Genomic DNA, 55,359 nt, shown 5'->3' on the forward strand with positions numbered 1-55,359 from the left:
TCAATTGTTTGGTGGCGATAGCGAAGAGGTCACACCCGTTCCCATGCCGAACACGGAAGTTAAGCTCTTCAGCGCCGATGGTAGTCGGGGGTTTCCCCCTGTGAGAGTAGGACGCCGCCAAGCAAGGGTAAAACCCAGCTCATTGAGCTGGGTTTTTTGTTTGTCCAAATACAAGTGAAATCAAAACAATACAAACACCGACAGCTTATATAGCCCATATACTGATCTCAAGATTCCAAAAGATCTAAATAATGTATACAATAACAGGTTTCAGGAAAGGCTAATTGTACGGAGGTGGGGATGATGGACGAAACGGTTAAACACCATAAAACATGTATTATTTGCGAACAAGAGAAAAGCAGAGGGATTCATCTTTATACAAAATTCATATGCTTAGATTGTGAGAGAAAAGTAATTTCTACAGCAACTTCCGATCCTGACTATGCCTTTTATGTCAAAAAACTAAAGAGCATTCATACACCGCCATTATATTCTTAGACCTGAGAAGGTCTTTTTTTGTACCATTTTTCACTTTATATAAAGCAATGGATACGATAAAAGAACATGAAACTTGTTTAGGGACTAAACGTAGTAGATAATAATGTTAAATATGAAATACTCACAGGAGTCGATGAAGTGATGCATAGATTTCTTCAATTTTTGATATGGAGTTTCACAAGCAGTGCGACTTTTGTTTTCATAGGATTATTGAGTTTTTTTGGTTTTAACCAATCACTTTTTTTATCTTTTGTATATGGCGTTTCATCAGCAGCTCTCGTATACACAGCGGGTTTGTGGAATTCAAGACGATTATTTCTTAAAAAACATGAACTGACGGGAAGAGAATATGCGTACATCAAGAAAAATCTTGAGGAAGCAAGGCAAAAAATAATCCGTCTTAGAAAAGCTTTATTTCAGGCGAAAAGTATCCAGATGTTTAAGCAAAATGCAGAGATGCTGAGACTTGTCAGAAGGATCTATATATTAACCAAAAAAGAGCCAAAACGGTTTTATCGGGCTGAGCGTTTCTTTTATCAGACTCTAGATTCTGTTGTGGAACTGACTGAGAAATATGCTTTTCTTTCTTCTCATCCGAAAAAAAACAAAGAGCTTTCGATGTCGTTGAGTGAAGTGCGTATCACACTTGCTGAATTGACGAAGCGTTTAGAAGAAGATTTAACTCAATTAATGGGCGACGAAATTGGTGAACTGCAATTTGAATTAGATGCAGCGAAGCATTCTTTGAAAAAATAACGGAAGGGGCAAGGACGGTGAATAAAGATCGAAGCGAACTTCAAATAGACGGATTGTTGGCAGACCCTTTTGGGGATATCGAAATACCAAAGGGGGAGGCTGTCGAATCAGGGAAGCAGCCAGTGCGGCTTGTCGATGTTCTGCCCGAAGAAAACAAAGAAAAAGCATACCAGCTGGCTGAACAGATTGATCATAACAATATGAATAGTATTGTCTTATACGGTTCACAAGCTCAGTCTAAGCTGCTGAATTTTTCTCATACGATGATTGATCATGTTCAAAAGAAGGACGTCGGGGAAATCGGTGAAATCCTTGGTGAGCTGATGAAAAAGCTGGAACAAGTAAATCCAGATGAACTGCAGTCTAAGAAAAAAGGTTTTTTGGCACGCATGTTTGGGAAAATGTCTCATTCTCTTCAGGAGGTACTGTCAAAGTATCAAAAGACCAGCGTGCAGATAGACAGAATCAGTTTAAAACTTGAGCATTCAAAAAATGCATTACTCAGTGATAATAAGCTGTTAGAGCAGTTATATAATAAAAACAAAGAATATTTTTCTGCACTGAATGTTTATATTGCTGCTGGTGAATTAAAGCTCGATGAATTAAGAACGAAAACAATTCCTGAACTGAAACGACAGGCCGAATCAAGTGAACATAATCAAATGGCCGTTCAAGAAGTGAACGATTTGATCCAATTTGCTGACCGACTGGATAAAAGAGTGCACGATTTGCTCCTGAGCAGGCAAATTACGATACAAAGCGCTCCGCAAATCAGGTTAATTCAAAATACGAATCAGGCATTAGCTGAAAAAATCCAGTCATCCATTGTAACTGCAATCCCGCTTTGGAAAAACCAAGTAGCGATTGCATTGACACTTTTAAGGCAGCGAAACGCTGTGGATGCACAGCAAAAAGTATCCGATACAACAAATGAACTTTTGTTAAAAAACGCGGAGCTTTTAAAAACGAATACAATTGAAACAGTGAAAGCCAACGAACGAGGGCTTGTTGATATTGATACCTTAAAGAAGGTACAGGAAAGCTTAATCAATACGCTTGAAGAAACGCTGACGATTCAAGAAGAAGGGCGGATCAAACGCCGACAGGCTGAAGAAGAGCTCATGATGATGGAAGGCGATTTGAAGCAAAAGCTGCTTGCGATAAAGGAAAGGTAGTTTACCAGTAAGACTTAGCTTTAAGTTCTGTCATAGGAACGATATAATAAAGAGTAAGAATACACATTCAAAAGGATTGTTTTAATGAACACACCTTTATATCATGCACTGATTCAACATGCGAGAAGGAATTCTCATTCATTTCACGTTCCGGGACATCACAATGGAGATGTCTTTTTTGATGAGGCTAAGACCATATACAACCCGCTTCTTACAATTGACCTGACTGAACTATCGGGGCTTGATGATTTGCATCATCCTTCAGGTGTGATTAAGGAAGCCCAAGATCTTGTCAGCCAATTGTATGGATCGGCAGAAAGTTTTTTTCTTGTGAACGGCACGACTGTCGGAAACTTAGCGATGATTTTATCAGTTTGTGATCCTGGAGATACGATCCTGATCCAAAGAAACTGCCATAAATCTGTCTTTCATGCTGTTGATTTGGCTGGAGCTGAGCCGGTTTATCTCGCACCTGACATTGATGAAATAATGCATGTGCCTACGCATGTTCCGCTTGATACGATGAAAGAAGCTCTAAAGGCATATCCAAATGCGAAGGGGTTGGTGCTGACCAATCCCACATACTATGGACATAGCGCGGATTTGACTGAAATCATTTCAGAGGCCCATCAATACGGGATTCCTGTGCTGGTGGATGAAGCGCATGGCGCGCACTTTGTTTTAGGCAAGCCTTTCCCGGCTTCAGCGTTGCAAATGGGAGCAGATATTGTTGTTCAGTCGGCGCACAAAACGCTGCCTGCCATGACGATGGGGTCTTATTTGCACCTCAATAGCAACAAGATTGAACGGAACCGGGTAGCGGATTACTTGAATCGTTTACAAAGCAGCAGCCCATCTTATCCGATAATGGCTTCATTGGATCTTGCCCGCGCTTATGTGCAGCATATGATAGAGGAACAAAAGCTTTCTGACGTTCTGCAGCATATTCAATCGATTAAACAAACGTTTGATTCACTTGCATATGCTGAAGCGGTTGAACCGGCCAATCAACGGTTTACAACGGATCCGCTGAAGCTCACCATTCGTTCCAAATGCGGCCATTCAGGTTTTACACTGCAAAAAATATTAGAGCGTGTCAACATATTCACAGAGCTTGCCGATGAAAATCAGGTGTTGCTTGTTCTCCCTTTGGGAGGAAAACAGAGAATCGATTCTGAAACAATTAAGAACATTGATCATGAGATCGAAAAGACTCCATCGGACCAGATGAATGTTTCTGCAGAATGGGAAGCACAGCCTATTACTGTAATGCCTTATCCGAAAAAGGTTTTAAACACGTTACAGAAAGAATATGTGGGTTTTGATAAAGCGGCAGGCCGGCTGAATGCAGAGGATGTTATACCTTATCCGCCGGGAATTCCGATGATTATGGCAGGCGAAAGAATCACAAGGGAAAGCGTACAAAAGCTCAGCCGCTTGATCAGCATGAAAACGCATGTTCAAGGGAATATGAAAATCAATGAGAAGCAATTACTTGTTTATATAGAAGAGGAGAAATCATGAGCGGTTTATTTATTACATTTGAAGGTCCTGAAGGCGCGGGAAAAACGACTGTACTGCAGGAAATAAAAAAGATACTGGCAGCAGAAGGCCTTCAGGTTACAGCAACACGGGAACCAGGCGGCATAGATATCGCAGAACAAATTCGAGAAGTTATTCTAAACGAGAACAACACGTTAATGGACCCGAAAACAGAAGCTCTCTTATATGCAGCTGCAAGACGTCAGCATTTAGTTGAAAAAGTAACACCTGCTTTAGAGCAGGGGCATATTGTACTTTGTGACAGATTCATAGACAGTTCACTCGCATACCAAGGATATGCAAGAGGCCTTGGGATTGATGAGGTTCTTTCGATTAACCAATTCGCCATTGGAGATATGATGCCTCATGTCACAATTTATTTTTCAATTGATCCGGAAGAGGGTCTGAAGCGTATTGATGCGAACGGCTCTCGGGAGAAAAACCGGCTCGATCTGGAAAAGTTGAGCTTCCATACAAAGGTTCAGGAAGGTTATCGGGAGCTGATGAAGCGTTTTCCAGAAAGATTTCATTCAGTTGATGCAGCACAATCGAAAGACCTCGTTGTTCAGGACGTTCTAAAGGTTATCAATGAAGCGTTGAAAAAAATTCAATTGTGACCTGTTTCTCATTAATTGATATAATAATGTAAACGAGATCATTGTTGTTTCCAATCTAAAGGAGGCCTTTACAGATGAAATTAATAGTGGCAGTTGTACAAGATCAGGACAGCAACAGACTTTTGAAAACTTTAACAGATCACAACTTTAGAGTCACAAAGCTTGCGACGACGGGAGGATTTCTTAAATCAGGCAATACAACGTTTATGATTGGTGTCGAGGATATACGCGTCGATAAAGCATTGAGCCTCATTAAAGAAAACGGACAGAAACGTGATCAGATGATTGCTCCTGTATCTCCAATGGGCGGAAATGCTGATTCATATGTCCCTTATCCAGTCGAAGTTGAAGTTGGCGGAGCGACAGTGTTTGTCCTTCCAGTCGATGAATTTCATCAATTTTAAGGATTTGAAACTGTGAAAATTAATAAAGATATACGCACATTTATAGATAATAAGCAGCTTCCTTCTATGAAAACAGCTGAGATTTCAGCATCCTTTAAAACATCAATGGAGAACCAAAGCAGCAAATTGAAGTTTGATCAGCTGACCAGGATGTTAACGGACATAGAAGCATTTGGGAAAAGACTGACGAAATCACGGAATTTTAAAGACTTGGCAAGATTTAAAGGGCTTGTGAAACGTTTTGTCAAAGAAGCTGTTGACAGCGGCCTTTCACATGAAACGTCGAAAAGCTTTGATCTTTACGGAAACAGCAGAACGCTGGGACTCGTGAAAGAAATAGACGAGAAATTGATAAAGCTTACTGAAGAGATGATGGATCAGGAAAAACTGGCAATTGATTTGCTGGAGCGTATTGGCGAAATAAAAGGTTTATTGATTAACCTTTACACATAGAGAGTGATACAATGGCAATATCCTGGAAGGAAATGACCGAGCTTCAGCCCAGAGTAATGAAGCTTTTATATAATAGTATTGAGAAGGACAGACTATCACACGCTTATTTATTTGAGGGCAAAAAAGGAACAGGCAAGCTGGAGGCCGCAATGCTTCTTGCGAAAAGCTTTTTTTGTCTGGAAGACGGAGCAGAGCCTTGTGAGAACTGCAGAAATTGTAAGCGGATTGAGTCGGGGAACCACCCTGATCTCCATCTGGTCCAGCCTGATGGGTTATCGATTAAAAAGGCGCAAATTCAAGCGCTGCAAGAAGAGTTTTCTAAAACAGGGCTTGAATCGCATAAAAAGCTGTACATCATATCCCATGCAGATCAAATGACGGCTAATGCAGCAAACAGCCTGCTGAAGTTTTTAGAGGAACCGAACAGAGACACAATGGCCATCCTTATTACTGAGCAGCCTCAAAGGTTATTGGATACCATCATTTCTAGATGCCAAACCCTTCCTTTTCAGCCTTTGCAGCCCAAAGCAATTGAAGACCGACTGATAGAACAGGACGTCTCGCCACATATGGCGAGGCTCCTGGCGAACATGACCAACAATGTAGCAGAAGCAGTCGAATTAAGTCGAAATGATGAGTTTGCAGAGTCTAGAGCGAAAGTGATAAAATTGTATGAAGTCTTACACCAGCGGAAAGGACATGCCTTTTTCTTTATTCAAGATCAATGGATGCCCTTTTTCAAAGAAAAAACCCATCAAGAAATGGGTCTTGATATGCTCTTATTGATATATCGCGATGTGTTGTCCATCCAAATAGGAAATGAAGATAAATTGATTTATCAAGACTTATTCCAATCAATAAAACAGCATGCGCTACAATCAACACAACAAAGCGTTACGAACCAGATACTTGCTGTTTTAGAAGCAAAGAAACGGCTTCATTCCAATGTGAATGTGCAGGGATTAATGGAGCACTTGGTGTTAATGTTGCAGGAGGGATAAGCTTGTACAATGTAATTGGCGTCCGCTTTAAAAAAGCGGGTAAAATATATTATTTCGATCCGAATGGATTTCATATAGAACAAGACAGCTGCGTAATTGTAGAAACTGTCAGAGGCGTTGAGTACGGCCATGTTGTTGTCGCGAATAAACAGGTGGATGAGCATGATGTTGTGCTTCCGCTCCGTAAAGTGATACGTGTGGCTGACGAGCGCGATCTTCTCATTGTAGAAGAAAATAAACAAGAAGCTTTATCAGCATTTGAAATATGCCAAAAGAAAGTGATAGATCACGGCTTGGATATGAAGCTGGTCGATGTGGAGTTTACGTTCGACCGTAATAAAGTGATTTTTTACTTCACTGCTGACGGCCGAGTAGACTTCAGAGAACTTGTAAAGGATTTAGCCTCCATCTTTAAAACAAGGATTGAGCTTCGCCAGATTGGGGTGAGAGATGAGGCAAAAATGCTCGGAGGAATAGGTCCTTGCGGCAGAATGCTTTGCTGTTCAACATTCCTCGGAGATTTTGAACCTGTGTCCATTAAGATGGCGAAGGATCAGAACCTATCCTTAAATCCAACAAAGATTTCTGGTCTTTGCGGACGTCTGATGTGCTGTCTGAAATACGAAAACGATGAGTATGAGACTGCAAAGGAACAGCTTCCGGATATAGGGGAAATGATTACGACAGCAAACGGGCCTGCAAAAGTCGTCGGGCTGAATATTCTGGAACGGGTGCTTCAGGTGGAACTGATGAACCGTGAAAAAGTGATAGAATATACTTGGGAAGAGCTCTTGGAAGAGGGCGTCGTATCCGCACAAACCACAGATTAACGAGGTGTGGAACCTTGGATAAAAAAGAGTTATTTGATACCGTCATTAACTTAGAAGAACAAATCGGCTCGCTTTACCGGCAGCTGGGGGATTTAAAGCAGCATATCGGTGAGATGATTGAAGAAAATCATCATTTACAGCTTGAAAATAAGCATTTGCGTAAACGGCTGGACGATACGACGCAGCAGATTGAAAAGTTTAAAGCTGATAAAAAAGAATCAAAAACACAGAAGACAGAGCAAGCTGATATAGGGGAAGGATATGATAATCTGGCACGTCTGTATCAGGAAGGATTCCATATCTGTAACGTCCACTATGGAAGCGTCAGAAAAGAAGATTGTCTTTTCTGCCTGTCATTCTTAAATAAAAAATAAGGAAAAAGGCTTCCGCATCAGACGGAAGCCTTTTTCAAAGGTGCTGGAAAGGATAAGAAAATGGTTTCATTACATGACGATGAAAGATTAGATTATTTGCTGGCAGAGGATATGAAGATCATACAAAGTCCAACGGTGTTTGCTTTTTCATTGGACGCTGTGCTTCTCTCCAAATTTGCGTATGTTCCGATTCAAAAAGGAAAAATTGTTGATTTGTGCACCGGCAACGGCATTGTGCCGCTGCTGCTGAGTACAAGGTCAAAAGCAGATATCCTTGGTGTTGAAATTCAAGAAAGATTGCATGATATGGCTGTCCGCAGTGTGGAATATAACAAACTGGAGGATCAAATTCAAATCATACATGATGATCTGAAAAACATGCCTGAAAAGCTGGGGCATAATAGATATGATGTTGTTACCTGCAACCCGCCTTATTTTAAAACACCGAAACAGGCCGAACAAAATTTGAATGAACATCTCCGTATCGCAAGACATGAAATTCACTGTACATTGGAAGATGTCATTTCAGTCAGCAGTAAATTGCTAAAGCAAGGAGGAAAGGCAGCGCTCGTTCACCGGCCGGGCCGGCTTCTCGAAATTTTTGAATTAATGAAGGCTTATCAAATTGAGCCGAAGCGTGTTCAGTTTGTCTATCCGAAACAAGGGAAGGAAGCCAATACCATTTTGGTTGAAGGCATAAAAGGCGGGCGTCCAGATTTGAAAATACTTCCTCCGCTGTTCGTGTATAACGAACAAAATGAATATACAAAAGAAATCAGGACCATTTTATATGGAGACAAATAACCATTTCTTTTATGTTGTACAATGCAAAGATAACAGCTGGTATGCAGGGTATACCAACGATCTGCAGAAACGGCTGAAAACTCACAACGATGGAAAGGGCGCAAAGTATACAAAAGCAAGACGCCCGGTTGATTTAATTTTTGCTGAGGCATTTGCAACGAAGCGGGAAGCCATGCAGGCGGAATATTACTTTAAAAAACTGACCCGCAGAAAAAAAGAGCTTTATATAGAAGAAAAACGGAACAGCAAGGAGGCTGTATATGTTAAGGCGCCAGATGAGCTTTAATGGAAAGTCGGATATGGGGATTCTTTATTTGGTTCCGACACCTATCGGAAATCTAGAGGATATGACATTTCGTGCGATCGAAACGCTGAAATCAGTGGATGCGATCGCTGCAGAAGATACGAGGCAAACAAAAAAGCTTTGCCATGTATATGAAATTGAAACACCGCTTGTCAGTTATCACGAACACAATAAAGAAAGCAGCGGCCACAAAATCATTGAATGGCTGAAGTCCGGGAAAAACATAGCGCTGGTCAGTGACGCCGGACTGCCGACAATTTCTGATCCTGGAGCGGAAATCGTCAAGGACTTTACGGAAATGGGCGGTTATGTTGTTCCTCTGCCGGGGGCCAATGCCGCATTAACAGCGCTTATCGCTTCAGGAATTGTACCGCAGCCTTTCTTTTTCTACGGATTTCTCAACAGGCAGAAAAAAGAAAAGAAGAAAGAACTCGATGTCCTCAAAAAACGGCAAGAAACGATTATTTTTTATGAAGCACCTCACCGATTGAAGGAAACCCTGTCTGTGATGTTAGACATATTAGGGGATCGGGACATTGCGGTGACACGTGAACTTACTAAGAAATATGAAGAGTTTATAAGAGGAACAATATCCGAAGTGATAGACTGGGCAAATGAGGATCAGATCCGCGGTGAGTTTTGTCTTGTGGTCGAAGGCAATAAAGCTGAGGAAGCAGATGAAGAAACACATTGGTGGGAGAACCTCTCTGGAAAAGAACATGTCGAGCATTACATCTCAAAGGGAGCGACATCAAAAGAAGCCATTAAAAAAGCGGCTGTAGATCGTAACGTCCCAAAACGTGAAATGTATGATGCATACCATATTCAGCAATAAAAAAAACGTTCTTGTGTCATAACAAGAACGTTTTTTGTGTAAAAAATGATTATTTAAGGTTTTGAAGCTGGTTTTGGATTTCGCTGATGATTTGCTCAGCGCCTTCTTTGCTTAGTACCAATTTGCCGCCAGCAAGTTTAAGGTTATCGTCAGAAACTTCACCAGTCACTTGGCAAGTCATGTTTGGTTTATATTTTTTAAGGATGATTTTTTCATCATCAACATAAATTTCAAGAGCATCTTTTTCTGCGATTCCAAGAGTACGACGCAGTTCGATAGGAATCACTACACGTCCTAATTCATCAACTTTACGCACAATACCAGTAGATTTCATAAACATTCTCCTCCCAAGAGATAATTATTGTTTAAATTATATTTTTCTTCGTCATTATTCGACAAAATCCTTACCTTCATAGCATAACAAGGTTTCCAATAATCGTCAATCCTTTTGTTTACTATTGATTGTAAGATTTAGTTCTTATAGTCAGTAATGGCTTTGAAAATACCGGAATAACAGCATTTTATAATTTTCTAATAAAGCTATTATCCTATGAAAAATCCTTTTAAATCAAGACTTTCGAACCAAGGTTTTTTATACCGTAAGATTATATACGACAAAATTCGACATGAACAGACTTTTTTTATTTTCATTAAACATTTTTAATTTTAATTATTCTTTTTAGGGGCATACGTATATATCCTTGATCTTAAAGGCTAAGATGGTATCATAGATAAAGGATAAATATAAAAGTAGGTAATCATATATGATTTGCACTTATCGCCGCTCTCGTCCTTTGGGCGGGAGCTTTTTGACATTCTGATTGGGAGGTTTCAAGATGCCGCAAGAAAACAATACATTTTATATTACAACACCGATTTATTATCCGAGCGGAAAATTACATATCGGCCATGCGTATACAACAGTCGCGGGTGACGCAATGGCTCGCTACAAACGATTAAAAGGCTTTGATGTTCGCTATTTAACGGGAACGGACGAGCATGGGCAGAAGATCCAGCAAAAAGCTGAACAGGAAAACATTACGCCTCAGGAGTATGTGGATCGCGCAGCGGCAGATATTCAGAAACTGTGGAAACAGCTTGAAATCTCAAACGATGACTTTATCCGCACAACTGAAAAACGGCATAAAGTCGTCATAGAAAAGGTGTTTCAAAAGCTTCTTGATAACGGGGACATCTATCTTGATGAATACGAGGGCTGGTACAGTATCCCTGATGAAACATTCTATACGGAAACTCAGCTTGTGGATATTGAACGAAATGAAAAGGGTGAGGTTATTGGCGGGAAAAGCCCTGACAGCGGGCACCCTGTCGAATTGATCAAAGAGGAATCCTATTTCTTCCGTATGGGAAAATATGCTGACCGTCTTTTAAAATTCTATGAAGAAAACCCAACCTTCATTCAGCCGGAGTCACGTAAAAACGAGATGATTAACAACTTCATCAAACCCGGCCTTGAGGATTTAGCTGTTTCACGCACCACATTTGACTGGGGTGTGAAGGTGCCGGAAAATCCAAAACATGTTGTGTATGTTTGGATCGACGCACTATTCAACTATTTAACAGCACTCGGTTATGATACAGAAAATGATGAGCTATATCAAAAATATTGGCCTGCCGATGTTCATTTAGTTGGTAAGGAAATTGTGCGATTCCATACCATTTATTGGCCGATTATGCTGATGGCTCTGGATCTTCCGCTGCCGAAGCAAGTATTTGCGCATGGCTGGCTTTTGATGAAAGACGGAAAAATGTCGAAATCCAAAGGCAATGTTGTTGATCCAGTCACACTCATCGAACGCTACGGTTTAGACGAGCTTCGTTATTACCTGCTTCGCGAAGTGCCATTTGGATCTGACGGTGTCTTCACGCCGGAAGGTTTTGTTGAACGGATTAACTATGACTTAGCGAATGATTTAGGTAACCTTTTGAATCGTACTGTTGCTATGATCAATAAATATTTTGACGGGCAAATCGGTTCTTATAAAGGTGCCGTAACGGAATTTGACCAGACGCTTTCTTCCGTGGCTGAGGAAACAGTGAAATCATATGAAAAAGCAATGGAAAATATGGAGTTCTCGGTCGCTCTTTCAACGTTATGGCAGTTGATCAGCCGTACTAATAAATACATTGACGAAACGGCTCCATGGGTTCTTGCCAAAGATCCTGAAAAAGAAAAAGAACTGCAGTCGGTTATGTATCACCTTGCTGAATCATTGCGTATTTCAGCCGTACTGCTTCAGCCGTTCCTGACAAAAACACCGGTAAAAATGTTTGAGCAGCTGGGCATCACGGATGATGCTTTAAAAGCCTGGGACAGCATTACTGCTTTCGGTCAGCTTAAAGATACAAAAGTGGAAAAAGGCGAACCGTTATTCCCGCGTTTAGAGGCAGAAGAAGAAATTGCGTACATCAAAGGGAAAATGCAAGGCTCAGCTCCAGCTAAAGAAGAGAAAAAAGAAGAAGAGCCGCAAGAGGTAGACCGTTTACCTGAAATTACGATCGATCAGTTCATGAATGTCGAACTTCGTGTGGCAGAGGTCATCGAAGCAGAGCCAGTGAAAAAAGCAGACCGCTTACTGAAGCTCCAGCTTGATCTAGGCTTTGAGAAACGCCAAGTCGTATCCGGCATTGCAAAACATTATAAGCCTGAGCAGCTTATTGGAACAAAACTCGTATGTGTAACAAATCTAAAACCGGTTAAGCTGAGAGGAGAGCTTTCTCAAGGAATGATCCTTGCAGGAGAAGCAGACGGCGTATTAAAAGTCGTATCCATCGATCAGTCCTTACCGAAAGGCACAAGAATTAAATAATGATAAACAAAAGGTGTTTCACGTGTAACAATTCGTCGAACACCTTTTGTGTTTCGACAAGAAAGGAGTTTTTCATTTATGTTATTTGACACACATGCGCATTTAAATGCAGAACAATACAATACAGATCTAGAAGAGGTTATTGAGCGGGCGAAAACTGAAAAAGTGGACCGTATTGTAGTCGTCGGTTTTGACCGGCCGACCATTACCCGGGCGATGGAAATGATTGAGGAATATGATTTTATTTATGCTGCCATCGGCTGGCACCCAGTTGATGCTATTGACATGACAGAGGAAGATTTGGCTTGGATTAAAGAGCTTTCTTCTCATGAAAAAGTGGTAGCGATAGGAGAAATGGGCCTGGATTATCATTGGGATAAATCTCCTAAAGATGTTCAAAAAGAAGTATTCAGAAAACAAATTGCCTTGGCGAAAGAGGTCAATCTTCCTATTATTATTCACAACCGTGATGCGACAGAGGATGTTGTTACCATTTTGAAAGAGGAAGGCGCAGACGAAGTCGGCGGCATCATGCATTGCTTTACGGGCAGTATCGAAGTTGCAAGAGAATGTATGAAGATGAATTTTTATTTGTCATTTGGCGGTCCTGTCACCTTCAAAAATGCGAAGAAACCGAAGGAAGTTGTAAAGGAAATTCCGAATGATAGGCTGCTGATTGAAACGGACTGTCCGTTTCTTACACCAACTCCTTTTCGAGGGAAAAGAAATGAGCCAAGCTATGTAAAATATGTGGCGGAGCAGATTGCTGAATTAAGAGGAACAACCTTTGAAGAAATTGCATCAATCACGACTGAAAATGCAAAAAGACTTTTCCGTATAAACTGACAAAAAACGCTAGCGGGTTTTGTAAGAGCTTGTCCGTTCCGGCGTTTTTCCATAAAAGTTCTACATGCTTTCTTCTCCTCATAGGATAGGTTTGTCGACAAGTCTTTCTTCCGTTTCTCGGTGTGTTTCAGGATAATGAAGAAGACACTGAGCTTTTAGGAGAAGGAGAAGGGAGGGTTGACAGCCTTTTAGATACTCTATATAATCTCTCCGAGGAGAAGGAGGCGTTTTTCATCACACAAAAAATGAAAAAGCTGTTTTCCGTAAAGCTTAGCAAAAGCAAAGTCATTCTGGTTGCTGCTTGTTTGCTGCTGGCGGGAAGCGGGACTGCGTACGCAGCTCATGAGCTGACGAAACAATCAGTCTCAGTTTCTATCAACGGCAAAAAGAAAAATATACGCACACATGCAAAAACAGTCGGTGATCTTTTAGAAACACTCGATATAAAGACAAGAGACGAAGATAAGATCACACCTGCTACAAAGACACAGATAACAGCAGATATGAATGTTGTGTATGAGGCTGCAAAACCTGTGAAGCTTACTTTAAACGGGGAAGAAAAGACATTATGGTCAACAGCAAAAACGGTCGGTGCATTACTGGACGAACAAGATGTTGATGTGAAAGAACACGATCAAATTGATCCTGCAATAGATACAGAAGTTTCGAAAGACATGAAAATTAACATAGAACCTGCGTTCCAAGTCACTGTGAACGATGCAGGGAAAGAAAAGAAGATCTGGACGACTTCGACTACGGTCGCTGACTTTTTAAAACAGCAAAAGATGAACATAAAAGACGAAGATAAAATCAAGCCTGCGTTAGACGAAAAGCTAACGAAAGGAAAGGCTGATATTACAATAACTCGTATCGAAAAGGTCACCGATGTAGTTGAAGAGAAAATAGCGTTTGATGTGAAAAAACAAGAAGACGCTTCTCTTGAAAAAGGGCAAGAAAAGGTCGTCCAAAAAGGAAAAGAAGGCAAGCTCAAAAAACATTATGAAGTCGTAAAGGAAAACGGCGAAGAAGTTTCCAGAGAGCTTGTAAAAGAAGAAACAGCCGAGCAAAGCAAAGATAAAGTGGTTGCGATCGGCACGAAGCAAAGCAGTCCGAAGATTGAAAAGGTCAGTGCTTCTGGCGATTCAAAACCAGTTGTGTCTCGGAGCAATGAATCAACCGGTAAAGTCATGACAGTATCATCTACGGCTTATACGGCAAGCTGCAGCGGATGTTCAGGACATACGGCTACAGGCGTTAATCTGAAAAATAATCCTAATGCAAAAGTCATCGCAGTAGATCCAAATGTCATTCCGCTAGGCTCAAAAGTCCACGTTGAAGGATATGGATACGCCGTTGCTGCTGATACGGGCTCAGCGATTAAAGGCAATAAAATAGATGTCTTTTTCCCTGAGAAATCATCGGCTTACCGATGGGGAAATAAAACAGTTAAAATTAAAATCTTGAATTAATATATACTTATCTATACAGAGGGTTTTGCGCCCTCTGTTTTTTTCGTTATAATAGACGAAGTGTATTTTCTGCTTATTAGACGCTCGAAATATGAAAAAGTTTCATCAATATACAAAAGTTTTTATTTTGTCTTGGAGGAAATAATGAAAATTAAAGAGATCATTGTGGTCGAGGGGCGTGACGATACGGCCCGCATCAAATTGGCTGTTGATGCAGATACAATTGAAACAAATGGTTCAGCCATCGGTGATCATGTGATTGAACAAATCCGTTTGGCTCAGGAAACCAGAGGAGTCATTATCTTAACGGATCCGGATTTTCCGGGAGAAAAAATACGAAAAACCATTTCCGAGGCTGTACCTGGCTGTAAGCATGCATTTTTGCCAAAGCATCTTGCGAAACCTAAGAACAAACGGGGAATTGGCGTAGAGCACGCATCGATTGAAAGCATCAGGGCATGTTTAGAAAACGTTCACGAAGAAATGGAAGCACAGCCGAGTGAAATTTCTGCGGAAGACCTGATTCACGCCGGGCTGATTGGCGGATCTGAAGCAAAGCGCCGCCGTGAACGTCTTGGTGATTTGCTGAAAATCGGATATACAAATGGCAAACAGCTTCAAAAACGGCTGCAAATGTTTCAAATTAAAAAAAGTGATTTTATGAGTGCGCTCGATACCGTCATGCGGGAGGAACAGAATGAATAAAGATATTGCGACACCGATTAGAACGAAAGAGATACTGAAGAAATACGGTTTTTCTTTTAAAAAGAGTTTGGGACAGAATTTCTTAATCGATACGAACATTTTAGACAGAATTGTCGACCACGCCGAAGTGACAGAGAAAACCGGTGTCATTGAAATCGGCCCGGGAATCGGGGCTTTGACTGAACAGCTTGCCAAGCGGGCGAAAAAGGTCGTGGCATTTGAAATTGATCAGCGTTTATTGCCGATCCTTAAAGACACGCTCTCCCCTTATGACAATGTCACTGTCATTCATCAAGATGTGCTTAAGGCTGACGTCAAATCGGTCATTGAAGAGCAATTTAAGGACTGTGATGAGGTGATGGTTGTAGCCAACCTTCCTTATTATGTGACAACGCCGATTATCATGAAGCTGCTTGAAGAAAACCTTCCGCTGAAGGGGATTGTCGTTATGCTGCAAAAGGAAGTGGCCGAACGTATGGCAGCTGATCCTTCATCTAAGGAATACGGTTCACTTTCTATTGCTGTGCAATTTTATACAGAGGCCAAAACGGTGATGATCGTTCCGAAAACGGTATTTGTTCCTCAGCCTAATGTAGATTCTGCAGTCATTCGGCTGATTCGCCGCGACGGCCCGGCAGTGGATGTAGAAAACGAAGCCTTTTTCTTTCAGTTAATTAAGGCGAGTTTTGCTCAGCGCCGTAAAACATTGCTTAATAACTTAGTGAACAATCTGCCTGATGGAAAAGCAAAAAAACCAACGATCGAGCAAGTGCTGGAAGAAACGAATATTGACGGCAAGCGCCGAGGTGAATCCTTGTCTATTGAGGAGTTCGCTGCGCTGTCTAACGGATTGTACAAAGCCCTTTTTTAAAAGGGCTTTTTGTTTTCGCACCACATGGACTGCCGCTACATAGGCTAGAGAAGGACCTTAAAATTCAATGATTAGAAAAACTTGCACTCAGCGAAAAAAGGCGCTTTTCTCAAGGCTCTTTCTTTCATGATGAGGCTTAGTCTATGTGTGGAGTGAGGAACGTGCAATTTCAAATAGGGGATATGGTAGCCAGAAAATCCTATCAAATGGATGTTTTGTTTCGCATTATAGGGATAGAGCAAACAAGTACAGGGAATTCAATCGCCATTTTGCATGGTGACGAAGTCAGGCTGATTGCTGATGCGTATTTTTCTGATTTGGTGGCCGTGCAAAAAGATGAGCAGCTGATGCGAAAAAAGAAAGATGAAAGCAGAATGAATGAATCACTTGAGTTGCTCCGTCAGGATTATAAACTGCTGAGAGAGAAACAGGAGTACTATGCAACAAGCCAGTATCAGCATCAGGAGCACTATTTTCATATGCCGGGCAAGGTGCTTCATATGGATGGTGATGAGGCGTATTTAAAAAAATGCCTGAGTGTCTATAAAAAAATCGGTGTGCCGGTTTACGGCATTCATTGCCACGAAAAGAAAATGTCTGCTTCTATAGAAGAATTGCTCGACAAATATCGACCTGACATCCTGGTGATTACCGGGCATGATGCATACTCCAAGCAAAAGGGCGGCATTGATGATTTGAGCGCATACAGACATTCAAAACACTTTGTCGAAACAGTTCATAAAGCCCGAAAAAAAATCCCTCACTTAGATCAGCTTGTTATTTTTGCGGGGGCTTGTCAATCCCATTTTGAATCACTAATAAGAGCGGGGGCGAATTTCGCGAGTTCTCCTTCAAGAGTAAACATTCACGCTCTTGATCCTGTATATATCGTAGCGAAAATCAGCTTTACACCTTTTATGGAACGAATCAATGTATGGGAAGTGCTTCGGAATACACTGACAAGAGAGAAAGGACTTGGAGGCATTGAAACAAGAGGAGTACTGAGGGTCGGAATGCCTTATAAGTCCAATTAACCCCGGATAGATGATTTATTCGGGGTTTTTATTTTGCATAATGATACATAATTTACCGAAACTTGCAGAAAATATTTGAGGAATCATAGAATTTTGTCAAAATAATTTTGTTGACAACGTCTTATTAACGTTGATATAATTTAAATTTTATTTGACAAAAATGGGCTCGTGTTGTACAATAAATGTAGTGAGGTGGATGCAATGGCGAAGACGTTGTCCGATATTAAAAGGTCGCTTGATGGAAATTTAGGTAAACGGCTGACGTTAAAAGCAAACGGTGGCCGCCGAAAAACGATTGAGCGCTCGGGCATTTTAGCTGAGACGTACCCTGCTGTTTTTGTGATACAACTAGATCAAGACGAGAACTCGTTTGAAAGAGTTTCATACAGTTATGCTGATATTTTGACTGAGACTGTTGAGCTGACATTTAATGATGACGCGGCAAGTTCAGTAGCATTTTAACGGGCAGTGAACTTTTTGTTTACTGCTTTTTGTTTTGCCTTTTTTGGTTTCCATTAATTCTCTCGATACTTTCACTGTCATTAAACAAAAGATAAAAACGGTCACATTTTATCGTGACGTGCACGAATCGTTATCATCTCTAAAAAAAGGGGTTGTTTCGTTTGGGCAGACGTCGTGGAGTTATGTCAGATGAGTTTAAATATGAGCTGGCTAAGGACCTTGGTTTTTACGACACTGTAAAAAATGAAGGTTGGGGCGGCATTCGTGCCCGCGATGCCGGAAACATGGTAAAACGGGCAATTGAAATCGCCGAACAGCAAATGGCTCAGAATCAGAATAACCGATAAGGAATGTGACCCGGGGGACGTATGGTTCCCCGGTTTTTGATTTTGGATGGAAATACATAATAGCTCCAATATGGATATGTTCATCCCGTACTTCAAATGTGATACAATGTTCATACTTATGTTTAGATGGAGAAGTAGGTGAAAGCTATGCGTATTTTAGAAAAAGCGCCAGCCAAGATCAATCTGTCACTCGACGTTACCCGAAAACGCCCGGATGGTTATCATGAAGTCGAAATGATTATGACGACAATTGATTTAGCGGATCGGATTGAATTGACGGAGCTGGCAGAAGATGTAGTGAGGGTTTCATCCCACAACCGCTTTGTGCCCGATGACCAAAGAAACTTAGCTTATCAGGCTGCCAAGCTCGTCAAAGACAGATACAACGTGAAAAAGGGAGTTTCCATTATGATCACTAAGGTGATCCCGGTGGCTGCCGGCCTTGCTGGCGGAAGCAGTGATGCGGCGGCAACGCTCAGAGGACTGAACAGACTGTGGAATTTAAATCTTTCTGCAGAAACGCTGGCGGAGCTGGGAGCGGAAATTGGCTCAGACGTCTCGTTTTGCGTCTATGGCGGAACTGCGCTTGCTACCGGACGCGGTGAAAAGATCAAACACATCAGCCCGCCTCCGCATTGCTGGGTCATTTTGGCGAAGCCGACAATCGGCGTTTCCACGGCCGAGGTCTACAGACAGCTGAAGCTTGATGAGGTGGAACACCCGGATGTAAACGGTATGATTGACGCGATTGAGGAAAAGAGCTTTCAAAAGATGTGCAGCCGTTTAGGCAATGTGCTTGAGTCTGTAACGCTTGATATGCATCCTGAAGTCGCGATGATCAAAAACCAGATGAAACGCTTTGGTGCAGATGCTGTGTTAATGAGCGGAAGCGGTCCGACTGTGTTTGGACTGGTTCAGTATGAGTCTAAGGTACAGAGGATTTATAACGGGTTAAGAGGCTTCTGCGATCAGGTATATGCAGTGAGAATGATCGGCGAACAGAACGCTCTTGATTAAATCCGTATGTTAAGTTATATTGATCTTAAAATATTCGGATTTTGGGGGTAAGTTCATGAAGTTTCGTCGCAGCGGCAGATTGGTGGACTTAACAAATTATTTGTTAACCCATCCGCACGAGTTAATACCGTTAACCTTTTTTTCTGAGCGGTATGAATCTGCAAAATCATCGATCAGTGAAGATTTAACAATTATAAAGCAAACCTTTGAGCAGCAGGGGATTGGTACCTTGCTTACTGTTCCCGGTGCTGCCGGAGGTGTCAAATATATTCCGAAAATGAAGCAGGCTGAAGCTGAAGAGTTCGTTCAGACCCTTGGACAGTCATTGGCAAATCCTGAGCGTATCCTTCCGGGCGGTTATGTGTATTTAACGGATATCTTAGGAAAGCCATCTGTTCTCTCCAAGGTTGGAAAGCTGTTTGCTTCTGTATTTGCGGACCGCGAAATTGACGTTGTTATGACCGTTGCCACGAAAGGCATCCCCCTTGCGTATGCAGCTGCAAGTTATCTGAATGTGCCTGTCGTCATTGTGCGCAAGGATAACAAGGTAACGGAGGGCTCCACGGTAAGCATTAATTACGTGTCAGGCTCCTCAAACCGCATTCAAACAATGTCACTTGCAAAAAGAAGCATGAAAACGGGTTCAAACGTACTCATTATCGATGACTTTATGAAAGCAGGCGGCACAATTAATGGTATGATTAACCTGTTGGATGAGTTTAATGCGAATGTCGCGGGGATCGGCGTCTTGGTCGAAGCCGAAGGAGTAGATGAACGTCTTGTTGATGAATATATGTCACTTCTCACTCTTTCAACGATCAACATGAAAGATAAGTCCATTGAAATTCAGAATGGCAATTTTCTGCGTTTTTTTAAAGACAATCTTTTGAAGAATGGAGAGACGGAATCATGACAAAAGCAGTCCACACAAAACATGCCCCAGCGGCAATCGGACCTTACTCACAAGGGATTATCGTCAATAATATGTTTTACAGCTCAGGCCAAATTCCTTTGACGCCTTCAGGCGAGATGGTAAACGGTGATATTAAGGAGCAGACGCATCAAGTATTCAGCAACTTAAAAGCGGTGTTGGAAGAAGCGGGTGCTTCTTTTGAAACCGTTGTAAAGGCAACTGTATTTATCGCGGACATGGAACAGTTTGCGGAAGTGAACGAAGTGTACGGACAATATTTTGACACGCACAAACCGGCGAGATCTTGCGTTGAAGTTGCGAGACTTCCAAAGGATGCATTAGTCGAAATCGAAGTGATTGCGTTAGTAAAATAATAAGAAAAGTGATTCTGGGTAAACTCGGAATCACTTTTTTATTTACCTTATGCCCAAAATAAAAGCGTTATGACCTAATTGTGTATTTATATCCTATTTTTTCAAAAAATATTTTAAAAAACAGCAGGAATTCAGAAAAAATCGTGGAATTGATACACTAATGCTTTTATATAGGGAAAAGGTGGTGAACTACTGTGGAAGTTACTGACGTAAGATTACGCCGCGTGAATACCGATGGTCGCATGAGAGCGATTGCATCCATCACGCTGGATCACGAATTTGTTGTTCATGATATTCGTGTGATTGATGGAAACAATGGTCTTTTCGTTGCGATGCCGAGTAAACGCACCCCTGATGGAGAGTTCCGCGATATTGCTCATCCTATTAATTCAAGCACGCGAGGAAAGATTCAAGATGCCGTGTTAAATGAGTATCATCGTCTGGGTGACACTGAAGCATTAGAATTCGAAGAAGCTGGAGCTTCTTAAAAAATAACCAAAAAGCAAGGACTGCTGACAGGGCTGAGACAAGCCTTTTTCCGGCAGTCCTTTTTTAATTCTGATTTTTCAAACTAAAATGCACCCATAGAAAATTCTTGCACTTCATGAAGTCTCCTTGAAATCAACTGATATTTAGGATATATTTTTCTATGGATAAAAGGGATATTGGAGGCCATTAAATGGATAAGCGGTTTGCAGTTGTTTTAGCGGCTGGACAAGGAACGAGAATGAAATCAAAGCTTTACAAAGTCCTTCATCCAGTTTGCGGTAAGCCTATGGTAGAGCACGTCGTAGACGAAGCCTTAAAGTTATCTTTAACGAAGCTTGTCACGATTGTCGGACATGGTGCGGAAGAAGTGAAAAAGCAGCTTGGTGATAAAAGCGAGTATGCGCTTCAAGCAGAACAGCTTGGCACTGCTCATGCTGTAAAACAGGCACAGCCATTTCTTGCTGACGAAAAAGGTGTAACGATTGTCATTTGCGGAGATACGCCGCTTTTAACAGCGGAGACAATGGAAGCGATGCTGAAAGAACATACACAAAAAGAAGCAAAAGCTACGATCTTGACTGCAGTTGCAGAAGATCCGACTGGATACGGCCGAATCATTCGCGGTGAGAGCGGAGCGGTTCAAAAAATCGTGGAGCACAAGGACGCTTCAGAGGAAGAACGTCTTGTGACTGAAATCAATACTGGAACGTATTGTTTTGATAATGAAGCTCTATTCCGGGCCATTGACCAAGTATCGAACAATAATGTTCAAGGCGAGTATTATTTGCCGGATGTGATAGAGATCCTCAAAAATGAAGGCGAAACTGTTGCCGCTTACCAGACTGGTAACTTCCAAGAAACGCTCGGAGTTAATGATAGAGTTGCTCTTTCTCAGGCTGAATTGTTTATGAAAGAGCGGATTAATAAACGGCATATGCAAAATGGCGTTACGCTGATTGACCCGATGAATACGTATATTTCTCCTGAAGCTGTCATCGGAAGCGATACTGTGATTTATCCTGGAACTGTGATTAAAGGTGAGGTGCAAATCGGAGAAGATACGATTATCGGCCCTCATACTGAGATTATGAATAGTTCAATTGGCAGCCGTACTGTGATTAAACAATCGGTAGTCAATAACAGTAAAGTGGGGAATGATGTAAACATAGGACCTTTTGCTCACATCAGGCCTGATTCTGTCATCGGGAATGAAGTGAAGATCGGGAATTTTGTTGAAATCAAAAAGACGCAATTCGGAGACCGAAGCAAGGCTTCTCATTTAAGCTATGTCGGGGATGCCGAAGTAGGCACAGACGTCAACTTGGGCTGCGGTTCAATTACTGTCAATTATGATGGAAAGAATAAATATTTGACGAAAATTGAAGACGGCGCATTTATCGGCTGCAACTCCAATTTGGTTGCCCCTGTTACAGTCGGAGAAGGCGCTTATGTAGCGGCAGGCTCAACTGTTACGGAAGATGTACCTGGAAAAGCACTTGCTATTGCCAGAGCGAGACAAGTAAATAAAGACGATTATGTGAAAAATATTCATAAAAAATAATCCTAAATTCGGAGGTTTATCCATGTCTAATCAATACGGAGATAAGAATTTAAAGATTTTTTCTTTGAATTCTAATCCAGAGCTTGCAAAAGAAATCGCAGATATAGTTGGAGTTCAATTAGGGAAGTGTTCTGTCACAAGATTTAGTGATGGGGAAGTCCAAATTAATATCGAAGAAAGTATTCGCGGATGTGACTGTTACATCATCCAGTCTACAAGTGACCCCGTTAACGAGCATATTATGGAACTGTTGATTATGGTAGATGCGTTGAAACGCGCTTCTGCAAAAACCATTAACATTGTTATTCCTTATTACGGTTATGCACGTCAAGACAGAAAAGCGAGATCCCGTGAGCCAATCACAGCAAAGCTTTTCGCAAACCTGCTTGAAACTGCCGGTGCGACTCGTGTCATTGCGCTTGATCTGCACGCACCGCAAATTCAAGGATTCTTTGATATACCGATTGACCACTTAATGGGTGTTCCGATTTTAGGAGAATATTTTGAAGGCAAAAACCTTGAAGATATCGTCATTGTTTCACCAGACCACGGCGGTGTGACACGTGCCCGCAAACTGGCTGACAGACTAAAAGCGCCGATTGCGATCATTGATAAGCGCCGTCCGAGACCGAATGTGGCAGAAGTCATGAATATTGTAGGTAATATCGAAGGGAAGACCGCTATCCTTATCGATGATATCATTGATACTGCCGGCACCATTACACTTGCAGCTAATGCGCTCGTTGAAAACGGTGCGAAAGAAGTTTATGCATGCTGTACACATCCAGTTCTATCAGGACCTGCTGTTGAACGGATTAATAACTCAACAATTAAAGAGCTTGTTGTGACAAACAGCATCAAGCTTCCTGAAGAAAAGAAAATTGAACGGTTTAAGCAGCTTTCAGTCGGCCCGCTTCTGGCTGAAGCGATTATTCGCGTTCATGAGCAGCAATCTGTCAGCTACCTGTTCAGCTAAACCGATTTTGAAAGGTTTAAACCTTTATCGTTTTGGGTATTGTTTCTAATAGGACAATAAAACGATAATAGGATGGTGCTGAATATGGCAACGTTAACGGCAAAAGAAAGAACAGGTTTCACCCGTTCGTCTCTTCGGGATATCCGTACTTCAGGACATGTTCCAGGTATCATTTATGGAAAAGACACGGCAAACAAACCGGTATCCTTAGACAGTGTGGAACTTATCAAAACACTGAGGGATGAAGGCAAGAATACAGTCATTACACTCGACGTCAACGGAGAGAAGCACGCTGTCATGGTAACAGAGCTGCAAACGGACCCGCTGAAAAATGAGGTCACTCATGCTGACTTCCAAGTAGTCAATATGAGTGAAGAAATTGAAGTGGAAGTGCCGATTCATCTGACCGGAGAAGCAATTGGAGTGAAAAATGGAGGCGTATTGCAACAGCCGCTTTACGCTCTAACCGTGAAGGCGAAGCCAAAAGCAATACCGCAATCGATCGAGGCAGACATTTCTGGTCTTGATGTAAATGATGTACTCACGATTGAGGACTTGCCTGCCGGCGGTGACTACTCCTATAATCACGAATCAGATGAAGTTGTGGCTTCTATTCTTCCTCCGCAGCAGCAGGATGCTGCAGAAACAGACGCTGAGGAAACTGCCGATGCTCAGCCTGAAGGTGAAAACGAAGATCAATAATAGCTTAAGGCGTAACCCTCCCGCGGTTACGTCTTTTGTGCTAGAATGAGAAGAATTATAGCCCGTGTTAGAGCGGGAGCTTATGTGACTAAGGGAGGATTTGCCATGCTTGTAATTGCTGGCCTCGGAAACCCGGGAAAGAACTATGAAAATACAAGGCATAATGTCGGATTTATGGCAATAGACCAGCTTTCGAAGGAATGGAATATTGAGCTGAACCAGAGCAAATTTAACGGATTATACGGAACCGGATTTGTTTCCGGCAAAAAGGTTCTACTTGTTAAACCGCTTACATATATGAATTTATCAGGAGAATGTTTGCGGCCTTTAATGGATTATTATGATGTAGACAACGAAGATTTAAAAGTCATTTACGATGACCTTGATCTTCCGACTGGCAAGATCCGTCTAAGAACGAAAGGCAGTGCCGGCGGGCATAATGGCATCAAATCACTGATCCAGCATCTCGGAACGCCTGAGTTTGATCGCATCCGCATCGGAATCGGGCGGCCAGTGAACGGGATGAAGGTGGTTGATTATGTTTTAGGTGCTTTTACAGATGATGAAACACCAGCAATTGATGAAGCGATTGGAAAGTCCGTTAAGGCTTGTGAGGCTTCTCTCAGCAAACCGTTTTTAGAGGTTATGAACGAATTCAACGCGAAGGTATAAAATACATCATCAAAGTCCATACTACACCAAAATGACTTTTTCATCAGGAGGGTCCCTTGTATGGCTTTGCATTATTATTGTCGTCATTGCGGAGTAAAAGTTGGAAGTCTGGAATCTTCCATGGTATCGACAAACTCACTTGGATTTGAGCACTTAACAAACGAGGAAAGAAACGATATGATTTCATATAAAGACAATGGAGATGTCCATGTTCTTACAATATGTGAAGATTGCCAAGAGGCGCTTGAACGAAATCCGCATTACCACGAACATCACACATTTATTCAATAAAAAGCTTTGGTGTAGACACTAGACCAAAGCGTTTTTCTGTTCTTGCAGAAAACAGAGAGGAGGGGCCATATGGACAACATTCAAACCTTTATTAAAGAAAGCGATGACTTCAAATCCATCGTCAACGGTTTAAACGAGGGGCTGAAGGAACAACTGCTCGCGGGTCTTTCAGGTTCCGCGCGTTCTGTTTTTACTTCTGCTCTGGCTAATGAAACGAATAAGCCTATCTTTCTAATCACCCATAATTTATACCAAGCTCAGAAAGTAACGGATGATCTGACTTCACTTCTTGGAGATCGGTCTGTCCTTCTGTACCCCGTCAATGAACTCATATCATCAGAAATCGCGGTGGCTAGCCCTGAACTGCGGGCGCAGCGCTTAGATGTCATTAATAGATTAACAAACGGAGAAACGCCTATAGTTGTTGCTCCAGTGGCGGCTGTCAGAAGAATGCTGCCGCCGGTAGAGGTGTGGAAAAACAGCCAAATGCTCATTCAAGTGGGTCATGATATCGAACCGGATCAGCTGGCATCCCGACTGGTAGAGGTGGGATACGAGCGGTCTGATATGGTTTCTGCACCCGGTGAATTCAGTATTCGCGGCGGAATTATCGACATTTATCCGCTGACCTCTGAGCATCCGGTCAGAATCGAATTATTCGACACCGAGGTTGATTCCATCCGCAGCTTTAACTCCGATGATCAGCGGTCAATTGAAACCTTGACCTCCATCAGTATCGGTCCGGCAAAGGAACTGATTATCAGAGCTGAAGAAAAAGCACGTGCAATAGAGAAGATGGATAAAGGCCTTGCCGACAGCTTGAAAAAATTAAAGCTCGACAAGCAAAAAGAAATCCTGCATATGAATATTTCTCATGATAAAGAGCGTTTATCTGAAGGCCAGACAGATCAAGAACTGGTGAAGTACCTTTCATATTTTTATGAAAAACCTGCTAGTTTGCTAGATTATACACCTGATAACACGCTTCTTATTTTGGACGAAGTCAGCCGGATTCATGAAATGGAAGAGCAGCTTCAAAAGGAAGAAGCGGAGTTTGTCACAAATCTGCTGGAGGAAGGGAAGATTTTGCATGACATCAGTCTGTCATTCAGCTTCCAAAAAATAGCTGCTGAACAAAGACGGCCTTTGCTGTACTATTCTTTGTTTTTACGCCATGTTCAGCATACGAGCCCGCAAAATATCGTAAATGTATCCAGCAGACAAATGCAGAGCTTCCACGGGCAAATGAATGTTCTTGCCGGTGAAATGGAGCGGTTTAAAAAATCAAACTTTACCGTCGTGTTTTTGGGAGCAAATAAGGAACGTACACAAAGACTGTCTTCTGTTTTGGCCGATTATGAAATCGAAGCGGCGATGACTGACAGCAAAAAGGCGCTTGTTCAGGGACAGGTTTATATCATGGAAGGCGAGCTTCAATCAGGATTTGAGCTGCCGTTAATGAAGCTTGCTGTCATTACTGAAGAAGAATTGTTCAAAAACCGCGTGAAAAAGAAGCCTCGAAAACAGAAGCTTACGAATGCAGAGCGCATCAAGAGCTATTCCGAGCTTCAAATTGGTGATTATGTCGTTCATATTAATCACGGGATCGGAAAGTATTTAGGGATCGAAACCCTTGAGATCAATGGAATTCACAAAGACTATTTGAACATTCACTATCAGGGAAGCGACAAGCTTTATGTGCCGGTTGAACAAATTGACCAGGTACAGAAGTATGTCGGATCAGAAGGAAAAGAACCGAAGCTGTATAAGTTAGGCGGCAGTGAATGGAAGCGGGTTAAGAAAAAAGTAGAAACATCCGTTCAAGACATCGCTGATGACTTAATTAAACTGTATGCCGAAAGGGAAGCGAGCAAGGGCTACGCGTTTTCCCCTGATCATGAAATGCAGCGTGAATTTGAATCGGCGTTCCCTTATCAAGAGACAGAAGATCAGCTCCGCTCTATTCACGAAATCAAAAAAGACATGGAAAGAGAGCGGCCGATGGATCGCCTGCTTTGCGGAGACGTAGGCTACGGGAAAACAGAGGTTGCCATCCGTGCGGCGTTTAAGGCAATCGCTGATGGAAAACAGGTCGCACTGCTTGTCCCGACAACCATTTTGGCTCAGCAGCACTATGAGACCATTACAGAGCGCTTTCAGGACTACCCGATGAATATCGGCCTGCTTAGCCGATTCAGAACAAGAAAAGAAGCGAATGAAACGATCAAAGGATTGAAAAACGGAACGGTTGATATCGTCATTGGGACACACCGACTGTTATCAAAAGATGTTGTTTATAAAGACTTAGGGCTGCTCATCATTGATGAGGAGCAGCGTTTTGGTGTCACCCATAAAGAAAAGATCAAACAGATTAAAGCCAATGTGGATGTATTAACATTAACAGCGACACCGATTCCGCGTACGCTGCATATGTCTATGCTTGGCGTAAGGGATCTATCGGTGATCGAGACGCCGCCGGAAAACCGCTTCCCTGTACAGACGTATGTTGTGGAATACAATGGTGCCCTTGTCAGAGAGGCGATTGAGCGTGAGCTTGCGCGCGGAGGCCAAGTCTATTTCTTATACAACAGGGTAGAGGATATCGAACGGAAAGCAGATGAGATTTCAATGCTTGTCCCTGACGCGAAGGTTGCGTATGCCCACGGGAAAATGACAGAAAATGAATTAGAAGCTGTCATGCTGAGTTTCCTGGAAGGGGAATCAGACGTTCTCGTCAGCACAACAATCATTGAAACGGGTGTAGATATTCCAAACGTGAATACGCTGATCGTGTTTGACGCCGACAAGATGGGTCTTTCCCAGCTTTATCAGCTGCGTGGACGTGTCGGCCGTTCTAACCGTGTAGCGTATGCGTATTTCACGTATCGCCGGGATAAAGTGCTTACTGAAGTAGCTGAAAAAAGACTGCAGGCGATTAAAGAATTTACGGAGCTGGGATCTGGTTTTAAAATCGCCATGCGCGACTTAACGATTCGCGGAGCCGGAAATCTCCTTGGCGCTCAGCAGCACGGCTTTATCGATTCGGTCGGATTTGACCTCTATTCGCAAATGCTAAAAGAGGCCATAGAAGAGCGGAAAGGCGATACAGCGAAAACGGAGCATTTTGAAACAGAAATTGATCTTGAGCTTGATGCGTACATTCCGGAAACTTATATTCAAGACGGCAAACAGAAAATTGATATGTATAAACGCTTCAGATCTGTGGCTTCAATTGAAGAGAAAAATGAACTTCAAGATGAGATGATTGACAGGTTTGGAAATTATCCAAAAGAAGTTGAATACTTGTTTACCGTAGCTGAAATGAAGGTTTATGCGAAGAATGAACGGGTCGAATTGATTAAGCAAGATAAAGATGCAGTCAGGCTGACCATTTCTGAAGAAGCCAGTGCTGATATTGACGGCCAGAAACTGTTTGAGCTTGGCAACAAATACGGCAGACAAATCGGACTGGGAATGGAAGGGAAAAAACTCAAAATTTCCGTTCAAACGAAAGGCAAGACTGCGGATGAATGGCTCGAAACCGTGCTGGGCATGCTGAAGGGCCTTAAAGATGTGAAAAAACAAACCATTTCATCAACGTAAATTTTGTTACTCTCTGGTGTATATTACATTTGATGTGACGGATACTAATTTCAAGCGAGGCGGAAGGTACATAAAGTAACTGCTTTAGGTCTTTCCCACATTGTATAACCATCAAATGAAAGAGAGGCACCAGAGATGAAAGCAACCGGTATCGTACGTCGTATTGATGACTTAGGACGGGTCGTGATTCCTAAAGAAATTCGCAGAACGCTGAGAATCAGGGAAGGCGATCCGCTTGAGATTTTTGTAGATCGTGACGGAGAAGTTATTTTGAAAAAATACTCTCCGATAAGTGAACTTGGAGACTTCGCAAAGGAGTATGCAGACGCGCTTTATGACAGTCTTGGCCATTCAGTGCTTATCTGTGACCGTGATGTCTACATTGCCGTCTCCGGAAGTTCCAAAAAAGACTACTTAAACAAGCCGATCAGCGAAATGCTGGAAAGAACAATGGATCAGAGAAGTTCCGTGCTTGAGAGCGATGCAAAATCCGTGCAGCTTGTGAATGGCATAGATGAAGATATGAGTTCGTATACTGTCGGCCCGATTGTGGCGAACGGCGACCCGATAGGTGCTGTCGTGATTTTTTCAAAGGATCAGACGATGGGCGAAGTAGAGCATAAAGCCGTTGAAACAGCAGCTGGGTTTTTGGCTCGTCAAATGGAACAGTAGGTCTTATTACAATTATCAAAATAGGTATAGAAAGAACAGCTCTCCTTGGGACGCTGTTCTTTTTTGTGCAGGCCGAAAAAGGATTCCAAGGGTTGGGATATGGTATAATAACCTCGTTTTTATTTGTACCAAGGTCATTGCACACTCTGCATGGCCCCTGACGTTGGGAAGGAGCTTTTGGATGGATGATTCAATACGCGTCAAACGGCATTGGATGTGGCAGGGGGCTTTTGTTTTAATTCTGGCAGGCGTTATTTCAAAAATATTAAGCGCCGTTTACAGAGTCCCATTTCAAAACATTGTCGGCGATGTTGGATTTTATATATATCAGCAGGTATACCCTTTTCTTGGTATTGCCGTCATGCTTTCAACATCAGGATTTCCGGTGATTATTTCTAAACTGATGAATGATTATAGTGAAAAAAACCATAACACTATAATGAAAATTTCAGCGCTGGTTTTATCGGTAATAGGTGTTTTTTTATTTCTGTGTTTATATATGGGAGCGGTTCCGATCGCTCTGTTTATGGGTGATTCGCATCTCGCTCAGTTAATTCAAGTAACTGCATATGCGTTTCTTCTGTTTCCATTTGTCGCGCTGCTCAGAGGCGTTTTTCAAGGGAGGCACAATATGCTGCCATCCGCTTTATCGCAAATCATGGAACAGTTTCTGCGGGTAGCGGTGCTTTTAGGGTTATCATTTTGGCTCATCAAAAAGGGTGCCTCGCTTTATACTGCGGGAGCGGCAGCTGCTTCTGGTTCTCTTGCCGGAAGTTTGATTGCGCTTATCATCCTTGTCTTTTTTTGGTTCAAAATGAAAAAGCCTGAAAAAGCGGAAATAGAAAAAGAAAATCACATTACAACAAATCAATTAATTAAGAAACTGCTTTTATATTCAGTAACGATCTGTGTCAGCAGCCTGCTGCTTCTGTTTATTCAGCTTGTCGATGCGCTGAATTTATATTCTTTGCTGTCTGGCGGTGAGGTGAGTGAAGAAGCAAAGCGGCTGAAAGGAATTTATGACCGGGGGCAGCCTCTTTTGCAGCTCGGTTCTGTTTTCGCAATGAGCATCGGGACCTCACTCGTACCGTTGATTTCAAAGGCGGTAAAGGACAATCAGATGCTGGTGATGAAACAAAGAGTGACGTCTTCCTTAAAGCTGTGTCTTACGATTGGCGTTGCGGCGTCTGCAGGTCTCATCTGCATCCTCGAGCCGGTCAACATTATGCTGTTTCAAAATGGTGAAGGAACAGCTGCGTTACAGATATTTAGCTGCTCCATTTTGTTTGCGTCCTTGGCGGTCACGGCTGCTGCTGTCTTACAGGGAACGGGAAACACGGTGTTTCCTGCAATAGCGGTAGGCGCAGGCGTGGCTGTGAAATGGGTGTTAAATACCTTTTTGGTTCCGCGTTATGGAATTGAAGGGGCTTCATTTGCGACAGCGGCTACCTTTGCGGCTGTCGCCGGCCTTAATTTATATTGCCTGCGGCAAAAAGAATGGCTGGACAAGCTGAGAGGCGTTATGCTTCCGATTATAGGGTCCGCTTTATTGATGTCGGCTGTCTTGCTTGCTTATTTACGCCTTTGGTCTTTTCTGTTTGATGCGGAAGGAAGAGGATATGCGGCGGTTGAAAGTGTTTCTGCTGTCGCCATTGGAGGCGCGGTGTTTATTTATTGTATGATGAAATTGGGAATATTTACGGATGAAGAGCTCAACAGTGTGCCTTTTGGCAGCAAGTTAAGCAAACTCACAAGAAGGAGAGAACAAAATGGCAGGTAACATTACAGTCGTCGGGCTTGGCGCCGGAGACATGGACCAGTTGACAATTGGCATACATAAGCTGCTGACAAAGGCGGACACTCTGTTTGTCAGAACAAAAGACCATCCTTTAATTCAGGAGCTAGAAAGCGAAACGAAGAACATTCGTTATTTTGATGATATATATGAGAAGCACGACCAGTTTGATGAGGTATACGAAGAAATTGCTGACATTCTCTTTGGAGAAGCGAAGCATCAGGACGTTGTTTATGCGGTTCCGGGGCATCCATTTGTAGCAGAAAAAACAGTACAGCTGCTGACGGAGCGGCAGGAAGAAAAAAACATTCAGGTGAAAGTCGCGGGAGGACAAAGTTTTCTTGATGCCACTTTTAATGCCTTGCAAATTGATCCCATTGAAGGCTTTCAATTTGTGGATGCCGGCACATTGAGCGCGGATGAGCTTGAGCTCAGACATCACCTGATCATTTGTCAGGTTTACGACCAAATGACTGCATCCGAAGTAAAGCTGACATTAATGGAGAAGCTGCCGGATGATTATGAAGTTGTGATTGTAACGGCCGCCGGAAGCCGCGATGAGGATATTCGGAGAGTGCCTTTATTTGAACTGGACCGTAATGTCGCCATGAATAACTTAACAAGTGTGTATATTCCGCCGATTAAAGAAGAGAAGCTGCTGTACCGGGAGTTCTCCGCGTTTCGGCGCATCATCAGAGAGCTTCGCGGGCCTAATGGCTGTCCGTGGGATAAAAAGCAGACTCATCAGTCATTAAAACAATACATGATTGAAGAGTGTTATGAACTTCTCGAAGCAATTGACGAAGAAGACACAGACCATATGATCGAAGAGCTTGGCGACGTTTTGCTTCAGGTCCTGCTTCACGCGCAAATCGGTGAAGATGATGGTTATTTCACAATAGATGATGTGATTAAAGGGATCAGTGAAAAAATGGTCCGAAGACATCCCCATGTGTTTAAAGATGTTAAGGTTCAGGATGAAAACGATGTTTTGGCAAATTGGGAAGATATTAAAAAAGCCGAAAAACATACATCTGAAGAATCCTTGTTAGACAACGTTCCGAAAACCCTTCCTGCTCTTTCTAAAGCTGCTAAACTTCAGAAAAAAGCGGCAAAAGTAGGTTTTGACTGGGAAGATGTGAGTGATATTTGGGAAAAGGTGAATGAGGAGATGGAGGAATTTTCTTCGGAGGTTTCTGAAGACCCTCATGAACACAATCTCAAGGCCGAATTTGGCGACGTTCTCTTCGCCTTGGTAAATGTAGCCCGCTTCTACAAAATAGAACCGGAGGAAGCATTGGCGATGACAAACGATAAATTCCGGAGACGTTTCTCTTATATTGAGCAAACAGCGAAGGAAAAGGGAATCGAGCTGGCTAATATGTCTCTTGAGGACATGGACAATCTGTGGAATGAAGCAAAAGAAACTGAGAGGAGATCATAATATGAGATTAGATAAATTTTTAAAAGTATCACGGCTGATTAAACGACGTACACTAGCGAAGGAAGTAGCTGATCAAGGCAGAATCTCCATTAACGGAAATCAGGCTAAAGCAAGCTCAGACGTAAAACCTGGAGATGAATTAACGGTCCGCTTCGGCCAAAAGCTTGTAACGGTACAAGTGAATGAGCTCAAAGACACGACGAAAAAAGAAGAAGCCGCAAACATGTATACGGTGCTAAAGGAAGAAAAACTCGGCGAATAGGCTTGTTCTAAAAGAATCCCCCGCCTCATACAATGCAGTAATAATGCTAAAAGTATCGAGGATATGGGGGCTGAATAGATGAATTCATATTATGAACAAAAAGGTTCTTCTTCTGTTCCGGAACAGCACGATGTGACAATGAAAGGCCGGAAACATTTAGATATTTCTGGGGTTAAGCAAGTTGAAAGCTTTGATAACGAAGAATTCCTGCTGGAAACAGTGATGGGAATGCTCTCAGTCAGAGGCGAAAACCTTCAAATGAAGAATCTTGATGTAGAAAAAGGGATTGTTTCGATCAAAGGCAGGGTATTTGATTTAGTGTATTTAGACGAGCAACAAGGGGATAAAGCTAAAGGGTTTTTTAGCAAGTTGTTTAAATGACGCTGACGACACAATTCTATACAATGCTGGCGATGTCCGGTATGGGCCTCTGGCTTGGCGCGTCGCTTGATACGTACAGGCTCTTTGTCATTCGTGCCAGAACAGCCAGATGGCTTTTATTTATTCATGATATTCTTTTCTGGATTTTGCAGGGGCTGCTCTTCTTTTATGTTTTGCTTCATGTAAATGAGGGAGAATTCAGGCTGTACATTTTTTTGGCGGTTCTGCTGGGCGTTGCGACGTATCAAAGCCTTTGCAAACGAATCTATATAAAAATACTGAAATTCGTCATTTATCTTGTTGTTTCTGTTTATCAATTCTTAAAAAAGCTCATTCAGCACGTGTTATTTCGTCCTATTGTGTGGACATGCGGAGTCATCATCTGGCTGGTCACGTTTCTTTTTCAGAGAACATACCGCCTGATCGGTTTTCTCATGTTATGTCTATATAAAATAGTCATGGTTCTGTGTTTTCCGATCCGCTTTATCGTTAAACAATGTATGAAACTTCTTCCTGAAAAACTGCGTCTAACTTTCAGACGATATTTTCAAAAAGGTGCAGGATTTCTAAAAAAGAAGCAGAAACTATTGGTAACCATAAGAACGACCATTACACGTTTTTTGAAGAGATGAAAGGAGGACCGTCTGATTTGAATTTTTCCAGGGAACGAACGATAACTGAAATACAAAACGACTATAAAGAAAAAGTAGAGCGGCAAAATCAGCTGAAGAAAAGAAGAAGAAAAGGGCTGTACAGACGGTTGACTGTATTCGGCGCCCTCGTACTTCTGACGGCAATTGTACTGGCAAGCTCTGTATGGAGCCAAACATCTTCCCTTAGCGCAAAAGAAGAAAAGAAAGAACAGCTTGAAAAAGAACTGAAGAATTTAAAGACAAAGCAAACGGATTTAAAAGAAGAAATATCCAAATTAAAAGATGAAGATTACGTCACAGAGCTTGCCAGAAGAGACTTATTCATGTCTGGAGACGGTGAAATAATCTTTAATGTGGAGAAGAAGAACAAGTAGCCTTGTTGACACTTAAATTTTTATTTAGGTATAATTAAGCAAACGATCTTTTTATAAGCCTAAGGAGGAGCACTTTTTTTATGTCGATTGAAGTGGGCAGCAAGTTGCAAGGGAAAATTACAGGTATTACAAATTTTGGAGCATTTGTTGAATTGCCTGGAGGCTCAACCGGTCTCGTTCATATCAGTGAGGTAGCCGATAATTATGTTAAAGACATTAATGATCACTTAAAAGTCGGCGACCAAGTTGAAGTGAAAGTCATCAACGTTGAAAAAGACGGGAAAATTGGTTTATCAATTAAAAAAGCTAAAGACCGTCCGCAAGCCAGACCTAGAAATGATTTCCGTCCGAAAGAATCTTTTGAACAGAAAATGAACAAGTTTTTAAAAGATAGCGAAGATCGCTTGTCATCTTTAAAACGCAATACGGAATCAAAACGTGGAGGGCGCGGAGCAAGAAGAGGATAACTTGCTGCTTTCTATAAATAAATGAAGCATCCGTTCGTCCCAACGGGTGCTTTTTTTATATGCTCTCTCAAGGCAAGAGTCAGAAAATTATAACATTAAAGTTTCTGTTGACGAAAAGGACAAACCTTTGTATTATATAACTTGTGCTTAGAAGCACCAAACAATATGGCGGTGTAGCTCAGCTGGCTAGAGCGTACGGTTCATACCCGTGAGGTCGGGGGTTCGATCCCCTCCGCCGCTACCATATTTGTTAGGCCCGTTGGTCAAGCGGTTAAGACACCGCCCTTTCACGGCGGTAACACGGGTTCGAATCCCGTACGGGTCATACTGAAAAATCGGTTTCTATTACAGAAGCCGATTTTTTTCATTTTTAGACATCTTTCTGGAAATTCTCCGCATAAACGAATTTCAGGGCAGAAACCGTCGAAGACTTCTTTGGTATACTTACCTTCTTTTGACAAAATCCTATCTGTGCTTTCGCTATAATGACAGGCAACGAATATAACAGGTGGGAGATGAGAGAAATGGAAAAAGCAGAAAGAAGAGTGAACGGGCCAATGGCGGGACAAGCTTTTGAAAAACTCCAATCGTTTTTTAACAGGGGAGCGAAGCTGGTGACTCATCATTTGCATTCACTGTTTTTCTATAAAGGCTTCATTTATGTCGTCATCGGGTTTTTGCTTGGACGAGCTTTCATATTATCCGAGGTCCTTCCTTTCGCCCTTCCTTTCTTTGGGGCAATGCTTTTGATCAGAAGAGACAAGGCGCTGTATGCAGTGCTGGCTGTGCTTGCAGGTGCAATGACAATTTCTCCGAAGCACTCATTACTCATATTAGCGGCGTTGCTTGCATTCTTCGTGTTTTCTAAAGTAGCATCCTTCATCACAGATGATCGTGTGAAAGCCCTCCCGATAGTCGTGTTCTTCTCCATGGCGGCGGCAAGAGCGGGTTTTGTTTACGCTCAGAATGGCGCGTTTACAACCTATGATTATGTGATGGCTGTTGTAGAAGCGGGGCTGTCCTTTATTTTAACGCTAATTTTCCTCCAAAGCCTTCCGATTTTTACAGTGAAGAAAGTAAAACAATCCTTAAAAATAGAAGAAATCATTTGCTTTATGATTCTGATTGCTTCGGTGCTGACTGGACTTGCAGGCTTGTCCTATCAAGGGATGCAGGCAGAACATATCCTGGCCCGTTATGTTGTATTAAGCTTTTCCTTCATTGGCGGTGCAAGCATTGGGTGTACAGTAGGTGTCGTGACAGGCCTGATTCTTGGCTTAGCCAATATTGGAAATCTCTATCAAATGAGTCTGCTCGCTTTTTCGGGCTTATTAGGCGGTTTGCTGAAAGAAGGAAAAAAAGCGGGTGCGGCAATCGGGCTGATTATCGGATCGCTTCTTATTTCTTTATATGGAGAAGGCTCTGCCGGTCTGATGACAACGCTCTATGAGTCATTGATAGCAGTCGGCCTGTTTCTGCTTACGCCTCAGTCCATCACAAGAAAAGTGGCGAGATATATTCCGGGCACTGTGGAACATCTTCAGGAGCAGCAGCAATACGCGAGAAAAATCAGAGATGTCACTGCTCAAAAGGTGGATCAGTTCTCCAATGTATTTCATGCATTGTCAGAAAGCTTTGCAACCTTTTATCAAGCGTCTGACGAACAAACAGATGACAGCGAGGTTGATCTGTTTTTAAGTAAAATTACGGAGCATTCCTGCCAAACGTGCTACAAGAAAAACAGGTGCTGGGTTCAGAACTTTGATAAAACATATGATTTAATGAAACAAGTTATGCTTGAAACAGAGGAAAAAGAGTATGCTTCAAACCGAAGGCTGAAAAAAGAGTTTCACCAGTATTGCTCTAAATCGCGTCAGGTTGAAGAGTTGATAGAGGATGAACTTGCCTATCATCATGCGCATTTAACCCTTAAGAAAAAAGTGCAGGACAGCAGGCGGCTTGTGGCTGAACAGCTCTTGGGTGTTTCAGAGGTCATGGCAGACTTTTCTCGGGAAATAAAAAGGGAGAGGGAGCAGCACTTTATCCAAGAAGAACAAATTATTGAGGCTCTTCAGCATTTTGGAATAGAGATTCAGCAGGTGGAGATTTACAGCCTTGAACAGGGAAACATTGATATTGAAATGACAATCCCATTCAGCGGGCATGGAGAAAGTGAAAAAATCATAGCGCCTATGCTTTCTGACATTTTAGAAGAGCAAGTTCTTGTGAAAGCCGAGCAGCATTCTCCGCATCCAAATGGATACAGCCATGTCGCGTTTGGATCAACAAAATCGTACAGAGTGTCTACGGGTGCGGCTCATGCAGCGAAGGGCGGCGGACTTGTCTCCGGCGACAGCTACAGCATGATGGAGCTGGGCGCAAGAAAATATGCAGCTGCTATCAGCGACGGCATGGGCAATGGCGCGAGGGCTCACTTTGAAAGCAATGAAACGATTAAGCTTCTTGAAAAGATCCTTGAATCAGGAATTGATGAAAAAATAGCGATTAAAACGATCAACAGCATACTGTCTCTGCGGACAACGGATGAAATTTATTCCACGCTCGATCTTTCTATTATCGATCTTCAGGATGCGAGCTGTAAGTTTTTAAAGGTTGGATCAACACCGAGCTTTATCAAACGGGGGGAGCAGGTGATGAAAGTCCAAGCGAGCAATCTGCCAATCGGCATTATTAACGAATTCGACGTTGAGGTTGTGAGTGAGCAGCTGAAGGCGGGAGACCTCCTGATCATGATGAGTGACGGTATTTTCGAAGGTCCTAAACACGTGGAAAATCATGATTTATGGATGAAGCGCAAAATGAAAGGGTTAAAAACAGATGATCCGCAGGAAATTGCTGACTTACTCATGGAGGAAGTGATTCGCACAAGATCAGGCCAAATTGATGATGATATGACGGTTGTTGTCGTCCGAATTGATCACAATACACCAAAGTGGGCGTCTATTCCCGTTCCGGCCATCTTTCAAAGCAAACAAGAAATTTCATAACGCTTCCGTATAAATCAATTTTCTTCTGGCGAAGATGGAACTATATGAATCTGAGAATCCTCGTATTCTCCAGGAGGAATGAATGTGAACAACGGACGTTTGAATCAAATTCTGCTGATAACGGATGGCTGCTCAAATCATGGTGAAGATCCGCTTGCTATGGCTGCTTTTGCTAAAGAGCAAGGGATTACAGTAAATGTCATAGGTATAATGGAAGAAAACAAAATTGACCACGAGGCTATGAAAGAAGTCGAAGGGATTGCGCTTGCTGGAGGCGGCGTGCATCAGGTCGTTTACGCATCACAGCTTTCGCAAACGGTTCAAATGGTAACGAAAAAAGCAATGACGCAAACCTTGCAAGGGGTGGTGAATCAAGAACTGAAGCAAATTCTTGGGAAGAATGTGGAAATGGAGGAGCTTTCTCCGGAAAAACGCGGCGAAGTCATGGAAGTGGTAGATGAACTGGGAGAAACGGTGCATCTTCAGGTTTTGGTTCTCGTTGATACAAGCGCAAGTATGGCGCCAAAGCTGCCTACAGTGAAAGAAGCACTGATTGACTTGTCCGTGAGTCTTAACTCCCGAATAGGGAATAACGAATTTGCGATGTGTATATTTCCCGGGAAAAAACAAGAGGTCGAGCTTGTGCTAAATTGGACACCGAAGCTGCAATCTCTTTCCACACTCTTTGCGAAGCTATCGACAGGCGGCATCACGCCGACAGGTCCGGCGATTCGTGAAGCGACACAGCAATTCGAAAAAATCCGCTCAAGAAGGAGCATGCTGGCAGATGATGAACGACACTTTGACGAGTTTGGCATGTAGCCTCAAGCCGGGAACGAGAGTAAAGGGCAAGTGGAATGGAAATACTTACACACTGCGTAAACAGCTTGGAAAAGGGGCCAATGGAATTGTGTATTTGGCAGAAGCATCAGATGGACATGTTGCCTTAAAGGTAAGTGATGACAGCCTGTCTATTACTTCTGAAGTGAATGTCTTAAAATCTTTTTCAAAGGCCCAGTCTGTAACGATGGGGCCTTCTTTTTTTGACACTGATGATGCATTTATTCCCAGTGCTAATACAAAGGTTTCATTTTATGCAATGGAATACATAAAAGGCCCGCTGCTTTTACAGTTCGTCAGTGACAAAGGAGCAGAATGGATTCCGGTCTTGATGATTCAGCTGTTAACCAGCTTATCCCTGCTTCATCAGCAAGGGTGGATATTCGGTGACCTTAAGCCGGATAATCTGATTGTCACCGGTCCGCCGGCCAGAATCCGCTGCATAGATGTAGGCGGAACAACCAAGGAGGGCCGAGCGATAAAAGAGTATACCGAGTTTTACGACAGAGGATATTGGGGGTATGGGACAAGAAAAGCAGAGCCCTCTTACGATTTGTTTGCGGTTGCTATGATTATGATCAACTGTGTACATAAAAAGGAATTTAAAAAAACAAGCCAGCCAAAGGAACAGCTGCGATCTTTAATCGAAGGCAGCCCGGTGCTGCAAAAGTATAAAAAAGTGCTTGTTTCTGCTTTAAATGGCCATTATGATTCCGCTGACGAGATGAAAAGAGAGATGCTCGCAGCAGGGCAAAAGGCAGCGCAAAGAAAACAGGCTGGAAAAACGCCAACTTCGGCGCAATCTATCTCAAGACAAAAACAGCAAAAAATGCGCCAGGGAAAAGTAACACAGACGAGATATGCACCTAAAAAGAAGGGCGCTAAGTCCGGAGGGTTATTCGAAACCGCTCTTATCGTAATCAGTGTTTTGGCGCTTTATTTCGCTTACATTATCTTTTTCCTTATTTGACAGCTGCAATCTGCAATACCCATGCTTCTTCTTTGCTTGGAAGGATTGAAAGTGATAGGATATGAATATCTTTAAAATACCTGCTCATTGTGAGGAGGACATTGTGAACAGTGTCAAAGATTTTTTTATCAAACACAATCTTACGTTAAAAGGGGCGACAATTATTGTAGGCGTTTCCGGCGGTCCGGATTCGATGGCTCTCCTTCACGCGCTTCATGCGTTATACGGCCGTTCAGCCAATGTGATTGCGGCTCACGTAGACCACCGGTTCAGAGGGGTGCAATCTGAGGAAGACATGCGTTTTGTCCAAGCGTATTGTGAGGCTGAACAGATCAAATGTGAAACGGTTCAAATCAATGTAACTGCGTATGCTGAGAAAAACGGTCTCAACAAGCAGGCAGCTGCCCGTGATTGCCGATATCAGTTTTTTAAGGAAGTGATGTCCAAGCATCAAGCGGATTATCTTGCACTTGCTCATCATGGAGATGATCAGGTTGAAACAATGCTTATGAGACTGGCCAAAGGCACACTCGGAGCTGGACTTGCCGGCATGCAGCCGGTAAGACGGTTTGAAACGGGACAGATGATCAGACCATTTCTAGCCATTACAAAAGAAGAGATTCTTCATTATTGCCATGAAAACGCTTTGAGCTACCGGACGGACGAAAGCAACGCCAAAGATGATTACACTAGAAACAGATTCAGAAAAGCAGTGCTTCCTTTTTTGAAACAGGAATCACCTGATGTGCATAAAAGGTTTCAGAAAGTAAGCGAAGCACTGACTGAAGATGAGCAATTCTTACAGTCATTAACGAAAGAAGAAATGAATAAAGTAATCACAAGCCAGTCTAAAATATCAGTTGAAATCAATTCCTCTCAATTGCTTGCCCTCCCGATGCCTTTACAAAGAAGAGGAGTTCAACTAATATTAAACTATCTTTATGAAAACGTTCCATCATCCTTTTCAGCTCATCATATTCAGCAGTTTTTGGATTGGGCGGATAAGGGCGGTCCTTCAGGAGTACTGGACTTTCCGAAAGGACTTAAGGTGGTCAAATCATATCAGACATGTTTGTTTACATTTGAACAATGGCAGTGCAAAAATGTTCCCTTTGAATTTCAAATAAGCGGAGCTGCCGATGAGACGGCAGTGCTCCCAAACGGATTTCTGATAGAGGCAAAGCGTAACGCGGAACCTCTTGAAGGACATGGGAATTCTGTTTTTATTACAAGTCAAGATAAGGTGAGATTTCCCTTGACGATCCGGACAAGAAAAGCCGGCGATCGGATAAAACTAAAAGGGATGATCGGCTCGAAAAAGGTAAAGGATATATTTATTGATAAGAAATTGCCTCTGCAAGAAAGAGACAACTGGCCGGTTGTGACGGATGCAAGCGGTGAAATTATCTGGATACCGGGCTTGAAAAAATCCATTTTTGAAGATCTTGTGATTCCAAACAGTGACCGCATTGTATTACAATATAGACAGCATGAAAAGTGTAGGGGGCAAGCATAATCATGATGAAACATGATATTGAAACAGTTCTGATCTCAGAGGAAGAGATACAAGAGAAAGTAAAAGAGTTAGGTGCAGACTTAACAAGCGAGTATCAAGATAAATTTCCGTTGGCAATCGGTGTGTTAAAAGGAGCTCTTCCTTTTATGGCGGATCTTATCAAGCATATTGATACATATTTGGAAATGGATTTCATGGATGTATCAAGCTACGGAAAATCTACGGTTTCATCTGGAGAAGTAAAAATCATTAAAGATTTGGATACATCTGTAGAGGGCCGGGACATCTTAATTATTGAAGATATCATCGACAGTGGGTTAACCTTAAGTTATCTAGTAGAGCTCTTCCGATACCGTAAAGCAAAATCAATTAAGATTGTTACCCTTTTGGATAAACCAAGCGGAAGAAAAGCGGACATTAAAGCAGACTTCGTCGGCTTTAAAGTTCCTGACGCGTTTGTAGTGGGTTACGGACTTGATTATGCTGAGCGCTATCGCAATCTGCCTTATATCGGAGTGTTAAAACCGGCAGTTTATGAAAGCTGATCGGCAGCCTGCTTCCGAGATGGTTATTGGTTGTATTGGAATGATTTTCTATGGTACTATTGAACATAGTTGTGCTTACTGTGGGAGGAGGTAAGGAATGAATCGGGTCTTCCGTAATACCATTTTTTATTTACTTATTTTATTAGTAGTAATCGGGGTTGTGAGCTACTTCCAGACCTCAAATCCGAAAACAGAAAATATGTCGTACAGCACGTTCATCAAAAACCTGGATGACGGGAAAGTTGATAGCGTGTCGGTTCAGCCTGTCAGAGGTGTTTATGAGGTAAAAGGACAGCTGAAAAATTACGACAAGGATCAATACTTTTTGACTCATGTTCCTGAAGGAAAGGGAGCAGACCAGATCTTTAATGCTATAAAAAAGACAGATGTAAAGGTTGATCCCGCTCAAGAAACAAGCGGATGGGTGACGTTCCTGACGACCATCATCCCATTTGTCATTATCTTTATTCTGTTCTTCTTCCTGCTCAATCAAGCTCAAGGCGGCGGCAGCCGTGTCATGAACTTTGGTAAGAGTAAGGCGAAGCTATATACAGAGGAAAAGAAACGCGTCAAATTTAAAGACGTTGCAGGGGCAGACGAGGAGAAACAAGAACTTGTGGAAGTTGTTGAATTTCTGAAAGATCCCCGCAAGTTTGCTGAGCTTGGCGCAAGAATCCCTAAAGGCGTGCTTTTAGTCGGACCTCCGGGTACCGGTAAAACACTTCTTGCAAGAGCATCAGCCGGTGAAGCCGGTGTGCCATTCTTCAGCATCAGCGGATCTGATTTCGTTGAAATGTTTGTAGGTGTCGGTGCTTCCCGTGTGCGTGACTTGTTCGAAAACGCGAAAAAGAATGCGCCTTGTTTGATCTTCATTGATGAAATTGACGCAGTCGGACGCCAGCGTGGAGCGGGTCTCGGCGGGGGACACGATGAACGTGAACAGACGCTCAACCAATTGCTTGTTGAAATGGACGGATTCAGTGCCAATGAAGGAATTATCATCATTGCCGCAACGAACCGTGCGGACATCTTGGACCCAGCCTTACTTCGTCCGGGACGTTTTGACCGTCAAATCACAGTGGACCGCCCAGATGTAATTGGACGTGAAGCTGTATTGAAAGTCCATGCGAGAAACAAACCGCTGGATGAAACGGTAAACCTGAAATCGATTGCCATGAGAACACCTGGTTTCTCAGGCGCTGACTTAGAAAACCTATTGAATGAAGCTGCTCTTGTGGCGGCTCGTCAAAACAAGAAAAAAATCGATGCTCGCGACATTGATGAAGCTACGGACCGTGTTATTGCCGGACCAGCTAAGAAAAGCCGCGTCATCTCCAAGAAAGAACGCAATATCGTGGCATATCACGAAGGCGGACACACCGTTATCGGACTCGTTTTAGATGAGGCTGATATGGTTCATAAAGTAACGATTGTTCCTCGGGGCCAGGCTGGCGGTTATGCAGTTATGCTTCCAAGAGAAGACCGTTACTTCCAGACAAAGCCGGAGCTGCTTGATAAAATTGTCGGTCTCTTGGGCGGACGTGTTGCTGAAGAAATTATCTTTGGCGAAGTCAGCACAGGAGCGCACAATGACTTCCAGCGTGCGACAAATATTGCAAGACGAATGGTTACAGAATTCGGTATGTCAGAAAAACTGGGACCGCTGCAATTTGGACAGTCTCAGGGTGGTCAGGTATTCTTAGGGCGTGATTTCAACAACGAACAAAACTACAGTGATCAAATTGCCTACGAAATTGATCAGGAAATTCAGCGCATTATCAAAGAGTGTTACGAGCGTGCGAAAACAATCCTGACAGAAAATCGTGACAAGCTTGAATTGATTGCTCAGACGCTTCTGGAAGTTGAAACACTGGATGCTGAACAAATCAAACATCTTGTCGATCACGGAACATTGCCTGAGCGTAAGTTCTCTGATGATGAGAAGAACGATGATGTCAAAGTAAACATTCTGTCAAAAACAGAAGAAGAAAAGAAAGACGATACGAAAGAGTAACGCTTTCTGATAAAAACTGCCGGCTGACGCTGGCAGTTTTTTTATGTGAATCCCGCCTCTGCTGCCCCTCTTTTCAATCATCCAATTATGGTATCGATTTGTTTACAAATGAGCCGCCGATCGTGTATGGTATTGTAGAATGTTTGTAAAAGTAATGATAGAGAAACTATTCAAAAGTGGTGATAGAGGTTGTTACTTGTTATTGATGTGGGGAACACCAATACTGTACTTGGTGTATATCATGATGGTGAATTAGAATATCACTGGCGTATAGAAACAAGCAGGCATAAAACAGAAGATGAGTTTGGGATGATTCTGCGCTCTTTATTTGATCATTCAGGTCTCATGTTTGAACAAATAGAAGGCATTATTATTTCTTCAGTTGTGCCGCCAATCATGTTTGCGTTAGAGAGAATGTGCACAAAATACTTTCATATCGAACCGCAAATTGTCGGTCCTGGTATGAAAACCGGTTTAAATATAAAGTACGACAATCCGAAAGAAGTAGGCGCTGACAGAATCGTAAATGCTGTTGCGGCCATTCACTTGTACGGCAATCCTTTGATTGTTGTTGATTTCGGTACAGCCACAACGTACTGTTATATCGATGAAAACAAACAATATATGGGCGGAGCGATTGCGCCTGGAATTACAATTTCGACTGAGGCGCTGTACTCGCGTGCGGCGAAGCTTCCGCGTATTGAAATCGCCCGGCCTGACAATATTATCGGAAAAAGCACTGTAAGCGCGATGCAATCAGGGATTTTATTTGGCTATGTCGGCCAAGTGGAAGGAATCGTAAAACGAATGAAATGGCAGGCAAAACAAGAACCGAAAGTCATTGCGACAGGCGGTCTTGCGCCATTAATCGCAAACGAATCAGATTGTATAGACATCGTTGATCCATTCTTAACCCTAAAAGGGCTGGAATTGATTTATGAACGAAACCGCGTAGGAAGTGTATAGGAGGTTTTGCAATGGATTATTTAGTAAAAGCGCTGGCGTATGACGGAAAAGTTCGCGCATATGCTGCAAAAACGACTGATATGGTGAATGAAGGACAGAGACGGCATGATACATGGCCGACAGCATCCGCTGCACTGGGCCGTACAATGACAGCTTCACTCATGCTTGGTTCTATGCTGAAAGGTGATGATAAGCTGACAGTGAAAGTGGAAGGCGGCGGGCCAATCGGCGCGATTGTTGCTGATGCGAATGCTAAAGGGGAAGTCAGGGCATATGTCTCAAACCCGCATGTTCATTTTGACTTGAATGAACACGGCAAGCTGGATGTCAGACGAGCTGTTGGAACAGATGGAACATTAAGTGTTGTAAAAGATTTAGGCCTGCGCGAGTTCTTCACAGGGCAAGTAGAAATCGTTTCCGGAGAACTGGGGGAAGATTTTACGTACTACCTTGTATCATCGGAGCAGGTTCCTTCTTCTGTAGGTGTCGGCGTGCTTGTTAACCCAGACAACACCATTTTGGCGGCAGGAGGTTTCATTCTTCAGCTCCTTCCGGGAACAGATGATGAAACCATCACAAAAATTGAACAGCGTCTATCTGTAGTAGAACCTATTTCTAAACTGATTCAAAAAGGGCTTGCACCGGAAGAAATTTTGGAAGAAGTCTTAGGAGAAAAGCCTGAGATTTTGGAAACCATGCCTGTTAAATTCCATTGCCCTTGTTCAAAAGAGCGTTTTGAAACAGCCGTTTTGGGACTAGGCAAAAAAGAAATTCAAGATATGATAGAAGAAGATGGACAAGCCGAAGCAGTATGCCATTTTTGTAATGAAAAGTACTTATTTACAAAAGAAGAGCTGGAAGAGCTTCGAGACCAAACGACCCGCTAAGCTCTTTAGCGGGTTTTTTGAATTTAAGAAAAGGGGCTGACAGTAAATTTGAAATCAAGAACAATCTGGACAATCATTTGGGGCGCGCTGCTGGTATGCTGTATCGCAGTGGCATATACACTGACGAAATCTCAAGCCAGTGCTTCCCCGTCCGACGAGTCCATTGCTACTATTGGAGGCAAAAGCGTCACAAGAGAAGAATGGCTGAAGGAAATGGAAGATGAATACGGAAAATCAACACTTGAAGATATGATCAATGTCCGAGTGGTAGAGCAGCTTGCCAAAAAGAACAATCTCAAAGTATCTAAAAGCGAAATTGATCGGGAATTTCTGCTGATTAAGGCGGTGAATAATTCATTTTACGAAGACGAGCATACAACTGAAAAAGAGTGGAAAGACCAAATTCGCTATAATATTCTTCTTGAGGAATTATTAACAAAGGATATTGATATTTCAAAGGCAGAAATGAAATCATTTTATAATCAAAATAAAGAACTGTATCAGTTTGATGATTCGTATCGTATTCGGCATATTGTTGTAAAGGATGAAGAGGAAGCCAGACAAGTTTTAAAAGAGCTTGAAGGCGGCTCGAGCTTTGAAGCTGTTGCGGCGGAACGGTCCACAGACAGGTATACATCACCATACGGGGGAGATTTAGGGTTTGTCACCGAGGCATCAGACAACATTCCGTCATCATACATTGAAGAAGCAAAGACACTAAAACAAGATGAATGGTCAGACGAACCGATAAAGGTAAATAACGGCTATGCGATTATACAACTGAAAGAAAAGTTAAATGCGAGAACGTTCTCGTATGATGAAGTGAAGAATCAGATTAAACGCCAGATCGCAATGGATCAGTTAGGTGATAAAGCAACTGTAAAATCGCTTTGGAAAGAAGCTGACGTGTCTTGGTTCTATGGGGAAAAAAGTACTAAATGATTGACAAAAAATTTTGAAATTGATAGATTATATACATAATACCAATACAAATAGTCGGAAATTGAGGTGTCGAGAATGGTACGTGTAGCAAACTCCATTACTGAATTAATTGGGAATACGCCAATCGTTAAATTAAATCGCCTTGTTGATGAAAACAGTGCGGATGTATATTTGAAGCTTGAATACATGAACCCTGGAAGCAGTGTAAAAGACCGTATCGGTTTAGCGATGATTGAAGCCGCTGAAAAAGAAGGGAAATTAAAAGCTGGCGATACAATCATTGAACCGACAAGCGGAAATACAGGAATCGGACTTGCAATGGTTGCTGCGGCTAAAGGTTTAAAAGCGATTTTGGTTATGCCTGACACAATGAGCATGGAGCGCCGCAACCTTCTTCGCGCATATGGTGCTGAGCTTGTGCTGACTCCGGGTGCGGAAGGCATGAAAGGCGCTATTAAGAAAGCGGAAGAGCTTGCTGAAAAACACGGATACTTCGTGCCGCAGCAGTTTAACAACCCATCGAACCCTGAAATCCACCGCCAAACAACAGGTAAAGAAATCGTTGAGCAATTCGGTGATGACCAGCTTGATGCATTTGTAGCCGGAATCGGAACAGGCGGAACGATTACAGGAGCGGGTGAAGTCCTGAAGGAAGCATATCCTTCCGTCAAAATCTACGCTGTTGAACCGTCAGATTCCCCAGTGCTTTCAGGAGGAAAACCAGGCCCTCACAAAATTCAGGGAATCGGAGCTGGCTTTGTGCCCGACATCTTAAACACTGAAGTATACGATGAAATTTTCCCTGTGAAGAATGAAGAAGCATTTGAATATGCACGCAGAGCTGCACGTGAAGAAGGAATTCTCGGAGGCATCTCATCAGGTGCGGCCATTTATGCTGCTATTGAAGTAGCGAAAAAACTCGGAAAAGGCAAAAAAGTATTGGCTATCATTCCGAGTAACGGCGAACGTTATTTGAGTACGCCGCTGTATCAATTTGATTAAAAAGCTCGAAAAAACTCCCGGTGCCCGGGAGTTTTTTTATTTGTGCATCAAATATGCCGTGTCCGCGACGAATCTTATCCTTGGAAGCGAAATTCACTTTTTTCACTCATGATATTGCTTTACAATAAAAAAAGCAGAAAAAGAAAACAGAGGAATGATATAAATGGCACAACGCAGACCGGCAGGCAGAAAAGTACCTTTTCAAAAAGATTCATTCTTGCAACAATATGAGAAACTTTCACAATCCAGAAAACAGCACGTGCTTCTTGAAAGTGCAAGAGGCGGCAGATACAGTATAGCCGGTCTTGATCCAATTGCGGCTGTCAAGGGAAAAGACGGAATTACAACCATTAAGCATGGGGATGAGACACTGTTTAAAGAGGGTGACCCATTACGCGCTTTCCACAGTTGGTTTAAAACGCTGGAAACAGAAACGGATGAAGAACTGCCTGATTTTCAAGGGGGAGCAATCGGCTTTCTTAGCTATGATTACGCACGCTACATTGAAAATTTTAAAATGCTCTCATTAGATGACCTGGAGACACCTGATATCTATTTTCTTGTCTTTGATGATATAGCCGTCTATGACCATGAAGAACAGGCTCTTTGGCTGGTCACTCATGTGAATGACGAGAACGAATCAGCGGACGAAAAGCTGTCCCAGCTCGAACATATGTGGCTGACTGAGCTTCCCGGTGAGCCGTTACAAGAGATGACATATACAGCTGACGGTTCCTTTGCAGCGCCTTTTACTGAAGAAGGCTTTTCTCAGGCTGTAGAGAAAATCAAGCAATACATTGCCAGCGGAGATGTTTTTCAAGTTAATCTATCGATCAGGCAGTCGAAGTCGCTGTCTGCTCACCCGTATGAGATCTACAAAAAGCTGAGAGAAGTGAATCCTTCTCCATATATGGCATATTTAGAAACACCAGATTTCCAAATTATTTGCGGATCTCCTGAACTTCTTGTCAGCAAAAAGGGCAAACTGTTAGAGACAAGACCGATCGCGGGCACTCGTTCCAGAGGGAAAACGGATGAGGAAGACGAAGCGCTAGCAAATGAATTAATCCATAATGAAAAAGAACGCGCTGAGCATGTCATGCTGGTTGATCTGGAACGAAATGATCTGGGCAGAGTTTCTCGTTACGGATCAGTGCGGGTTAATGAATTCATGGCAATTGAAAAATACTCCCACGTCATGCACATTGTGTCTAATGTCCAAGGTGAACTGCAGGATGGATACGACGCTGTAGATATTATTCATGCTGTATTTCCTGGAGGAACGATTACAGGTGCTCCTAAAGTAAGGACAATGGAAATTATAGAAGAACTTGAGCCGACACGCCGTGGGCTTTATACTGGATCTATAGGGTGGTTTGGGTATAATCAGGATCTTCAGTTTAATATTGTGATCCGAACCATTTATGCAGCCGGAGGGCAGGCTTTTATGCAATCCGGAGCAGGAGTTGTGATTGATTCTGTTCCTAAGCATGAATACAGAGAATCATTCAAAAAAGCTTTTGCGATGCAAAAGGCGTTAGAGCTGAGCGAAGCAGAGACAAAAATTAGATGAGGTGAGCGGAGAAATGATTTTAATGATTGATAACTATGATTCTTTCACGTACAACTTAGTACAGTATTTGGGTGAGCTTGGAGAAGAGCTGATTGTAAAACGCAATGACGATATCACAATAGAGCAAATTGAAGAGCTGTCACCGGATTTCTTAATGATTTCACCCGGACCGTGCAGTCCTGATGAAGCTGGAATCAGCCTTGAAGCAATTAAATACTTCGCAGGCAAAATTCCCATTTTTGGTGTGTGTCTCGGACATCAGTCTATCGCACAGGTGTTTGGCGGAGACGTGGTCAGAGCAGAGCGGCTGATGCACGGAAAAACCTCAGAAATCGAGCATGACGGCAAGACGATCTTTAAAGGTTTGCAAAACCCGCTTGTGGCGACACGATATCACTCACTGATCGTAAAACCTGAGACGCTGCCAAGCTGTTTCACAGTAACCGCACAAACGAAAGAAGGAGAAATCATGGCTATTCGGCACAATGACCTTTCGATAGAAGGCGTTCAATTTCATCCAGAGTCTATTATGACTTCCTTTGGAAAAGAAATGCTCAGAAATTTTATTGAAACGTACCGCAAGGAAGTCATTGCGTGATGATATATGTAAACGGCCGATTTATAGAGGAGAAAGATGCAGTTCTTTCTCCTTTTGACCATGGTTTTTTATATGGGATCGGAGTTTTTGAGACCTTCAGGCTTTATGAAGGCCGGCCGTTCCTGCTTGATTGGCATATAGAACGGCTTGAACGCGCACTTAAGGATCTGCAAATCGAATACACTGTGACAAAACAAGAGATGATTGAAATGCTGGACAAGCTGCTCGGGCTGAATGATATCAAAGACGGCAATGCCCGCGTCAGGCTGAACATATCAGCCGGCATCAGCGATAAAGGCTTCGCTGCTCAAACTTACGATAACCCGACTGTCTTATGTTTTGTTAACCAGCTAAAACCAGAAAGTCTTCCTTTGCAAAAGGAAGGAAAGGTTTTATCGATACGGAGAAACACACCGGAGGGGCCGTTCCGGTTAAAATCACATCACTATTTAAATAATATGTATGCGAAACGGGAGATCGGAAATGATCCGCGGTTTGAAGGGATCTTTTTAACGGAGGATTGCGCTGTAGCAGAGGGCATCATTTCAAATGTCTTCTGGAGAAAAGGCAGCACTATCTTTACACCATCACTTGATACCGGAATTCTTGACGGCGTCACGAGACGTTTTGTCATGGAGAACGCAAAGAAAATAGGGATGGATGTCAAAACAGGCCGCTACCAGCTTGAAGCCCTTTTGACGGCAGATGAAGCATGGATGACCAACTCGGTTCTTGAGATCATTCCGTTTTCTAAAATAGAAGAAGTGAACTATCCGGGCCGAAACGGAGAAATAACTTCCGCTTTACAAACGCTATACCACCAAGAAATAAAGAACATGAATTCATGACAGGGAGGAAGAGAATGGCCCAGCAAACAATAGACCAAACACAAGTAATCCATACCAAACCCAGCGCATTATCATATCGAGAAAAGACGCTGGTGATGGGGATTTTAAACGTAACGCCTGACTCTTTCTCGGATGGCGGAAAATATCACAGCCTGGACAATGCCCTGTTGCACGCGAAAGAGATGATTGATGACGGTGCGCATATCATTGATATCGGAGGCGAGTCGACAAGACCCGGCGCCGAATATGTGTCCGAGGACGAAGAAATGTCCAGAGTAATTCCTGTGATTGAGCGGATTACAAAAGAGCTCGCAGTGCCGATCTCTGTAGATACGTACAAGGCTTCTGTCGCAGATGAAGCTGTTAAAGCCGGCGCTTCGATCATCAATGATATTTGGGGAGCAAAGTATGACCCGAAAATGGCTTCTGTTGCAGCTGAACACAATGTTCCGATCGTTCTCATGCATAACCGCAAAGAGAGAAACTACAACGACTTAATACCGGATATGCTGTCGGACTTAATGGAAAGTGTAAAGATTGCTGTTGAAGCAGGTGTAGAGGAAAAGAACATTATCCTCGATCCCGGCGTAGGTTTTGCGAAGGACTATCACGATAATCTGGCAGTCATGAACAAACTTGAAGTTTTCAGCGGACTTGGCTATCCGGTTCTTCTTGCAACCTCCCGGAAAAGATTTATCGGCCGTGTCCTGGATCTTCCGCCTGAGGAGCGGGCTGAGGGCACAGGCGCAACCGTGTGTCTAGGCATTCAAAAAGGCTGTGACATTGTGAGAGTCCATGATGTAAAACAAATAGCCAGAATGGCGAAAATGATGGATGCAATGCTGAACAAGGGAGGGATGCATCATGGATAAAATCTACGTAGAAGGCATGGAGTTTTACGGCTACCATGGTGTGTTAAAAGAGGAGAACAAGCTCGGACAGCGTTTTAAAGTCGATTTAACCGCAGAATTGGATTTAAGCAAAGCGGGACAAACAGACGACCTTGACCAAACCATTAACTATGCCGAGCTTTACCACGTATGTAAAGATATCGTTGAAGGTGAGCCTGTGAAACTAGTGGAAACACTGGCAGAACGTATTGCGGACACTGTCCTGAAGAAATTTCATCAGGTGCAGCAATGTACTGTAAAAGTGATTAAGCCAGATCCGCCAATTCCCGGCCACTATAAATCAGTAGCAATAGAAATCACGAGAAAAAAATCATGAACAATACAGCTTATATAGCCCTTGGATCTAATATTGGAGATAGAGAAACGTATTTACGGCGAGCGGTGGCGATGCTGCATCAACATGAGGCAGTGACAGTCACAAAAGTGTCTTCTATTTACGAAACAGACCCAGTCGGATACGAAGCTCAAGATGAATTTTTAAATATGGCTGTTGAAATCGAGACGGCGCTGAATCCGTTTCAGCTCCTTGAGCTCACGCAGCATATAGAAAATGAATTGGGCAGGACGAGAGAAGTCAGATGGGGTCCGCGGACGGCAGACCTTGACATTTTACTGTTTAATCGTGAAAATATTGAAACAGAGCAACTAATTGTTCCGCATCCGAGAATGTATGAGCGTTTATTTGTCCTTGCACCGCTTGCGGAAATATGCACGCGGGTTGAAAAAGAGGCAAAAAGCGCGGAAACCGACCAAGAAGGTGTAAGAGTATGGAAGCAGAAATCTGGGGTAGACGAATTCGTGCATTCAGAAAGCTGAAAGGTTATACTCAAGAAGGATTTGCGAAAGCGTTAGGTATATCAGTTTCTATTCTCGGCGAAATTGAACGCGGAAACCGATTGCCGTCAGCTGCCATCATTCAAAGCGCAGCAGATGTTTTAAATATAAGCGCGGACGAATTAGCGCCGCCAGAAAATAATAACAAATGAAAGGAGGGGAAAAATGTTTAAAATCGGTGATATTCAATTAAAAAACCGGGTTGTGCTGGCCCCTATGGCTGGTGTCTGCAACTCAGCATTCAGATTGACTGTAAAGGAATTCGGAGCCGGATTGGTCTGCGCTGAAATGATCAGTGACAAAGCGATCCTTTACAACAATGCCAAAACAATGGGTATGCTTTACATTGATGAACGTGAAAAACCGCTCAGCCTTCAAATCTTCGGAGGAAAAAAGGAAACCCTTGTGGAAGCGGCGAAGTTTGTAGACCAGAACACAACTGCTGATATCATTGATATTAACATGGGATGCCCAGTGCCGAAGATTACAAAATGTGATGCGGGAGCAAAATGGCTTCTCGATCCCGATAAGATTTATGAAATGGTTTCTGCAGTAGTGGATGCCGTCGATAAACCAGTCACAGTGAAAATGAGAATGGGCTGGGATGAAGACCACATTTTCGCGGTGAAAAACGCACAGGCTGTCGAGCGTGCGGGCGGAAAAGCAGTTGCGCTTCACGGCCGTACAAGAGTGCAGATGTACGAAGGAACTGCAAACTGGGATATTATCAAAGAAGTAAAACAATCTGTATCGATTCCGGTTATCGGGAATGGCGATGTCAAGACGCCGCAGGATGCTAAGCGTATGCTTGATGAAACAGGAGTAGACGGGGTCATGATCGGCCGTGCCGCATTAGGCAATCCGTGGATGATTTACCGTACGGTTCAATACCTTGAAACAGGTGAATTAAAAGAAGAGCCGCAAGTGCGCGAAAAAATGGCGGTATGCAAACTGCATCTTGACCGCCTGATTAACTTAAAAGGTGAAAATGTAGCGGTAAGAGAAATGAGAAAACACGCTGCATGGTATCTGAAAGGCATAAGAGGCAATGCGGAGGTTCGTAATGGAATCAATCATTGCGAGACAAGAGAAGAGCTTGTACAGCTTTTAGATGCATTTACTGTTGAAGTTGAGGCAAAAGAGCTTCAAGACGCAAAAGTAGGATAACACTCACCTCTATTTGCTGCTCACTGCCAGTTTTACGCTGGCAGTTTTTCTGCTTTTTTCATGAAACAATATCTGTAATGGAGTGATAACAATGAGTCAAGAAGAGCATAATCATGAAGAATTGAACGACCAGCTGCAAGTCAGACGCGACAAAATGAATCAGATGAGAGAAAACGGTATAGATCCATTCGGCGCACGTTTTGAAAGAACTCATCAATCTGAGCAAATTATTGCGGCATATCAAAATCTAACGAAAGAAGAGTTAGAAGAAAAAGCGATTGAAGTGACAATCGCAGGCCGTATGATGACAAAACGCGGCAAAGGAAAAGCCGGCTTCGCGCACCTGCAGGATTTAGAAGGTCAAATTCAAATCTACGTAAGAAAAGACAGTGTCGGTGACGACCAATATGAAATCTTCAAATCTTCCGACCTTGGCGACCTTATCGGCGTAACAGGAAAAGTGTTCAAAACAAATGTAGGCGAACTGTCTGTAAAAGCAACCTCATTTGATTTGCTGACAAAAGCGCTTCGTCCGCTGCCGGATAAATACCATGGTTTAAAAGACGTTGAGCAGCGCTACCGTCAACGCTACTTGGATCTTATCGTAAATCCAGACAGCAAACATACGTTCATCACACGCAGCAAGATCATTCAAGCGATGAGAAGATACCTTGATGATCATGGATACTTAGAAGTAGAAACACCAACTATGCACAGCATTCCAGGGGGAGCCTCCGCGCGTCCGTTCATTACCCATCATAATGCTTTAGATATTCCGCTCTACATGCGTATTGCGATTGAACTGCATCTGAAACGCTTGATTGTCGGCGGTTTAGAAAAAGTATATGAAATCGGCCGTGTTTTCCGTAATGAAGGCGTCTCTACACGCCATAACCCTGAATTTACAATGATTGAATTATATGAAGCGTATGCTGACTATAAAGATATCATGAGCTTAACTGAAAACCTTGTCGCTCATATCGCGCAAGAAGTGCTTGGCACGACGACAATTCAATACGGGGAAGAACAAATCGAACTGAAACCTGAGTGGAAAAGAATCCATATGGTTGACGCAGTCAAAGAAGCGACAGGCGTTGACTTCTGGGAAGATGTAACTGTTGAGCAAGCCCGTGAATATGCAAAAGAGCATGGTGTAGAGATTAAAGACTCTATGACAGTGGGCCATATTATAAACGAATTCTTCGAACAAAAAATCGAGGAAACGCTTATCCAGCCAACGTTTATTTATGGACATCCAGTAGAAATTTCTCCTCTTGCTAAGAAAAATCCAGAGGATCCGCGCTTCACAGACCGTTTTGAACTGTTTATCGTAGGCCGTGAGCATGCAAATGCATTCACAGAGCTAAATGATCCTATTGACCAAAGAGAACGCTTTGAAGCCCAATTAAAAGAACGAGAAGAGGGTAATGATGAAGCTCATTTAATGGATGAAGACTTCGTTGAAGCCCTGGAGTATGGCATGCCGCCAACAGGAGGCTTGGGCATCGGGATCGATCGCCTGGTCATGCTGCTTACGAATGCTCCTTCGATTCGAGATGTACTGTTATTCCCGCAAATGAGACAGCGCTAATTTAAAAGAGCGTCAACCTTTCTAATAGAAGGATGACGCTCTTTTATAATTCCTTAGGTTTTTCTTCAAAAAACTATTGCACTATTATTTACAAGGTGGTATATTATTATTCGTTGCCGCTAAACAAGGCGATGACAAAAAAATAACTTCAAAAAAAGTTATTGACTTCAATGATTCAACGAGTTATAATAATAAAGTCGCTTAAACGAAGTGACGAAATGATCTTTGAAAACTAAACAAGACAAAACGTACCTGTTAATTCAAGTTTTATTATAAAATCGCACAGTGATGTGCGTAGTCAGTCAAACTACTTTATCGGAGAGTTTGATCCTGGCTCAGGACG

59 protein-coding genes, 2 tRNA genes and 1 rRNA gene are annotated in these 55,359 nt (G+C 42.7%); 61 read left to right on the forward strand and 1 reads right to left on the reverse strand.

Annotated elements, in window-relative coordinates; translation table 11 throughout:
• Window positions 1-7: 7 nt before the first annotated feature.
• The 14 genes from rrf (at window position 8) to rsmI (ending at window position 9,593) form a co-directional block, all read left to right on the forward strand.
• Window positions 8-123, forward strand: a 5S ribosomal RNA gene (gene rrf, locus UJ203_RS20295).
• A gap of 180 nt (window positions 124-303) precedes the next feature.
• Window positions 304-498 carry a sigma factor G inhibitor Gin gene (locus UJ203_RS20300; RefSeq protein ID WP_322013555.1) on the forward strand — a complete coding sequence of 65 codons (195 nt, stop codon included), beginning with the start codon at window positions 304-306 and terminating at the stop codon, window positions 496-498.
• Window positions 499-639: 141 nt separating this feature from the next.
• A complete protein-coding gene (locus UJ203_RS20305; RefSeq protein ID WP_059291684.1) occupies window positions 640-1,254 on the forward strand; it encodes a 5-bromo-4-chloroindolyl phosphate hydrolysis family protein in 615 nt (204 codons plus the stop codon).
• A gap of 17 nt (window positions 1,255-1,271) precedes the next feature.
• On the forward strand, window positions 1,272-2,429 hold the full coding sequence (locus UJ203_RS20310) for a toxic anion resistance protein (protein WP_322013557.1): 1,158 nt from the start codon (window positions 1,272-1,274) through the stop codon (window positions 2,427-2,429).
• An 84-nt stretch (window positions 2,430-2,513) separates the two neighbouring features.
• Entirely contained in the window at window positions 2,514-3,953 is a 1,440-nt protein-coding gene (locus tag UJ203_RS20315) for an aminotransferase class I/II-fold pyridoxal phosphate-dependent enzyme (RefSeq protein WP_322013559.1), read from the forward strand.
• Window positions 3,950-4,588, forward strand: a complete 639-nt coding sequence (gene tmk / locus UJ203_RS20320) for a dTMP kinase (protein WP_024123605.1) — start codon at window positions 3,950-3,952, stop codon at window positions 4,586-4,588. Before UJ203_RS20315 ends, tmk begins: the two co-directional genes overlap by 4 nt.
• Before the next feature lie 74 nt (window positions 4,589-4,662).
• Window positions 4,663-4,992, forward strand: coding sequence for a cyclic di-AMP receptor DarA (gene darA, locus UJ203_RS20325; protein ID WP_003218295.1), 330 nt, complete (start codon window positions 4,663-4,665; stop codon window positions 4,990-4,992).
• A 12-nt stretch (window positions 4,993-5,004) separates the two neighbouring features.
• Entirely contained in the window at window positions 5,005-5,445 is a 441-nt protein-coding gene (locus UJ203_RS20330; protein ID WP_322013563.1) for a YaaR family protein, read from the forward strand.
• Window positions 5,446-5,456: 11 nt separating this feature from the next.
• Entirely contained in the window at window positions 5,457-6,446 is a 990-nt protein-coding gene (gene holB, locus UJ203_RS20335) for a DNA polymerase III subunit delta' (protein ID WP_044153513.1), read from the forward strand.
• Between the two features lie 2 nt (window positions 6,447-6,448).
• Window positions 6,449-7,276 carry a competence/sporulation regulator complex protein RicT gene (ricT, locus tag UJ203_RS20340; protein WP_322013566.1) on the forward strand — a complete coding sequence of 276 codons (828 nt, stop codon included), beginning with the start codon at window positions 6,449-6,451 and terminating at the stop codon, window positions 7,274-7,276.
• A gap of 14 nt (window positions 7,277-7,290) precedes the next feature.
• On the forward strand, window positions 7,291-7,650 hold the full coding sequence (gene yabA / locus UJ203_RS20345; RefSeq protein WP_010332687.1) for a replication initiation-control protein YabA: 360 nt from the start codon (window positions 7,291-7,293) through the stop codon (window positions 7,648-7,650).
• A gap of 60 nt (window positions 7,651-7,710) precedes the next feature.
• The gene (locus UJ203_RS20350) at window positions 7,711-8,454 is read left to right on the forward strand and encodes a tRNA1(Val) (adenine(37)-N6)-methyltransferase (RefSeq protein WP_069487697.1); all 744 of its coding nucleotides are present in this window, start codon (window positions 7,711-7,713) and stop codon (window positions 8,452-8,454) included.
• Window positions 8,441-8,740: a GIY-YIG nuclease family protein gene (locus UJ203_RS20355; RefSeq protein WP_010332689.1), complete on the forward strand. Its 300-nt coding sequence runs from the start codon at window positions 8,441-8,443 to the stop codon at window positions 8,738-8,740. Before UJ203_RS20350 ends, UJ203_RS20355 begins: the two co-directional genes overlap by 14 nt.
• Entirely contained in the window at window positions 8,715-9,593 is an 879-nt protein-coding gene (rsmI, locus tag UJ203_RS20360) for a 16S rRNA (cytidine(1402)-2'-O)-methyltransferase (protein ID WP_105955706.1), read from the forward strand. The genes UJ203_RS20355 and rsmI overlap by 26 nt, the downstream gene beginning before the upstream one ends.
• Window positions 9,594-9,642: 49 nt before the next feature.
• Here rsmI and abrB read toward each other — a convergent pair whose 3' ends face one another.
• Window positions 9,643-9,933, reverse strand: a complete 291-nt coding sequence (gene abrB, locus UJ203_RS20365; protein ID WP_003226760.1) for a transition state genes transcriptional regulator AbrB — start codon at window positions 9,931-9,933, stop codon at window positions 9,643-9,645.
• Window positions 9,934-10,429: 496 nt separating this feature from the next.
• Between abrB and metG the strand changes: the two genes are divergently transcribed.
• From metG to lysS, 47 genes are all read left to right on the forward strand, one after another.
• Complete coding sequence (metG, locus tag UJ203_RS20370) at window positions 10,430-12,424, forward strand: methionine--tRNA ligase (RefSeq protein ID WP_202853368.1); 1,995 nt, start codon at window positions 10,430-10,432, stop codon at window positions 12,422-12,424.
• A gap of 78 nt (window positions 12,425-12,502) precedes the next feature.
• Window positions 12,503-13,270: a TatD family hydrolase gene (locus tag UJ203_RS20375; RefSeq protein ID WP_322013578.1), complete on the forward strand. Its 768-nt coding sequence runs from the start codon at window positions 12,503-12,505 to the stop codon at window positions 13,268-13,270.
• Window positions 13,271-13,515: 245 nt separating this feature from the next.
• A complete protein-coding gene (locus UJ203_RS20380) occupies window positions 13,516-14,739 on the forward strand; it encodes a ubiquitin-like domain-containing protein (protein ID WP_322013617.1) in 1,224 nt (407 codons plus the stop codon).
• Between the two features lie 144 nt (window positions 14,740-14,883).
• Window positions 14,884-15,444, forward strand: coding sequence for a ribonuclease M5 (rnmV, locus tag UJ203_RS20385; protein WP_044153503.1), 561 nt, complete (start codon window positions 14,884-14,886; stop codon window positions 15,442-15,444).
• Window positions 15,437-16,315 (forward strand): 16S rRNA (adenine(1518)-N(6)/adenine(1519)-N(6))-dimethyltransferase RsmA, encoded by an 879-nt coding sequence (rsmA, locus tag UJ203_RS20390; RefSeq protein WP_024123614.1) that lies wholly within the window; start codon window positions 15,437-15,439, stop codon window positions 16,313-16,315. The genes rnmV and rsmA overlap by 8 nt, the downstream gene beginning before the upstream one ends.
• Window positions 16,316-16,476: 161 nt before the next feature.
• Window positions 16,477-17,349 carry a sporulation-specific protease PrtG gene (gene prtG, locus UJ203_RS20395; RefSeq protein WP_024123615.1) on the forward strand — a complete coding sequence of 291 codons (873 nt, stop codon included), beginning with the start codon at window positions 16,477-16,479 and terminating at the stop codon, window positions 17,347-17,349.
• Between the two features lie 201 nt (window positions 17,350-17,550).
• Window positions 17,551-17,811, forward strand: a complete 261-nt coding sequence (gene veg, locus UJ203_RS20400) for a biofilm formation stimulator Veg (RefSeq protein WP_024123616.1) — start codon at window positions 17,551-17,553, stop codon at window positions 17,809-17,811.
• Between the two features lie 161 nt (window positions 17,812-17,972).
• Complete coding sequence (locus UJ203_RS20405) at window positions 17,973-18,158, forward strand: small, acid-soluble spore protein, alpha/beta type (RefSeq protein ID WP_010332697.1); 186 nt, start codon at window positions 17,973-17,975, stop codon at window positions 18,156-18,158.
• Between the two features lie 147 nt (window positions 18,159-18,305).
• Window positions 18,306-19,175: a 4-(cytidine 5'-diphospho)-2-C-methyl-D-erythritol kinase gene (gene ispE / locus UJ203_RS20410; protein ID WP_024123617.1), complete on the forward strand. Its 870-nt coding sequence runs from the start codon at window positions 18,306-18,308 to the stop codon at window positions 19,173-19,175.
• Window positions 19,176-19,230: 55 nt separating this feature from the next.
• Window positions 19,231-20,088 carry a pur operon repressor gene (purR, locus tag UJ203_RS20415; protein ID WP_024123618.1) on the forward strand — a complete coding sequence of 286 codons (858 nt, stop codon included), beginning with the start codon at window positions 19,231-19,233 and terminating at the stop codon, window positions 20,086-20,088.
• Window positions 20,085-20,462 carry a 2-iminobutanoate/2-iminopropanoate deaminase gene (gene ridA / locus UJ203_RS20420; RefSeq protein ID WP_003226738.1) on the forward strand — a complete coding sequence of 126 codons (378 nt, stop codon included), beginning with the start codon at window positions 20,085-20,087 and terminating at the stop codon, window positions 20,460-20,462. Before purR ends, ridA begins: the two co-directional genes overlap by 4 nt.
• A gap of 194 nt (window positions 20,463-20,656) precedes the next feature.
• Window positions 20,657-20,950 (forward strand): septation regulator SpoVG, encoded by a 294-nt coding sequence (spoVG, locus tag UJ203_RS20425; RefSeq protein ID WP_003218346.1) that lies wholly within the window; start codon window positions 20,657-20,659, stop codon window positions 20,948-20,950.
• A gap of 191 nt (window positions 20,951-21,141) precedes the next feature.
• A complete protein-coding gene (gene glmU, locus UJ203_RS20430) occupies window positions 21,142-22,512 on the forward strand; it encodes a bifunctional UDP-N-acetylglucosamine diphosphorylase/glucosamine-1-phosphate N-acetyltransferase GlmU (RefSeq protein ID WP_105955702.1) in 1,371 nt (456 codons plus the stop codon).
• A 22-nt stretch (window positions 22,513-22,534) separates the two neighbouring features.
• Entirely contained in the window at window positions 22,535-23,488 is a 954-nt protein-coding gene (locus UJ203_RS20435; RefSeq protein WP_003218353.1) for a ribose-phosphate diphosphokinase, read from the forward strand.
• Between the two features lie 84 nt (window positions 23,489-23,572).
• Window positions 23,573-24,190, forward strand: a complete 618-nt coding sequence (locus UJ203_RS20440) for a 50S ribosomal protein L25/general stress protein Ctc (protein ID WP_024123620.1) — start codon at window positions 23,573-23,575, stop codon at window positions 24,188-24,190.
• A gap of 105 nt (window positions 24,191-24,295) precedes the next feature.
• Window positions 24,296-24,862, forward strand: coding sequence for an aminoacyl-tRNA hydrolase (gene pth, locus UJ203_RS20445; protein ID WP_105955700.1), 567 nt, complete (start codon window positions 24,296-24,298; stop codon window positions 24,860-24,862).
• Window positions 24,863-24,922: 60 nt separating this feature from the next.
• Window positions 24,923-25,153, forward strand: coding sequence for an anti-sigma-F factor Fin family protein (locus UJ203_RS20450; RefSeq protein WP_024123622.1), 231 nt, complete (start codon window positions 24,923-24,925; stop codon window positions 25,151-25,153).
• A gap of 69 nt (window positions 25,154-25,222) precedes the next feature.
• Window positions 25,223-28,756, forward strand: a complete 3,534-nt coding sequence (gene mfd, locus UJ203_RS20455) for a transcription-repair coupling factor (protein WP_095714733.1) — start codon at window positions 25,223-25,225, stop codon at window positions 28,754-28,756.
• A 135-nt stretch (window positions 28,757-28,891) separates the two neighbouring features.
• Window positions 28,892-29,428 carry a stage V sporulation protein T gene (gene spoVT, locus UJ203_RS20460; protein ID WP_105955699.1) on the forward strand — a complete coding sequence of 179 codons (537 nt, stop codon included), beginning with the start codon at window positions 28,892-28,894 and terminating at the stop codon, window positions 29,426-29,428.
• A gap of 181 nt (window positions 29,429-29,609) precedes the next feature.
• Window positions 29,610-31,208, forward strand: coding sequence for a polysaccharide biosynthesis protein (locus UJ203_RS20465; RefSeq protein WP_322013591.1), 1,599 nt, complete (start codon window positions 29,610-29,612; stop codon window positions 31,206-31,208).
• Window positions 31,198-32,667 (forward strand): nucleoside triphosphate pyrophosphohydrolase, encoded by a 1,470-nt coding sequence (gene mazG, locus UJ203_RS20470; protein ID WP_322013593.1) that lies wholly within the window; start codon window positions 31,198-31,200, stop codon window positions 32,665-32,667. The genes UJ203_RS20465 and mazG overlap by 11 nt, the downstream gene beginning before the upstream one ends.
• 1 nt (window position 32,668) lies before the next feature.
• Complete coding sequence (locus tag UJ203_RS20475) at window positions 32,669-32,929, forward strand: RNA-binding S4 domain-containing protein (RefSeq protein ID WP_024123627.1); 261 nt, start codon at window positions 32,669-32,671, stop codon at window positions 32,927-32,929.
• A gap of 78 nt (window positions 32,930-33,007) precedes the next feature.
• Window positions 33,008-33,310 carry a sporulation protein YabP gene (gene yabP, locus UJ203_RS20480; protein WP_024123628.1) on the forward strand — a complete coding sequence of 101 codons (303 nt, stop codon included), beginning with the start codon at window positions 33,008-33,010 and terminating at the stop codon, window positions 33,308-33,310.
• Window positions 33,307-33,942, forward strand: a complete 636-nt coding sequence (yabQ, locus tag UJ203_RS20485) for a spore cortex biosynthesis protein YabQ (RefSeq protein ID WP_202853362.1) — start codon at window positions 33,307-33,309, stop codon at window positions 33,940-33,942. Before yabP ends, yabQ begins: the two co-directional genes overlap by 4 nt.
• A gap of 17 nt (window positions 33,943-33,959) precedes the next feature.
• Window positions 33,960-34,337, forward strand: a complete 378-nt coding sequence (divIC, locus tag UJ203_RS20490) for a cell division protein DivIC (protein WP_322013597.1) — start codon at window positions 33,960-33,962, stop codon at window positions 34,335-34,337.
• A gap of 80 nt (window positions 34,338-34,417) precedes the next feature.
• Entirely contained in the window at window positions 34,418-34,804 is a 387-nt protein-coding gene (locus tag UJ203_RS20495) for a S1 domain-containing RNA-binding protein (protein WP_003218379.1), read from the forward strand.
• A 167-nt stretch (window positions 34,805-34,971) separates the two neighbouring features.
• A tRNA-Met gene (locus UJ203_RS20500) sits at window positions 34,972-35,048 on the forward strand.
• Between the two features lie 9 nt (window positions 35,049-35,057).
• Window positions 35,058-35,129: transfer RNA gene (locus UJ203_RS20505), tRNA-Glu, on the forward strand.
• Between the two features lie 199 nt (window positions 35,130-35,328).
• Complete coding sequence (gene spoIIE / locus UJ203_RS20510) at window positions 35,329-37,812, forward strand: stage II sporulation protein E (RefSeq protein ID WP_024123630.1); 2,484 nt, start codon at window positions 35,329-35,331, stop codon at window positions 37,810-37,812.
• 84 nt (window positions 37,813-37,896) lie between these two features.
• Window positions 37,897-38,634 (forward strand): VWA domain-containing protein, encoded by a 738-nt coding sequence (locus UJ203_RS20515; protein WP_024123631.1) that lies wholly within the window; start codon window positions 37,897-37,899, stop codon window positions 38,632-38,634.
• Window positions 38,600-39,622 carry a serine/threonine-protein kinase gene (locus UJ203_RS20520; protein ID WP_322013601.1) on the forward strand — a complete coding sequence of 341 codons (1,023 nt, stop codon included), beginning with the start codon at window positions 38,600-38,602 and terminating at the stop codon, window positions 39,620-39,622. The genes UJ203_RS20515 and UJ203_RS20520 overlap by 35 nt, the downstream gene beginning before the upstream one ends.
• 103 nt (window positions 39,623-39,725) lie before the next feature.
• Window positions 39,726-41,138 carry a tRNA lysidine(34) synthetase TilS gene (tilS, locus tag UJ203_RS20525; protein ID WP_322013603.1) on the forward strand — a complete coding sequence of 471 codons (1,413 nt, stop codon included), beginning with the start codon at window positions 39,726-39,728 and terminating at the stop codon, window positions 41,136-41,138.
• A gap of 2 nt (window positions 41,139-41,140) precedes the next feature.
• On the forward strand, window positions 41,141-41,683 hold the full coding sequence (gene hpt / locus UJ203_RS20530; RefSeq protein ID WP_038954341.1) for a hypoxanthine phosphoribosyltransferase: 543 nt from the start codon (window positions 41,141-41,143) through the stop codon (window positions 41,681-41,683).
• Between the two features lie 97 nt (window positions 41,684-41,780).
• A complete protein-coding gene (gene ftsH / locus UJ203_RS20535) occupies window positions 41,781-43,697 on the forward strand; it encodes an ATP-dependent zinc metalloprotease FtsH (RefSeq protein WP_024123634.1) in 1,917 nt (638 codons plus the stop codon).
• A 189-nt stretch (window positions 43,698-43,886) separates the two neighbouring features.
• Window positions 43,887-44,663, forward strand: a complete 777-nt coding sequence (locus UJ203_RS20540; RefSeq protein ID WP_044153475.1) for a type III pantothenate kinase — start codon at window positions 43,887-43,889, stop codon at window positions 44,661-44,663.
• 11 nt (window positions 44,664-44,674) lie between these two features.
• Window positions 44,675-45,550: a redox-regulated molecular chaperone HslO gene (hslO, locus tag UJ203_RS20545; protein ID WP_024123636.1), complete on the forward strand. Its 876-nt coding sequence runs from the start codon at window positions 44,675-44,677 to the stop codon at window positions 45,548-45,550.
• 48 nt (window positions 45,551-45,598) lie between these two features.
• Window positions 45,599-46,492, forward strand: a complete 894-nt coding sequence (locus UJ203_RS20550; protein ID WP_105955692.1) for a peptidyl-prolyl cis-trans isomerase — start codon at window positions 45,599-45,601, stop codon at window positions 46,490-46,492.
• A 75-nt stretch (window positions 46,493-46,567) separates the two neighbouring features.
• Window positions 46,568-47,494: a cysteine synthase A gene (gene cysK / locus UJ203_RS20555; protein ID WP_024123638.1), complete on the forward strand. Its 927-nt coding sequence runs from the start codon at window positions 46,568-46,570 to the stop codon at window positions 47,492-47,494.
• 163 nt (window positions 47,495-47,657) lie between these two features.
• Complete coding sequence (locus UJ203_RS20560) at window positions 47,658-49,067, forward strand: anthranilate synthase component I family protein (RefSeq protein ID WP_322013608.1); 1,410 nt, start codon at window positions 47,658-47,660, stop codon at window positions 49,065-49,067.
• Window positions 49,068-49,080: 13 nt separating this feature from the next.
• On the forward strand, window positions 49,081-49,665 hold the full coding sequence (gene pabA / locus UJ203_RS20565; protein ID WP_202853358.1) for an aminodeoxychorismate/anthranilate synthase component II: 585 nt from the start codon (window positions 49,081-49,083) through the stop codon (window positions 49,663-49,665).
• A complete protein-coding gene (gene pabC / locus UJ203_RS20570; RefSeq protein WP_044153466.1) occupies window positions 49,665-50,513 on the forward strand; it encodes an aminodeoxychorismate lyase in 849 nt (282 codons plus the stop codon). The genes pabA and pabC overlap by 1 nt, the downstream gene beginning before the upstream one ends.
• A 14-nt stretch (window positions 50,514-50,527) precedes the next feature.
• Window positions 50,528-51,385, forward strand: a complete 858-nt coding sequence (folP, locus tag UJ203_RS20575; RefSeq protein WP_322013611.1) for a dihydropteroate synthase — start codon at window positions 50,528-50,530, stop codon at window positions 51,383-51,385.
• Window positions 51,378-51,740, forward strand: a complete 363-nt coding sequence (folB, locus tag UJ203_RS20580) for a dihydroneopterin aldolase (RefSeq protein WP_044153461.1) — start codon at window positions 51,378-51,380, stop codon at window positions 51,738-51,740. Before folP ends, folB begins: the two co-directional genes overlap by 8 nt.
• Entirely contained in the window at window positions 51,737-52,240 is a 504-nt protein-coding gene (folK, locus tag UJ203_RS20585; RefSeq protein WP_044153460.1) for a 2-amino-4-hydroxy-6-hydroxymethyldihydropteridine diphosphokinase, read from the forward strand. The genes folB and folK overlap by 4 nt, the downstream gene beginning before the upstream one ends.
• Window positions 52,192-52,410, forward strand: a complete 219-nt coding sequence (locus UJ203_RS20590) for a helix-turn-helix domain-containing protein (RefSeq protein ID WP_024123645.1) — start codon at window positions 52,192-52,194, stop codon at window positions 52,408-52,410. Before folK ends, UJ203_RS20590 begins: the two co-directional genes overlap by 49 nt.
• 13 nt (window positions 52,411-52,423) lie before the next feature.
• Window positions 52,424-53,425, forward strand: a complete 1,002-nt coding sequence (gene dusB, locus UJ203_RS20595) for a tRNA dihydrouridine synthase DusB (RefSeq protein WP_024123646.1) — start codon at window positions 52,424-52,426, stop codon at window positions 53,423-53,425.
• Window positions 53,426-53,516: 91 nt separating this feature from the next.
• Entirely contained in the window at window positions 53,517-55,016 is a 1,500-nt protein-coding gene (gene lysS / locus UJ203_RS20600; protein ID WP_024123647.1) for a lysine--tRNA ligase, read from the forward strand.
• Window positions 55,017-55,359: the final 343 nt, after the last annotated feature.

It is taken from the genome of Bacillus sp. V26, assembly GCF_034296245.1.
Lineage (GTDB): Bacteria > Bacillota > Bacilli > Bacillales > Bacillaceae > Bacillus > Bacillus halotolerans.

Bases quoted from the DNA above. Each gene is read 5' to 3' on its own strand.
- lysS (WP_024123647.1), top strand. From the start codon at position 53,517: ATGAGTCAAGAAGAGCATAATCATGAAGAATTGAACGACCAGCTGCAA.
- tmk (WP_024123605.1), top strand. From the start codon at position 3,950: ATGAGCGGTTTATTTATTACATTTGAAGGTCCTGAAGGCGCGGGAAAA.
- folP (WP_322013611.1), top strand. From the start codon at position 50,528: ATGGCCCAGCAAACAATAGACCAAACACAAGTAATCCATACCAAACCC.
- UJ203_RS20560 (WP_322013608.1), top strand. From the start codon at position 47,658: ATGGCACAACGCAGACCGGCAGGCAGAAAAGTACCTTTTCAAAAAGAT.
- ridA (WP_003226738.1), top strand. From the start codon at position 20,085: ATGACAAAAGCAGTCCACACAAAACATGCCCCAGCGGCAATCGGACCT.
- metG (WP_202853368.1), top strand. From the start codon at position 10,430: ATGCCGCAAGAAAACAATACATTTTATATTACAACACCGATTTATTAT.
- UJ203_RS20440 (WP_024123620.1), top strand. From the start codon at position 23,573: ATGGCAACGTTAACGGCAAAAGAAAGAACAGGTTTCACCCGTTCGTCT.
- UJ203_RS20315 (WP_322013559.1), top strand. From the start codon at position 2,514: ATGAACACACCTTTATATCATGCACTGATTCAACATGCGAGAAGGAAT.
- cysK (WP_024123638.1), top strand. From the start codon at position 46,568: ATGGTACGTGTAGCAAACTCCATTACTGAATTAATTGGGAATACGCCA.
- pabC (WP_044153466.1), top strand. From the start codon at position 49,665: ATGATATATGTAAACGGCCGATTTATAGAGGAGAAAGATGCAGTTCTT.
- UJ203_RS20375 (WP_322013578.1), top strand. From the start codon at position 12,503: ATGTTATTTGACACACATGCGCATTTAAATGCAGAACAATACAATACA.
- UJ203_RS20520 (WP_322013601.1), top strand. From the start codon at position 38,600: ATGATGAACGACACTTTGACGAGTTTGGCATGTAGCCTCAAGCCGGGA.
- mazG (WP_322013593.1), top strand. From the start codon at position 31,198: ATGGCAGGTAACATTACAGTCGTCGGGCTTGGCGCCGGAGACATGGAC.
- dusB (WP_024123646.1), top strand. From the start codon at position 52,424: ATGTTTAAAATCGGTGATATTCAATTAAAAAACCGGGTTGTGCTGGCC.
- UJ203_RS20450 (WP_024123622.1), top strand. From the start codon at position 24,923: ATGGCTTTGCATTATTATTGTCGTCATTGCGGAGTAAAAGTTGGAAGT.
- spoIIE (WP_024123630.1), top strand. From the start codon at position 35,329: ATGGAAAAAGCAGAAAGAAGAGTGAACGGGCCAATGGCGGGACAAGCT.
- hpt (WP_038954341.1), top strand. From the start codon at position 41,141: ATGATGAAACATGATATTGAAACAGTTCTGATCTCAGAGGAAGAGATA.
- darA (WP_003218295.1), top strand. From the start codon at position 4,663: ATGAAATTAATAGTGGCAGTTGTACAAGATCAGGACAGCAACAGACTT.
- pth (WP_105955700.1), top strand. From the start codon at position 24,296: ATGCTTGTAATTGCTGGCCTCGGAAACCCGGGAAAGAACTATGAAAAT.
- yabQ (WP_202853362.1), top strand. From the start codon at position 33,307: ATGACGCTGACGACACAATTCTATACAATGCTGGCGATGTCCGGTATG.
- UJ203_RS20300 (WP_322013555.1), top strand. From the start codon at position 304: ATGGACGAAACGGTTAAACACCATAAAACATGTATTATTTGCGAACAA.
- spoVT (WP_105955699.1), top strand. From the start codon at position 28,892: ATGAAAGCAACCGGTATCGTACGTCGTATTGATGACTTAGGACGGGTC.
- UJ203_RS20350 (WP_069487697.1), top strand. From the start codon at position 7,711: ATGGTTTCATTACATGACGATGAAAGATTAGATTATTTGCTGGCAGAG.
- hslO (WP_024123636.1), top strand. From the start codon at position 44,675: ATGGATTATTTAGTAAAAGCGCTGGCGTATGACGGAAAAGTTCGCGCA.
- holB (WP_044153513.1), top strand. From the start codon at position 5,457: ATGGCAATATCCTGGAAGGAAATGACCGAGCTTCAGCCCAGAGTAATG.
- ispE (WP_024123617.1), top strand. From the start codon at position 18,306: ATGCGTATTTTAGAAAAAGCGCCAGCCAAGATCAATCTGTCACTCGAC.
- rsmI (WP_105955706.1), top strand. From the start codon at position 8,715: ATGTTAAGGCGCCAGATGAGCTTTAATGGAAAGTCGGATATGGGGATT.
- purR (WP_024123618.1), top strand. From the start codon at position 19,231: ATGAAGTTTCGTCGCAGCGGCAGATTGGTGGACTTAACAAATTATTTG.
- UJ203_RS20495 (WP_003218379.1), top strand. From the start codon at position 34,418: ATGTCGATTGAAGTGGGCAGCAAGTTGCAAGGGAAAATTACAGGTATT.
- UJ203_RS20380 (WP_322013617.1), top strand. From the start codon at position 13,516: ATGAAAAAGCTGTTTTCCGTAAAGCTTAGCAAAAGCAAAGTCATTCTG.
- ftsH (WP_024123634.1), top strand. From the start codon at position 41,781: ATGAATCGGGTCTTCCGTAATACCATTTTTTATTTACTTATTTTATTA.
- glmU (WP_105955702.1), top strand. From the start codon at position 21,142: ATGGATAAGCGGTTTGCAGTTGTTTTAGCGGCTGGACAAGGAACGAGA.
- rnmV (WP_044153503.1), top strand. From the start codon at position 14,884: ATGAAAATTAAAGAGATCATTGTGGTCGAGGGGCGTGACGATACGGCC.
- UJ203_RS20435 (WP_003218353.1), top strand. From the start codon at position 22,535: ATGTCTAATCAATACGGAGATAAGAATTTAAAGATTTTTTCTTTGAAT.
- folB (WP_044153461.1), top strand. From the start codon at position 51,378: ATGGATAAAATCTACGTAGAAGGCATGGAGTTTTACGGCTACCATGGT.
- yabP (WP_024123628.1), top strand. From the start codon at position 33,008: ATGAATTCATATTATGAACAAAAAGGTTCTTCTTCTGTTCCGGAACAG.
- UJ203_RS20305 (WP_059291684.1), top strand. From the start codon at position 640: ATGCATAGATTTCTTCAATTTTTGATATGGAGTTTCACAAGCAGTGCG.
- mfd (WP_095714733.1), top strand. From the start codon at position 25,223: ATGGACAACATTCAAACCTTTATTAAAGAAAGCGATGACTTCAAATCC.
- UJ203_RS20465 (WP_322013591.1), top strand. From the start codon at position 29,610: ATGGATGATTCAATACGCGTCAAACGGCATTGGATGTGGCAGGGGGCT.
- folK (WP_044153460.1), top strand. From the start codon at position 51,737: ATGAACAATACAGCTTATATAGCCCTTGGATCTAATATTGGAGATAGA.
- abrB (WP_003226760.1), bottom strand. From the start codon at position 9,933: ATGTTTATGAAATCTACTGGTATTGTGCGTAAAGTTGATGAATTAGGA.
- pabA (WP_202853358.1), top strand. From the start codon at position 49,081: ATGATTTTAATGATTGATAACTATGATTCTTTCACGTACAACTTAGTA.
- rsmA (WP_024123614.1), top strand. From the start codon at position 15,437: ATGAATAAAGATATTGCGACACCGATTAGAACGAAAGAGATACTGAAG.
- UJ203_RS20590 (WP_024123645.1), top strand. From the start codon at position 52,192: ATGGAAGCAGAAATCTGGGGTAGACGAATTCGTGCATTCAGAAAGCTG.
- veg (WP_024123616.1), top strand. From the start codon at position 17,551: ATGGCGAAGACGTTGTCCGATATTAAAAGGTCGCTTGATGGAAATTTA.
- UJ203_RS20355 (WP_010332689.1), top strand. From the start codon at position 8,441: ATGGAGACAAATAACCATTTCTTTTATGTTGTACAATGCAAAGATAAC.
- UJ203_RS20475 (WP_024123627.1), top strand. From the start codon at position 32,669: ATGAGATTAGATAAATTTTTAAAAGTATCACGGCTGATTAAACGACGT.